Genomic DNA, 54,100 nt, shown 5'->3' with positions numbered 1-54,100 from the left:
CATCGGGGCCAAGGTCTATCTAGCCGTCGCGTCCTCTGGCGATGCGACAGCCAAGAACAACCTCGGCGTGTTGCACTATCGGGGCGTCGGCGTTTCGACCGACCTCGAGGCGGCACGCGGGCTGTTCACGCAAGCCGCGGCGCTCCGCTCGTCGCAGGCTGTCGCCAATCTCGCTTTGGTGCAAGGCGGCGGCTGCGGCCTCGATAGTGCCCGCAGCGCCACAACGGTGCGAAAGCTGGAGACCGCCGTTGCTGACGGAAATGCGGCAGCCGCGAAGCAGACGATGGATTGCCTCTATTTCAGCGCCGCCAAGAACCGCCTGAAAGATCCCGACGGTGCAATGATCGCGGCGTCGCTTGCGATTGCCGGGGACGACGGGCCTGGCCGCTTCAAGTCGGGCAAGGCACTGGTCAATGCAGCGCGTTCAATCCAGCATCCAGGCTATCGGGGCAGCCCGACGCAGCAGGAGTATGACAACCGAGTGGTTCGGCTCATCGACCGAGCCAGCATCGATCTCTTCGCCGCGACGGAGCTTGGTCAGCCGCAGGCCTACGAATGGCTCGGTGTCGCACGCCATCAGTTCCAAAAGCTCCTGCCGCGCCTCCAGCTAGGCGAGCGGCTCGGCAAGAAGACATTTGAAGAGTGGATGCAGGCCGGCGCTGTCAACGGCGACTGGGCGATGCTTTGCCGTACCGCCTCGTTTGCGTTGGAAGATCTGCTTCATCGGGTTGGCCGCTACAGCCGTTTCGAATTCGACACGGCGGTTGCGCGGGCGCGCGAATGCGTTGAGCGGAAGCAAGACGGCGCCGCATCGTCGGAATGGTACGACGCCGTGGAGTATCCGGCCGTGAAACCGCATCCGGTCGCTTCGAGCTACCCCACGTTCGACATCGGCCGAGCGGCCGACGCGCTGCGGCGCCTTTTGTTTCAGGACGCGGTGGCGCGCCTCAAGGACCCGACCTCATAGGCCAACAATGCGCAAGCTTCTCATCGTCCTCGGTTCGGTTGCCGTACTGTCGCTGGCGGCCATTGCGTTTTTTGCGAATACGATGCTTGCCCGCAGCGCGCTCAGCGCCGGCATGCCGTCAGTCGCGGTCGCGATCCTGAAACCTGCCGCCGCTTTCGGCGATCCACAAGCGATGAACGATCTCGGCGTGTTGCTTCATCGCGGCACGGGAACCGAAGAAGATCCTGCCGAGGCCGCGCGTCTTCTGTCCGCCGCCGCAGAATTGGGCCTGCCGCGGGCAAAACTCAATCTCGTTCTGGCGCAACGACCGCGCTGCCGTATCGAGAAGACCGACAATGCAGTTTTCGACATGCTGGAGAAAATGGCGCTATCGGGTGACGTCATCGCGGCATCCTTCGCGGCGGAATGTTTCGGCCGCGCATCCGGCATCGCGCTACGGGCGACTTCGCGCCGTGGGGTGAGCGCTTCCTGAAACTGGCCGCGGTCGGCGCGAACGGCGACGGCAAGGAAAAGATCAAATTCGCATGGAAGCTCATCGAAGCCTCCGAGGACTCGGTCCTGGGAACGCCGGAATCCATCGCTGCCGACCACACCGTGAAGAACCGTCTGCTCGATATGGCGGCAACGATACTGCTCGCCGCACGCGATGAAGACGCGGCCGCATTCTACGGTCTCGCAACCATGCGTGACAAATACGCCGACCGCCTGGAGAAAGGACCGGCGGCTGACGAGGTGATGCGGCTGACGTCGGATCAGTGGCTTCTCGAGGGTGCAAGGGCCGGCCATCAGGTCAGTGGCTGCAACGTTGCCCGGAATTACATGCGCGATTTCATGGAAAGTCCCGGCGAGGACACGCGCGCACGGCTGCTGGGCATCGACAAGATTATCTACGCCTGCCTCACCAACCGAACCAGCGCCCGCGAAACGATCGTCATCGAACAGGGTGGCCGCAAAGTGGTGCGGTCGTTCGGCGAAGATTTCGCACAGGATCGCTGGCGCGGCGACGGGCCACTGCTCGTGGCCGGCCCGAAATACGATGACCGCGACTTCGACACGGCGGTGCATGGCAATGTCGTCCAGATATTTAACAGGATGCAGACGAAGTTCGGCAGCTAGCCCTTCCTCTCCCATCGGGTGGCATCTCGAGAAACGAGACAGCCTGGTCCACGCCGGTTCCAAGCCCGCAAGAGGGCGAGGGCGGAAAGTGAACGCGGACGCTGGCCTACACCCGCTTGCCTTGACAAAACCGGCCTCTCATGCGCTTTTCGCGCAAATTTCCAGCCGGGCCGTCGGCCCGCAACCCAGCATCCGGACTTCGTCAATGACAATGCATCGTTACCGCAGCCATACCTGTGCCCAGTTGAGAAAGAGCGACGTCGGCTCGACCGTCCGCCTGTCGGGCTGGGTGCATCGCGTGCGCGACCATGGCGGTCTGCTGTTCATCGACCTGCGTGACCATTACGGCCTGACCCAGATCGTCGCCGATCCGGATTCACCGGCCTTCAAGATCGCCGAGACCGTGCGCGGCGAGTGGGTGATCCGCGTCGACGGCGAGGTCAAGGCGCGCCTGCCCGAGACGACGAACGCCAATTTGCCGACCGGCGAGATCGAGATTTTTGCACGCGAGATCGAAGTGCTGTCGGCGGCCAAGGAACTGCCGCTGCCGGTGTTCGGCGAGCCGGACTATCCGGAGGATATTCGCCTCAAATACCGCTTCCTCGACCTGCGCCGCGATACGCTGCACAAGAACATCGTGGCACGCACGAAGATCATCGCCGAAATGCGCAAGCGCATGGGAGAGGTCGGCTTCACCGAATTCTCGACACCGATCCTGACCGCTTCCTCGCCCGAAGGCGCGCGTGACTTCCTGGTGCCGTCGCGCATCCATCCCGGCACCTTCTACGCACTGCCGCAGGCGCCGCAGCAGTACAAGCAGCTGATCATGGTGTCAGGCTTCGACCGCTATTTCCAGATCGCGCCGTGTTTCCGCGACGAGGATCCGCGCGCCGACCGTCTGCCCGGCGAATTCTACCAACTCGACCTCGAGATGAGCTTCGTCGAGCAGGACGACGTGCTGTCGACCATGGAACCGGTGATGCGCGGGGTCTTCGAGACCTTCGCCAACGGCAAGCCGGTGACGCAGAACTTCCAGCGCATTCCCTATGATGTCGCTATGCGCAAATACGGCTCCGACAAACCGGACCTGCGCAACCCGATCGAAATGCAGGCCGTCTCCGACCATTTTCGCGAGTCCGGCTTCAAGGTGTTCGCCAACATCCTGGCCAACGACGCGAAGGCCGAGATCTGGGGCATTCCGGCCAAAACCGGCGGTTCGCGCGCTTTCTGCGACCGCATGAACTCATGGGCGCAAGGCGAGGGCCAGCCTGGGCTGGGCTATATCTTCTGGCGCAAGGAGGGCGAAAAGCTCGAAGGCGCCGGACCGCTGGCCAAGAACATCGGCGAGGAGCGCACCGAAGCAATCCGCCTCCAGCTCGGCCTTGCGGATGGCGACGCCGCCTTCTTCGTCGCCGGCGATCCGAAGAAGTTCGTGTCGTTTGCGGGCGCGGCGCGCACCCGTGCCGGCGAGGAACTGAACCTTGTCGACCGCGAGCGCTTCGAATTGTGCTGGATCGTCGACTTCCCGTTTTTCGAATGGAACGAGGACGAGAAGAAGATCGACTTTGCCCACAATCCGTTCTCCATGCCGCAGGGCGGCATCGAGGCGCTGGGCGGCGAGGATCTGCTCGGCATCAAGGCGTTCCAGTACGACATGGTCTGCAACGGGTTCGAGATCGCGAGCGGCGGCATCCGCAACCATCTGCCCGAGACCATGGTCAAGGCTTTCGAGACCGTCGGGCTCGACCGCGAGACGGTCGAGGAGCGCTTTGGCGGCCTCTATCGCGCCTTCCAGTATGGCGCCCCGCCGCATGGCGGCATGGCGGCCGGCATCGACCGCGTCGTCATGCTTCTGCTCGGGGCGAAAAATCTGCGCGAAATCACCATGTTCCCGATGAACCAGCAGGCCTATGATCTGTTGATGAGTGCGCCGTCGGAAGCCACCCCGCAGCAGCTTCGCGACCTGTCGCTGCGCGTCGCGGTGGCGAAGAAAGAGGTTTAACAAACGCTCGGAACCGATTCTTTCGGCTTGAGGAAATCGTATCCAACAAAAAAGCCCGGCATCGCTGCCGGGCTTTTTTGCTTTTCGAGCAAGCCGCTCGATCAGTCTTCGTTGGCCTTGACGTGGACGCCGAGCGTCTTTGGCAGGTCGAGCGGGTTGGACATGCCGCCGGCCATGATCAGCGCGAACGGCACGGCTGCCGGCGGCTCGGCCGAGATTTCGAGGCTCTGCGGATCGTCGAGATACTTGCTGACCGCGGCCGTCACCTCGGCCGTCAGCTCGGGATTGTTGAGCTGCGCCATGCCGAACGGCACGATCGCCTTGGCCTGGTTGGCGATGTCCTTGGCCGACATGCCTTGCTGCTTGCCGACATACTCCAGCACCTTGCCGGTCAGCGAATCGTCGTCGAAGCGGACGCTGGCGCTGTTGAACGAAAGCTGCTGCAGCAGGCCGAGCATGGCCATGCCTTGCGCCGAATTGTCGGCGCCTTCGGGCTGCGCCGCCATCTTCTTCTGCATTTCCTGCATCGACTTGATGAAGTCCAGCGTGTAGCCGCCGAGATCGAAGGTCATGCCGAGCGTACCGGCATTGTCGACCGAGATGTCGTATTTCGACAGTTCCATCTTGCCGTCGGCGGGCTGCCAGGTGCCTCCCATTTCGAAGTTGCCTGATATGTTCTGGTAGCCGAGGGCGTCGATGACTTCCTTGGATTTGGCGTCGTCGACGAGCGTCAGGTCGGCATTGAATTTTTCCGTGGTGCCGGTAAATTCCATCGCCTTGCCGTCTGCCGGCGGGGTGATTTCGATGGCCAGTCCGTCCATCGAGAAGGCCGTCTTGTCGGCGACCTTGACCGTCAGGTTGGCGAGTTCGGCCGACTTGTACATCATCAGCGAACCCAACGGGCCGGTGGCGCCCTCGGCCGGCACCGTCATGTCATGGATGACGAAGGGGCTGGCATTGAGCGTGATGCCGTCCTTGCTGTGTTCGAATGCCGAAGTCGAGACGGTTGCAATATCATAACCGCCATTGGCCTCGGTCACGCCTTCCAGTTTGATGTCGCCGATGGTCAGCGCTTCCTTCTCGGCCGCCGGTTTCACGGCCACGCCTTGCAGCACCATGCTGGAGGCATCGCCGGTTACTCCCGTCCAGGTGATGTCGACGCCCTGCGCGGCAAGCGTTGCCTTCAGCCGGTCGGCAACCGCCGTGGTGTCCTGCGCGAAGGCCGCATTCAGCGGCAGCGTCAGCAAAAAGGTCGAAAAAGCGAGTTTGTGGAGTGTCGAGCGTTGAATTGTCATCGCGAGTTCCCTGAGAGTGTCCTGAAAATGTTTTTCTCTACGCCATCACCATTCCGTGACGAACTGGACGGGAAAAAGGCGCTCGCCCGCACAATGGTCCAAAATCACGGTGAAAGGCAAATTCGATCCGAAGTCTTTGCGTTGTGCGGTGAATTTGTCATGAAGATCTGATGTCCGGATGTCATCGTGTCCCGCCTTAGAGGTGACATGTAACGGCTTGATGTTGGCAGGCGCCCCCAAGCCGCCAATTGATGTTGCACAAAGCGCCGCATTGGCCGGCGCCTCTTGCCGCGAATCATCCGCTCGGCTAGTCCCAGCCCATGGGAAAAAGGCTTTTGCCGCCTCAAGATGGCGGCGGCGATCACATTGAACCGGTCGATCTGAAGAAGGCGCTGGAAGAGCGCTATCTCGCCTATGCGCTGTCGACCATCATGCACCGGGCACTGCCGGACGTTCGCGACGGGCTGAAGCCGGTCCATCGCCGCATCATGCATGCCATGCGACTGCTGCGGCTCAATCCCGACCAGGGCTTTGCCAAATGCGCCCGCATCGTCGGCGAGGTGATGGGCAAGTTCCATCCGCATGGCGACCAGTCGATCTACGATGCGCTGGTGCGGCTGGCGCAGGATTTTTCGATGCGCTACCCGCTCGTCGACGGGCAAGGCAATTTCGGCAATATCGACGGCGATAACGCCGCCGCCATGCGCTACACCGAAGCACGCATGACCGATGTGGCGACCGAGCTGCTCGCCGGCATCACCGAGGACGCGGTCGACTATCGGCCGACCTACAATGAGGAGGACGAGGAGCCGGTCGTGCTGCCCGGCGCCTTCCCGAACCTGCTCGCCAACGGCTCGTCAGGCATTGCGGTCGGCATGGCGACCTCGATCCCGCCGCACAACGCCGCCGAGCTTTGCGACGCCGCCCTGCATCTGATCGAGCATCCGGATGCGCCGGTGACGAAGCTGATGGACTTCGTCCAAGGCCCCGATTTCCCGACCGGCGGCATCATTGTCGACAGCCGCGCCTCGATCCTCGAAGCTTACGAGACCGGCCGCGGCGGCTTTCGCGTCAGGGCGAAGTGGAGCCAGGAGGACCAGGGCAGGGGCACCTGGAGCATTGTCGTCACCGAAATCCCCTATGGCGTCCAGAAGGCCCGGCTGATCGAAAAGATCGCCGAGCTGTTGATGGCACGCAAATTGCCGCTGCTCGAAGACATCCGCGACGAGAGCGCCGAAGACATCCGCGTCGTGCTGGTGCCGAAGAGCCGCTCGGTCGATCCCGGCATTCTGATGGAATCGCTGTTCAAGCTGACCGAGCTCGAAAGCCGCTTTCCGCTCAACATGAACGTGCTGTCGCGCGGCAAGGTGCCCAACGTCTTGTCGCTCAAGGGCGTGCTCAAGGAATGGCTGGAGCATCGCCGCGAAGTGCTGGTCCGCCGCTCGAAGCATCGCCTCGGCGAGATCGAAAGACGGCTGGAGATCCTCGCCGGCTATCTGATCGCCTATCTCAACATCGACGAGGTGATCAGGATCATCCGCGAGGAGGACGAGCCCAAGCAGATGATGATGGCCCGCTGGTCGCTCACCGACAACCAGGCGGAAGCCATCCTCAACATGCGGCTGCGCGCCTTGCGCAAGCTGGAAGAATTCGAGATCCGCAAGGAATTCGACGGCCTCTCCACCGAGAAGAAGCAGATCGAGGCGCTGCTCGCTTCCGACGCCAAACAGTGGTCGACGATCAAGTGGGAAGTCTCCAGCATCCGCGACAAATTCGGGCCGGAGACCGAGCTAGGCAAGCGCCGGACCCAGTTCGCCGACGCACCCGAACATGATCTGACCGACATTGCGCACGCCATGATCGAGCGTGAGCCGGTCACCGTGGTCGTCTCGGAAAAGGGCTGGCTGCGGGCCATGAAAGGTCACCTGACCGACTATTCCACCTTGACCTTCAAGGAGGGCGATAGCCTCAAGCTCGCCTTCCACGCCCAGACCACCGACAAGGTGCTAGTGTTCACCACCGGCGGCAAGTTCTACACGATCGGCGCCGACCGGCTGCCGGGCGGCCGCGGCCATGGCGAACCGATCCGCATCATCGTCGACATGGACAACGACCAGGACATCGTCACCGCCTTTATCCATGATCCGAAGCGCAAGCTGCTCCTGGTTTCGTACGATGCCAATGGTTTTGTCGTGCCGGAAGAAGAGGTTGTCGCCAACACCCGCAAAGGCAAGCAGGTGATGAACGTCAAGGCGCCCGACGAGGCCAAGCGCTGCGTGCCGGTCACTGGCAATCATCTCGCCATTGTCGGCGAGAACCGCAAGATGCTGGTGTTTGCGCTGGCCGAGATCCCGGAGATGGGACGCGGCAAAGGCGTTCGCCTGCAGAAATACAAGGATGGCGGTGTCCTCGACCTCAAGACCTTCACGTTGGAGAGCGGCCTGTCCTGGCAGGATTCCGCCGACCGTACCTTCACCAAGTCGCGCGAGGAACTCGCCGAGTGGATCGGCGCCCGGGCGTCCGCCGGACGCATGGTGCCGAAGGGATTCCCAAGGACGGGCAAGTTCGGATAGCTGGCGGCAGGTCAGAGGGGACGCCACGCACAAGGCGCCAGCCTCTTCCGTTCGTGATAGGGGCTCGCGTCAGGACGTCCCGACCCCCTCTGTCGCCGTCGGGCGACATCTCCCCCTCGAGGGGGAGATTGGCAGCTCCATCCAAACATTTGGAATGTCGTCACGATTGCTGCACTATACCAGTGCATAAGCGGCGTCCGGAGCGAGATGGGCGTTGGGGAGAGATGACGTTTGAAGAAAGCTGAAATCCAGAAACCGGAACGGCAGCAGCGCCTGTTCGGCCTGTCGACGCCGCTGAGGTCCGCCGTCATCCCGCCGCTGTCGGCGGCGCGCTGGTTGCTGGTGCTGATCGTTGCCGCCGGCGTCTACTTCTTCCACGGCTTCCTGTTTCCGGTGCTGGCCGCTCTCGTCATCGCCTTCGCCAGCTGGCCGCTCTACCGGCGGCTGCTTGCCAGTGTCGGTGGCAACAGCACGATCGCCGCGACATTGGCGATCCTGTTCATCCTCACCTTCCTGGTGGTGCCGATCGCGCTCGCCGGCACCTACGCCATCAACGAGGTCCGCGAATGGGTCGGTTGGGCGATCGAGACCAACCGGCATGGCGCGGTGACGCCGCACTGGATTGCCACGCTGCCCGTGGTGGGCGAGTGGCTGAACGAGCAGTGGACGCGTAATCTCGGTCATCCCGGCGGTATCGGCGAATTGATCCAACTGGTCAGCGGCGCCAATATAGGCAGCATCTATCGCGGTGTGCTGGCCGCCGGCGGCAGCGCCTTCGGGCTTCTGCTGACGCTGCTGTTCATGATGATCGCGCTGTTTTTCGCCTATCGCGACGGCGCGCATTTCGCCTCCCAGGTCGATCGTCTCGGCGAACGCATCCTGCCGACGAGATGGGAGCGGATTTCACGCGTGGTGCCGGCGACGATCTCCTCGACGGTGACCGGCATGACCGTGATCGCCATCGGCGAGGGGCTGGTGCTGGGCGTTGCCTACTGGCTGGCCGGTGTGCCGTCGCCGGTGACGCTGGGCGCGTTGACCGGCGTCATGGCGCTGATCCCTGGCGGCGCGCCGCTGTCTTTTACCCTGGTGTCGATCTACCTCGCCGCCAGCGGCTCGCCGATGGCCGGGCTGGCGCTGTTCATCTGGGGCTCGGTCGAACTTTTCATCGTCGACAAGACATTGCGCCCGAAACTGGTCGGCGGACCGATCAAGCTGCCCTTCCTGCCAACCTTTTTCGGCCTCATCGGCGGCGTCAAGACAATGGGCTTTCTTGGCCTGTTCATCGGCCCGGTGCTGATGGCGCTGCTGGTTGCCATCTGGCGCGAATGGTTGCGCGAGGTGGAACTGGTGGACGAACTTGCTACCGCGGGCCCCGCGGAGCTGGACGACTCGCCGCAGATCGAGATCGTCGCCGAGCAAGCGCTGCAAAGAAGACTCAGGCCGGGTGACTGACGGCAAGCGTGGCGCGGCGCTTGCGTCCCTCATGCAGCTGCCACAGCGAATGGGCGACCAGCGCGATGATCAGGATCGCGCCGCCGATCAGGCTGTTGCGCGACGGCGTTTCGGCAAAGATCGCCCACACCCAGACTGGCGCCAGCACGGTTTCCAAGAGATAGAACATCGCCACTTCCGGTCCGGAAATGTACTTCGGCCCGTTGGCGAGGCAGAGGAACGAGATCGGCATGATCACGGCGCCGTTGAAGATGATCCACCATGGCGCGTTGACGTGAAGGCCTTCGCCCGCGACCATGAACGTGGCAACCGCGAGCGGCACGATGACCCCGATCAGCGCGGTGAAGCCCATGTCCTTGCCGCTGGCGCGCGAGATGGTGATGGCGAGCGCGATGAAGAAGGCTGAGCAGAGCGCCATGAAATCGCCGAACAGATGGCCGGTGCCGACGGAACCACCGACGATGATCAGCACACCGAAAATCATGACCAACATCGTCGCGAGTGTCACCAGTCGCGGTCTCTCCTTCAGGAACAGCCAGGACAAGAGCGCCGCGAACACGGTGGTGAAAGCGAGGATAAAGACGAGGTCGGCGGTCGAGGTGTGGTAGACGGCGGTGATGAAGGTGATGCCGGTCAAGCCGTAGCATATGGCCACCGCCAGCCCCGACCAGCCGGGGATAAGCTGCGGCGCGTTCCTGCTCAGCGACCGCCAGACGGCCCAGATGACCAGTGCCGCGATGAAGGTTGTGCCGGTGCGCAACAGCAGGATGGTCCATGGGCTGCCGTCGGCGAGCCGGATCAGCGGGATGTCAACGGTCAGCGTCAGTCCGCCGATGGCGGTGATGAGGAGGCCCTTCTGGTGATCTGTGTGGGCTGACATGCCAATCTCGCAATGAATGAGGAGGCAGGCTGCAACAACGGCCCGTCACCTGTCTTCCAGCCATGCGGCTGGAAGACCAGGTTCCTCCTCCTTGAAACAGTTTAGGATGAATGGCGGAAGAAAAACTCAGCGCGAAACCGCTTCGTGGTCGTAGCGTTCCCAGCCTTTCGGGCCGAGATGCTCCTGCGGCATGAAGCGCATCTTATAGTTCATCTTGCGCGAGCCGTTGACCCAGTAGCCGAGATAGACATGGGGCAGGCCCATCGCCCGGGCGCGGGCAATGTGGTCGAGGATCATGAAGGTGCCGAGCGAACGGTCCTCGAAGTCGGGATTGAAGTAGGAATAGACCATCGACAGGCCATCGGCCATCTTGTCGGTCAGCGCCACCGCGATCAGCTCGCCCTGGCCCTTGCCGGTGATGAAGGTGTCAGGGCCGCGGCGACGGTATTCGATGACCTTGGTGTCGACATGGGTGTCCTCGACCATCATGGCGTAGTCGAGCACCGTCATGTCGGACATGCCGCCACGGCGGTGGCGGGCGTCGAGATAGCTGCGGAACAGCGAATACTGCTCGGTGGACGGCTGGGCGTCGTGCATGGCGCCGACAAGGTCGCAATTGTGCTGGATCACCCGCTTCATGTTGCGGCTGGCGGTGAATTCCTGGGCCAGGATGCGCACCGAAACGCAGGCGCGGCAGGTCTCGCAAGCCGGCCGATAGGCGATGTTCTGCGAGCGCCGGAAGCCGCCTTGCGTCAAGAGGTCGTTCATCTCCGGCGCCTTGTCGCCGACCAGGTGCGTGAACACCTTGCGCTCGAACTGGCCCTCAAGATACGGGCACGGCGACGGCGCGGTCAGGAAGAACTGCGGCGACTGGGTCGGGTGCTGCGTCATCGAAGCTTGGAAACACTCCTGCGAATCGCTCTACCTTTGGCGCGGACGGCGAAAAATTCAACAGGATTGTGAAGGTGCGGTTCACCGGACGCCATCACATTCGTGCGCAAGCGCGTGCGGGGACTCGCAAAAATCTGTTTCAACGGTCGCTGCGGCTGACGACCGTGCCGAGCAGCAGATCATGCAGCGTGCGCTTGCGGTCAGAAAACAGGGTCACCAGAAGGACCAGCGGCGTCAGGATAACGTTGCCGGCCCAAAACAGCACCGAATGCACGACGGCGGTCAGCTCGTCGATACGGGTGCCGTCGAGGCGGTCGAGCCGGATGCCCATCATCTTCATGCCCGTGGTTGCCTGGTCGACACTGCCAAGCGTGTTCCAGATATAGAGGATGGCCACAGCCGGTACGAGGATGGAAAACAGCACCCAGCCGAGGCCCAGCGTCAACAGCCCAAGCAGGAACACCAGGATCGCGAACGGGATGGTCAGCAGCGCAACGATGCAATAGTCGATGATGAAGGCGAAGATGCGTCGCGTGCGCACGCCCTGATAGGCGCTGACATCTTCGAGCCTGCTGGTGATGATTTCGCCGTCAAGTACGCGCGCGTTCATGTCATATCCTCGTAATCGGGCTCGCAATATCGTGCGGGCTCATTGCTGATGAAATGGTGAAGGCCCTTGGCAGAATCAAGATCGGGCGTTTCACCGGCATGCGATTGCGAAGCCCTGCCGAGTACAGCCTGAATCGGTTGAAATCGCGGCGCGGATAGCGTTAGCTTGCTGCGGCGCAGCAAAGGCGATCATGCGCCATGGGCAGGGGGGACGGGGCGATATGGACTATGACATGCTGGTCATCGGCAGCGGGCCTTCGGGACGCCGCGCCGCGGTGCAGTCGGCCAAGCTCGGCAAATCGGTGCTGGTGGTCGACAGGGGGCGGCGCCTCGGCGGCGTTTCCGTGCACACCGGCACCATCCCGTCGAAGACGCTGCGCGAGACGGTGCTCAACCTTTCCGGCTGGCGCGAGCGCGGCTTCTATGGGCGCGGCTACCGGGTCAAGCAGGACATTTCGGTCGGAGATCTGGTTGAACGCCTGCACAAGACGCTCGACCACGAGGTCGAGGTGCTGCAGCACCAGTTCATGCGCAACACGGTCAAGAGCGCGCGCGCCGCGGTAAAGTTCCTCGGTCCCAACAAGGTCAGCCTGACCACCGACACCGGCGACTACAGCGAGGTCGGTTTCGCGAACGCGCTGATTGCGGTGGGCACAAGGCCGCACCGGCCGCGCGACGTGCCCTTCGACAAGATCCGCGTCTTCGACAGCGACGAGATGCTGGAACTCGGTCAATTGCCGCGTACGCTGACGGTGATCGGCGGTGGCGTCATCGGTGTCGAATATGCGACGATCTTTTCCGCGCTTGACGTGCCGGTGACGCTGGTCGAGCCGCGCAACACCATCCTCGATTTCGTCGATCGCGAGATCGTCGACGATTTCATCCATCAGATGCGCGACCGTGGCATGACGATCCGGCTGGGCAGTGCGGTGAAGGAGATTCGGTCCAAACCGGAAACCGCCGAGGTGGAACTGGCTGACGGCCGCACCATCCGTTCGGAGGTTGTGCTCTACGCCGCCGGTCGCACCGGCAATGTCGGCAGCCTCGGCCTCGACGTGGTTGGCATAGACGCCGACTCCAGGGGCCGCATCAAGGTCGATCCGCAGTCGTTCCAGACCAGCGTGCCGAACATCTATGCTGCCGGCGACGTCATCGGCTTCCCGAGCCTTGCTTCCACTTCGATGGAGCAGGGCAGGGTGGCAGCCTGCCACGCCTTCGGCGTGCCCTTGCCGCCGCCGCCGGAAACCTTTCCCTACGGCATCTACGCCGTGCCGGAAATCTCCACCGTCGGCCAGTCGGAGGAACAGGTGCGCGAGAGCGGCGGTGCCTACGAGGTCGGCGTGGCGCGGTTCCGCGAGACCTCGCGCGGCCATATTATGGGCGTCAACACCGGCTTCCTGAAGCTCCTGTTCTCGATCGAAAGCCGCCGTCTGCTCGGTGCGCACATCGTCGGCGAGGGCGCCACCGAACTCATCCACATCGGCCAGGCTGTGATCAATCTCGGCGGCACCGTCGACTTCTTTGTCAACAACACCTTCAACTATCCGACGCTGGCCGAAGCTTACAAGATCGCCGGGCTGGACGCCTGGAACAGGATGGGAAGGGGATAAGACTCCAGCCCATCAATTCGCCTGCGCGATGGCAATTGCGGAATCGGCAAGCCATTGCCTGACTGCCTCTGCGTCCGGGTCGCCGATGTCATGGCCTGAGGCAACGGTGCGGGCGTCGACCTTTGCGCCGTGCTGGCGGAGCAATGTAGCCAGCGCCGGCGCGAAGGGCCCGTAGGTCAGGTCGGCGCTGCCGGCGATGATCAGCGCACGTGCCTTGGTGAGATCCGCCGGTGGCACGTCGTCCAGCACCGGCATCGGCCGCAACAGCGCTGCACATTCGACAAGGCCCGGATGCAGCAGCATGACGCTGGAAACCAGATTGGCGCCGTTCGAATAACCGAGAAACGTCGAACGGGAGAGATCGAGGCGGTGGCGCTTCGTCGCCTCGGCGATGAAATCCGCAAAGGCGTCCGTCTCTGCGCGGATGCTCTCCTGCTCGAAACGCGTCGGCGTGATTCGCGTGAACCAGCGGAAACCGTCCTCCTGGGCGATGCGGCCACGGACCGCCACCAGCACAGCGCGCGGTGCGATCTGCCGCCCCAGCGGCACCAAAGTCGTCTCGTCGACACCCGATCCGTGCAACAGGAAAAGGCACTCGCCGGTTGCGTTTTCAGGCCGATGGAGGCGGTAGAAAAAGGCCAGGTCGCGCCGCAAAGTTCCGTCTTTGGTGGTCTCTTCGACCATAATCACATCCTTTTGATTTCATGGCATTTTTGTTCATTTGCCGGCTTCAAAACGGAATATTTTCAAGCTCCGCGAAAGTTGATTGAACCAGGCGCATTTCAGTCCGTTTGTTCGCGGATATGCTCCTGCGGGAGGAATCGAAACGGTGTGCGCCGGGCGGCGCAGGCCAGTATGAACAACGAGAGCATCCTCTGCTCTCCTTTGAGGCCTTTTGTTGATGACCACCCAGATTTCGCCGGATCGCGATACGCGTATCCCGGATCGCGACACGCGTATCGATGTGTTCCGGGCTCTCGCGCTGCTGATCATTTATGTCGATCACGTGCCGGGCACGGTTTTCGAGACTCTGACCTACAAGAATTTCGGGTTTTCGGATGCGGCGGAGGCGTTCGTGCTGATCTCCGGCATGTCCGTCGCACTCGCTTATGGCACAAAATTCCAGCAGGGAAGCCGGCTGCTGGCGACGCTGAAAATGTGGAGACGCGCCGGCGTGCTCTATGTCGCCCACATCGTCACGACGATGGTGGTGATGGCCATATTCTGCGCGGCGGCGGTGTTTGCGAAGCGGCCCGACCTGCTGACGATGATCAACATCGAGCCGTTCATCAGGGATACGCCGCAAGTGCTGATCGGCATCGTCACGCTCGGCCATCAACTCGGCTACAACAACATCCTGCCGGTCTATGCGGTGCTGCTGTTGCTGGCGCCGGCCTTCCTGCTGTTCGTCAGCTACAGGCCGCTGTCGGCGCTTGCCGTGTCCGGGGGGCTGTGGCTGATTGCCGGGATCTACCAGATCGCCCCTGCGAATTATCCGGAGCCGGGCTTCTGGTTTCTCAATCCACTGTCGTGGCAGTTCCTCTTCAACATTGGCCTGGCGGGCATGCTGCATGTACGGCGCGGTGGCACGATTCCGGTCAATCGCTGGCTGGTCGGCGCGGCGGCGACCTATGTCGCCACGGCATTGGTCTGGGTGCACAGCCCGCTCTGGGGCCATGTGTCGTGGCTGGATCTGCCGGTCGTGCTGACCGGCTTCGACAAGACGTTCCTGTCGCTGCCGCGGCTGCTGCACATCCTGGCGGTAAGCTACCTGATCGTCGCCTTTCCGGCCGTCTCGAACCTGTTCCGCACGAGCCGTGACCATCCGCTCGCCATACTCGGCAAGCGGTCGCTGCCGGTTTTCATCGCCGGCACGGTGATCGCCATGGCAGCGCAGGTGTTGAAGCTGATCAACCCGGGCGGCGTTGCCTATGACAGCCTGCTGATATCAGCCGGCATTGCCATGCAGTTCGCGCTTGCCTTCTATCTCGAATGGCTGTCCGGCATCGGCTGGTCCGGCAAAAGCAAGCCGGTCCGGACCGAAACGCCATCTGTCAGCGGGTCTTTTATGAGCGTCGGGCCGATGGCGACAGGAGCCAATCGATGAAGGCAGGGACCAATCGATGAAGGCAGGGACCGGGGTCAGGCTCTTGCGGGGCCTGATGATGCCCTGACGACCAGCTCGACATCCAGAGTTTCGCGCAGCACCCTGCCGTCGAAATCGAGGATCGCCCGTGTCGCACGTCGACCAATCTCGGCGATCGGCTGGGCGACGGTGGTCAGCGCAGGTTCGCAAAGGGCTGCGTCCGGCACGCCGTCGAAGCCGACGATGGAGACGTCGTCGGGGACGGTCAGGCCGTGCGCCTGCAGCCACTCGATGGCGATAATGGCCATCCGGTCCGACATCGCCAGGATGGCGGTGGGCTTCTCGCTGCCGGCGAAGATGGTTTCGAGGCCCGCTCTTGTGCTGGCTTCGTCGTTTTCGGTCTCGTAGACAGGCACCTTGGCGATGTCGACGCCGAAGCGCGAAAGCGCCTCGAAATAGCCGGCAAGGCGGTCGCGCGTGCCTGTGTAGACCGCCGCCTCAACCTGCTCGGGCGAAACAAGGCCGGTGCTGTTGTCGGCGAACTGCAGCGACAGCACCGCGAAGCGGCGATGGCCAAGCTCGGCGAGATGGCGCGCTGCCATACGGGCGCCGGCGACATTGTCGACGCCGATCGCCGAGACGGTGTCGTCCTCGAAGCCAAGTTCAAGTGCGACGAAGGGCAACTTGCGCTCGCGTGTCAATTCGACGAGGCGCGAGCCGCCCTCGATGCAAAACAGGATGAAGCCGTCGACAAGCGCGCTCTGGATGTTCCAGGCGAGTTTTTCCTCGTTGCCGGCCGACACCAGCGCTATACCGGCGCCGGTGGCGTCGCATGCCGTGGAAATGCTGGCCATCATCGCGCGGGCATAGGGATCGTCAAAGAAATAGGCGAGGGGTTCGCTCGTGGCGACGCCGATCGCGTTGACCTTGCCGGCGCGCAACAGCCGACCCTTGGGGTCGGGCCCGGCATAGCCCATTGCTTCCGCCGCCGCCTTGACCCGCTCGCGGACTTCCTCGCGCACGATCTCGGGACGGCTGAAGACATTGGACGCAGTGCCGTGCGAAACCCCGGCGGCTTTGGCGATGTCTGCCAGCCGGATAGGTCTTGTGTTGCCTTTGCCGCGTAGCGCCATTCTTGCTTGCCTCCAGTTCCATCTAGCACGTTCGTTGGACGCATCTAGCACTTTCGTTGGATCGATTCAAATTTTTGCTTGACATTGGCACGGCAAGACCTATGTTTGAATCGATCCAAGTGTCATGCCAATTGTGGTTGGATCGCTTGAAGAGGAGGGTGCCATGCATCCCGTCAACTATCTATTCGAAGACATCTACGGCAACGACTGGGGCATAGCCTCGGTTGCCTCTACCCAAAAGCGCCGCGGCAAGAACGGGAAGCGTGATCTGCACTTCCTAGTGGAGCGCAAGCGGAGCTGATCGGCGCGCCATTTTCGTGCCGCTCGATTGGATCGATTCAAGCTTCAAAAGAGGAGGGTGCCATGCATCCCGTCAATCGTCTGTTCGAAGAGATTTATCGCAATTATTGGGGCATCTCGCCGGCTTCCGATCGGCCGGAGCGGCGGCGGCTGGCCAAGCCAGCCACGCGCAGCCGCGAGCTGCTGGTCCGGCCCGAACGTCGGCAGGACTGATGCATGTCGCCCAAAAACCTGCCCTCGGACTTGACCCGAGGGGGTGCGCAGTGGATTTGGGACAACGACATGCGTAAAGCCAAAGACTTAAAGCGCATCGACTGAATCCGCTTCAACGCGACGCGCTTTAAGGTCAGCAGCGGAGGTCGGGTCTTCCGCGTCAGGAACGCTGGTGCACCAGCGCCGAGGCTGCAATCACCAGCCAGCCTGCGATGAGCAAGGTGCCGCCAATCGGCGCCGACATCGGAAACAGCCGCGAGCCAAGGAAATCTCGGGCGAGAAGATCGCCTGAGAATAACAGCAGCCCGACCAGCAGCATCAGGCTTCCGATCCGCAAGACCCGGTTTACGCCGATCAGACCGACGGCAAGAAACACCGGCGCATGCATGATGAGAAAGGACGCGGCCGTAGCGACGAACGCGCCGCCCAGATGCGCCGCCGCAGCCGACAGCGCCACGCCCGCCGCGCCGCACAGGCCGCCGGCGAAAACAAGGGTGCGGCCGCTGCCGCTTGCCGGATGTTCGGCCATGCTGATGTCTCCGTGAATCGTCCGCGAATCGTGTCAGGATTTGCCGGCCTGCACCAGCATGTCACGCGTACGGCGCGACTGGACCAGCCAATTGTACACTGCGCCGCCGGCCAGCAACACGGATGTGCCGAGAAACACCGCCCGCATGCCGAAGTGACCGCCGACGAAGCCGCCAAGCAGCGGGCCGGCGACCTGTCCGACATATTGGGCAGAGATCGACAGACCGAGAACATTGCCGCCGACGCCGTCCGGAACATTGTGGCGGATGACGCTGGTGATGCAGGGCAGCAGACCACCCAGCGCCAGGCCCATGAGGAAACGCAGGCCGACGAGCTGCCAGCCCTCAGTGACGAAGGCCTGCGGGATCAGCAGCAGCGCCGAGACCGCAAGCGCTGCGACGATGACGTTCCAGTGGCCGATGCGGTCGGCGAGCTTGCCGAGCCGCGAGGCCGACAGGATGGCGCCGAGTGCTGCTGCCGACATGACGACGCCGGAGATCAGCGTGACCCGGCTTTGGTCCTCGATCAGCTGCTGGACATAGACCGTGATGATCGGCTCGATCGACATTGTGGCGAAACTCAACAACATGCCGGTCGCCAGCATGGCGACGACAGGACGCTTGTCGGGGATCTGCGCCCAGCCGCCTTTCGTTCTTTCCTTTGACTTGGCGTCTGTCTGGACCGGGCGAGGGTTCTCCTTGATCAGAAAAGTCGTTGCCAGGAACGCCAGGAAAATGACGCCGCCAGAGAGCAGGAAGGTGGTGCGAATTCCGATCAGCGGCGGCAGCACGCCGCCGAGCAGCGGGCCGACGAGGGCGCCGGCCGTGATGCCGGCCGACAGCACGCCGAGCGCCCAGCCGGAACGATCCTTCGGCGTCTGCATGGCGACCAGGATGGTCGAGCCCGAGGAATAGCCGCCGGCAAAACCGATCAGCAGGCGCAGCAGCACCAGTTGCCACACGGTCTCCACCATTCCGGTCAGCGACATGCAGACGGCCATGCCGAAACTGGCGCGCACCAGCATCAGCTTGCGGCCGTAGCGGTCGCCCAGCCGTCCCCAGAGCGGCGCGACAAGTGCTGCGGCAAGGAACGTCGCGCCATAGGCGATGCCGGACCACTGCACGATTTCCGCATGGCCTTCGGCGCCCAACTGCTCGACGTAGAGCGGCAGAAACGGCAATAGCAGCGTCATTGCGACAAGCGTGCTGAACGAGCCGGCAAAGCAGACGAACAGATTGCGCCGCCAGTGGATGTTGTGCGCGTCTTGCGCGGTGTCTTCTTGCGGCATTGTCGTGTCCTGTCCGGCAGCCGATGCAGACGGCTTGCGGCGGATACCGTTTTGGGATACCAAGCTGGTATCCGTCTTGGACGCAAGCTTGGCTGCTGTCAATGCGGCGTTCTTCGGCGTGATGCTGGCCAGCAAGCCGGTCGCCGGCAAGCGGCCGGAACGGCCAGAAAACGGAAAACGACAATGTCGCAGATGCAGAATGTCGAAAAGCAGCTTCGCGAAATGATCCTCGGTCTCGAGATCGGTCCGGGCGAGCGGCTGACTGAGCGTTGGATCGAAAGCCGGTTCGGGGCGTCGCGCACGCCGGTACGGGCAGCACTTCTGCGGCTCGAGACGGAGGGCCTGATCTGCCGCGACGGGCGTGGCTGGACGGTATCGCCGATCAACCTTGCCGAACTCGAACAGATCGCGGTCTATCGCGAGGCGGTCGAGGTCGCGGCGGTCAAGTTGACCTGTGCCCTGGAGGACAGGAGCGCCGTCGATGTCATCGAGGCGATGCTCGACTCCTGCGACACCAGCACCCCGCGCGAGGAATGGCATCGCGTCGGCATGGATTTCCACATCGAGCTGGCGCGCCTGTCGGGCAACGAATTTCTGTTCAGGGCAGTCCGTGACGCGATGACACGTCTGTCGCGCGCCCGCTGGCTGGAGGTTCGCGACGAAGCCGCACTTGGCCGTGCCTGGACCGAACACCATGCCATTCTGGCAGCGGTGCGGGCCGGCGATGCCGGCGACGCGGCAGGCCGGCTTTCGGCTCACATCGTCGGCAGCCGCGACCGGCTGGTGACATCGCTGCACAATGACCGGCGCGGCCTGCGCGCCCGAGGGTTTGCCGTCGTCGCCGCTTGAGTCCACGGCGCGGGGCCGTTCGTCAGGAAAAAGGTAGAACGGGCAACGCCATCACTTTCGGCCTCGCTTCGCGAACGCCGATGGCGTAAGAGCGGCGATGGAAAACAACCGATTTGAAACACCCGTGACCGTCAAGTCGGCCACGGAGGGAAGTACTCAGCTCTTGCGTTCGGCCCGTGAGGCTTCCGATTTCCTTCTCAACAGCTGGCCCGGCAAGCGCAGCCCCAAGCATCGCGAAGCGCTGCAGGCCTGTCACGATGCGCTGGCCGGCGACAAGCCGGCGATGAACGCAAGGCGTGCCTTCATCGCCGCCGCCCGCGAAGTGAACGTCTTCGTCAGCGACAAGATGCCGGCCTGAGCACGGCGATATGCCGGCCTGAGCACGGCTAAATCCCAGACGTAACGCGGTCTGCCTCGCCGAGAGGATGCCGATCTACTCTGCCTTTTCGGTCTCGGTTTCGGAGTTGGCTGCGTCCTCGGGCTTGTCACGCTCCTTGGCTGCGACCTTGGCCGCCAGCTTCTCCGCCTTCTTGGCAGCCTTCTGCCGATCGCGCTCCTTGCGTTCCTGGCCGTAATTCGGTGCTCGCGCCATATCGTTTCCTTTCGCTACGCTTGGCCCTGCCTAGGAGCATTGGGCCACAAACACAACACCGCAACGGACGATCGGCACCCATAGATATTCAGGCGGTCAGGTTCCGCACGGTTCCGGGCTTGCAAGATGTACGGCACAATGCTGTAGGAAAGATCGGCGCACAGGTGCTAAGAGCCGCCGATCTGTTTTTGAATCAACTGACCCATGGCCACGATTCTAAGAAACTCGGTAAAGCTGTTCTATTATATGCGAAATGCTGCGCGCGATATCGTCCCGCAGGCATTGTTTCGTAGCAGGCTGGCCGGCCGTCTGCGCCAGGCAAGGCTCTCTGACGGGTCGGTCCGCGAACGTCTGAATTACTACAACAAGCTGCAGCACACCTTCGCGCCGGGCCCTGATGCGGTGCCCATCAGCCGATTGCCGTTTTCGCCGAGCATGTATTATTACGACCTGAAGGAGTTTGCCCGCTACTTCGATCCCGAACTGCTCATCGATCTGGAATTCGGCGACGTCATCGAAGTGCCCAATGTGCCGTCTATCGTCAAGGATCGGCCGATACAGGACGGCAACAGCAACGCGGTCCTGCTGAAACTCGACAAGTTCCGCCACTTCCACATGCCCGCCGACAGGATGCGTTTCGCCGACAAACGTCCGGCCGTGGTCTGGCGCGGCGATCTCAACAATCCGATCCGGACCCTGTTCCTGGAGGCGGTGCGCGATCTGCCGTTCTGCGACGTCGGCACACCCAAGCGGACGGCGGCGGCGCAATACCGCAAGCCCTATCTCACCATCGACCAGCAGCGACACTACCGCTACATCGTTTCGCTCGAAGGCAATGATGTGGCGACCAACCTCAAATGGATCATGAGTTCGAATTCGCTGTGCCTGATGCCGCCGCCTACATACGAGACCTGGTTCGCCGAAAAGCAGATCGAGGCGAACGTTCACTATGTGCCGCTCGAACCGGATTTCGCCGATCTTGCCGAAAAGGTGCGGTATTTCGAGCAGCATCCGACTGAGGCCGAACGCATCATTGCCGCGGCCAACGCCTATTGCCGAAAGTTCTGCAACGAGCAGGCCGAGCAGGCGATCTCCCTGCTCGTGCTCTACAAATATTTCGTGCTCTCGGGCCAGGTCGAACCTGATCCCGAGGTGTGGCGCTATATCCAGGGTTAGAGCGGCGGCGTCGCCGCACTATCCCCCTGGTCAGATGCCGGTGCGGTCCAGAAGCAGATCGGCCGGACCGAAGCGGTCCTTTGCCGTGAGCTGCTGGTGCCAGTAGGGATAGAGCACCGGCGGGCGGCTGACCGCATCGAGCCGGCTGCGCTCGTCGTCGGTAAGTGCCAGGCTTGCAGCGGCGATGTTGTCCTTGAACTGCGCCTCGGTCCGTCCGCCGATCACCAGGGAACTGATAGCCGGCCGGCCGAGCAGCCAGGCCAGCGCCACCTGTGCGGCGGAAACCCCGCGAGCCTTGCTGATATATGCAAGGACATCGACGATCCGCCACAGCCGGTCCTCGTCGCGGATCGGCGGCTCCGACCAGCCGCTGAGCTGGCGGGCAGTTGGGCTGTCGCGGTGGTACTTGCCGGACAGCAATCCGCCGGCGAGCGGGCTCCACACCAGCACGCCAAGCCCCTGATCGACCGAGATCGGCAAAAGTTCGTATTCAGCTTCGCGCGCTTCCAGCGTGTAGTGGATCTGCTGGGTGACGAAGCGTGGCTGGTGCCGGCGGTCGCTGATACCCAGCGCCTTCATCACCTGCCAACCGGAATAGTTGGAGCAGCCGACATACCGGACCTTGCCCTGGCTGACCAATGTGTCGAGCGCGGCGATGGTTTCCTCGAGTGGCGTCACCCCGTCCCATTCGTGCAGGAAATAGATGTCGATAACATCGGTACGCAGGCGCTTCAGGCTCTTCTCGCACTCGCGGATCAGATGGTAGCGCGACAGGCCTTCGTCGTTTGGGCCCTTGCCGATCCGCATCCGCGCTTTGGAGGCGATCAGCACGTCGCCCTTGCGCTTGCCGCCCAGCGCTTCGCCGATGATCTCTTCGGAAATGCCGTTCGAATAGACATTGGCGGTGTCGATGAGATTGATGCCGGCATCGATGCACATGTCGATCATCCGACGGGCTTCGTCGAGATCGGTCTTGCCGACCGCCGCAAATGCGCCGGCGCCGCCGAAGGTCATGGTGCCCATGGTCAGCGTCGAAACTTTCAGCCCGGAACGGCCGAGGGTGCGGTATTCCATGTCAGATCCTCGCGAATGTGATTGTATTGAAGGGGTGCCGGAAACAGGCAGCCCGAATTGGACGGGCATTTGTAGGACAATTCGAGCGGCTTGTCGCCATGCCACGACGACGGATCGATCATGCCTCGCGCTTGCGGTGGTGCCCGGCTCGCTTGCCGACTGCAATAAAACCGTCATTGCCGGCCTATATCAAGTCGGCTCAGGGTTCCATCTCAGGTTGGCAAGCGGAGCAGCGCAAATGACCGAGTTAAAACAGAATTCTCCCGCCAGGGATTGGCTGGAAGCGGAACTCGCCGACACGCTCGACGAAGACTACGAACTGGAAATGTCGGAGCCGGCGCTGTCGATGGAGATCGCCAAGATCTACAAGAATGCGCATCCGCCCTCGATCGATCGCATGCAGTATTTTCGAGACCTGATCAGCTTGCAGTCGGAGCTGATCAAGCTGCAGTCCTGGGTCGCCTATCACAAGAAGAAGTTGGTGGTGGTCTTCGAGGGCCGCGATTCCGCGGGCAAGGGCGGCGTCATCAAGCGCATCACCCAGCGGCTCAATCCGCGCATCTGCCGCGTCGTGGCTCTTCCGGCGCCGACCGAGCGCGAGAAGTCGCAATGGTATTTCCAGCGCTATGTGCCGCATCTGCCTGCCGGCGGCGAGATCGTGCTGTTCGACCGCTCCTGGTACAACCGCTCGGGCGTCGAGCGGGTGATGGGTTTCGCCGAACAGGATCAAGTCGAGGAGTTCTTCCGCGACGTGCCGGAGTTCGAGCGCATGCTGGTCCGCTCCGGCATCACGCTGGTCAAATACTGGTTCTCGATCACCGACGCGGAGCAGCAGATGCGCTTTTTGATGCGCATCCACGATCCGATGAAGCAGTGGAAGCTGTCGCCGATGGACCTGCAGTCGCGCGTGCGCTGGGAGCAGTACACCAAGGCCAAGGAAGAAACGTTCGCCCGCACAAACATTCCGGAAGCCCCCTGGTACATCGTCGAAGGCAACGACAAGAAGCGGGCGCGGCTGAACTGCATTGATCATCTCCTCAAGCAGATGCCCTATGAGGAAGTGCCGCACGAGGAGATCACGCTGCCGGAGCGCGTCTTCAATCCCGAATACGAGCGTCAGACGCTGCCGCGTGAACTCTACGTGCCGGAGAAGTACTGACGGTCCATACGACCGGCGTGGCAGTCGATCCAGGCCACGCCACTCCGGCCGCTAATCACGCTTGATGATGACATGCGTGGCATCCGGCGTCGCGACCTGCTCGGTGCAGCGGTAGCCAAGCTTGAGCATATCGAGACCGGCAAAGAGGTTTTCGCCGGAGCCGAGCAGCATCGGCGAGATCGCCAGATGCAGTTCGTCGATGAGGCTTTCCTGGAGATATTGCCGGATCGTGGCAACACCACCGCCGACCCGTACATCCTTCCCGTCGGCCGCTGCTCTCGCCTTTTCCAGCGCGGAGTGGATGCCGTCGGTGACGAAATGGAAGGTCGTGCCGCCTTCCATCACGCTGGGCTCACGCTCATGGTGCGTCAGCACGAAGACCGGCACGTGATAGGGCGGATTATCGCCCCACCAACCCTTCCAGCTACCGTCCGGCCATTCTCCGCGGATCGGCCCGAACATGTTGCGGCCCAGGATCCAGGCCCCGACATTCTCGAAGCTGCGCACCGTGAACCCGTCGTCCGTGTCCGTTGTTCCGCCCTTTTCGCCAACCATGTTGCGGAAGGTTCGGGTGCCGACCATCCATTTGTGCAGGGCCTCCCCGCCGATGCCCAGCGGGTTCTTCAGGTCCTGGTCGGGGCCGGCGCCGAAGCCGTCGATCGACAGGGTGAATGCGGCGACACGAAGTTTGGACATGGATGCCTCCTAAACCGGTTGCTAAATGCAAGCAGTTAGTTTCTAGCTAAACTGATTGCATCTTGCAAGTGCTTTTTCAGCCGCGCGTCGTGAGACGGGTCGCAAGGCGACGCGCGGGCTGCTTCGTCATGAGTGTCTGGCCAGGTGATGGCGGCCGTCAAGACAGCCGCCATATCAGGTCATTCGCCCGTAAGTTCCATGAAGCGGAGATGGTTGCTGAACGGGTCGATGACCTCGACCGTCAGCCGCCCGTCCTCGTGCTCGATACCGGGCTTCATGTAGCGGTAGTTCCTGGTCGCCAGTTCCTTGTGGAAGTCGCGGATACCCCTCATGTAGACAACCATGTTGCCACCGGGCGTAGCATCGCCGGCATGTTCGGACAGGTGCAGGACAAGGCCGCCGCGCGAGACCTGCGTGTAGAGCGGGAAGTGGTCGCCGTAACGATGCTCCCAGTCGACGGTGAAACCGAGGAAGCCGAGGTAGAATTCGTGTGCCTTGGCCACGTCGAAGATGCGCACGATCGGCGCCGTCCGTTCGAAGACGATCGTGTCCTGCTTGGGCGTGTCGATTTTTGCCGACAGGATATTCCAGGTCGCCAGTCCAAACTGGCGCGCGACGATCTCCAGCGCCTCGCTGTGGCTGATCGTCAGGTCGCGGGCGGCAAGCGCCTCCCGCATGGCTTTCGCCATGGTCTTGGCATCGTGATAGGCAAGCATGTCCGTTCCTTTGGTCACGGCGAAGTCTTCGTCAGTGCTCGCATTGCCGACGCCTTCGCCTGACGGTGAAACGGGTCAGGAAGCATCCTTTGGAGGCGTTCGCCATTCCCCTTGGCAGGGCGCGGGCTGCCGGCCGCCTCCGGCCGTGCGCGCATCATAGCCGGGGCCACCGCTGCTTGTCAGCGGAAAAATGGCGGCGCTCACGCCGCCGTGCCGAATGTCCGATGAAGGGGATATTATCCCTTCAGCATCGCCGCCACTTCGGGCGCGAAGTAGGTCAAAATGCCGTCGCAGCCGGCGCGCTTGAAGGCAAGCAGCGATTCCAGCATCGCCTTCTCGCCGTCGATCCAGCCATTGGCGGCGGCTGCCTTGATCATCGAATACTCGCCCGACACCTGATAGGCGAAGGTCGGCATCTGGAATTCGTCCTTCAGCCGCCGGATGATGTCGAGATAGGGCAGGCCGGGCTTGACCATCAGCATGTCGGCGCCTTCGGCGATGTCCTGTTCGGCTTCGCGCACCGCCTCATCGGAATTGGCGTGGTCGATATAGTAGGTCTTCTTGTCGCCCTTGAGCAGGCCAGCGGTGCCGACCGCCTCGCGATAGGGACCGTAGAAGGCCGAGGCGAACTTCGTCGCGTAGGACATGATCGCCACATCCTGAAACCCGTTGGCGTCGAGCGCGTCGCGGATGGCTCCGATGCGGCCGTCCATCATGTCGGAGGGGGCGATGATGTCGGCGCCCGCAGCCGCCTGGATGACGGCGGCGGCCGTCACCTGTTCCACCGTCTCGTCGTTGACGATGATGCCGTCGCGCAAAATGCCGTCGTGGCCGTGCGAGGTGAAGGGATCGAGCGCCGCATCGGTGATGATGCCGATCTCCGGCACCGCGTGCTTGATGGCGCGCGTGGCGCGGTTGATGATGTTTTCGGGGTCGAGGATGTGCGAACCGGTCTGGTCGCGCAGGCCCAGTTCGACATTGGGGAAGGTGGCGATGGCCGGAATGCCAAGCTTGGCCGCGCGCTCCGCTTCCTTGACGGCAAGGTCGAGCGACAGGCGGAAGACGCCCGGCATGGCTGCGATCGGCTCGCGCACATTCTTGCCGTCGACGACGAAGATCGGCCAGATCAGATCGTCGACGCTGAGTCGGTTCTCCTGGACGAGGCGGCGCGACCAGTCGGCCTTGCGCATGCGCCGCAAGCGGCGGCTGCCGGTGATCTCGTCGACGCTGCGTGCGCCGGCAGCTTTTGCAGGGGTGAATTTGTTCATCGCCAAAACTCTCGCTCGGCGGCTTTTACCACGAGCCCTAGCCGCTGACCAATGCGACACGATTGTGCCAGCGATCCGGTCGAGCCCTATTCTGGCAGGCCGTTGCCGCTCAGAACCTGGGCCGCACCCCGCATGGCGACACGGAACGCCTCGTCGAAGCTCACGCCGCGCACCTGCCAGCTATAGGCCTTGGCCCCCATCGCAATCCGCCAGTCGGCGATCCAGCCCATCTCCTTGTCGCTCCAGACGATGCTGCCGGCAAGCGCTTGATCGGCGCCGGCTTGCCTGGCGAGCTGGTTCAGCACCACCATATCGGCATAGCGCAACGTCTTGTCGTCCAGCTCGGACGCGGCCAGCAGCGAGGCCCTCGGAAACGCGATCCGCATGACCAGTGGGCCGGTGGCATTCACAAACGATTCACGCATGGCTTGGCCGCGTTCATCCTCGGCGGTCAGCGCGAAATGCGTTGCACCTTGTTCCACCGCCAGAAAGACCACCAGGTGCGGCCGCTCGGCAAGCCACGGCTTGCTGCCGAGCGAGGCAAGCACCGCGTCGATCACATCAGGCTTGTAGAGGCAGGTGAGATCGTGCGGCCGGTCGTGGGTGCCTTGTTCGTCGTGGACCGGAATGCCCTCCATGCGGTCGCGGTAGCGGAATTCTGCAACAAAACTGCCGGCCTTGTCGCGCAGCGCCGCCATCTCACGCCTTTTCGGCAAGCGCTGGTCGCCGGAGACCCGCACCAGAACCGAGTCCAGGCAGGCCTTGAAGCCAATCTGGCGGTTCACCTCGCCCTGGCCGGTGACGATGGCCTGCGACTGGTAGAGCTCGTCGATGGTTGCCGCGACTGCGGGACGCGGCATCGAGCAGAACAGGCCGATCATCACCAGCACGAGGCGCGAATATCCAGGCATGGCTCACAATCCCCGAAGCCGGTGATAGCCGCTGAAAGACAGTGCGTCCCGGCTGCGATGGCGGCGAACTTCTAACATCGGGCGGCGGCAGTGGCCAAGGTGGCGCGAATACGCTCCTGCCATTGACTGACCCATGCGCCACGCTTAGCACTTCAATCCCGCAGGCGCGGGGGAGGGAATCTCTGGCGATGGATTTTGATGGAGGCGATGAGATTCGCTTCGAACGGTTGGGCAGGGCCGGTGTCGTCACGCTGACGCGGCCGCAGGCGCTCAATGCCGTCACCCATCGCATGGTCAAGGCACTCGACAAGGCGCTGCGCGCCTGGGAGCTGGATGACGGCGTCGATGTCGTCGTCGTCAAGGCCGAGGGCAGGGCGTTTTCGGCGGGCGGTGACATCCTCCACATCTACGAGGCCGGCCGGGCCGGAAAGCCGCCGGTCGAGTTCTTCGCCGACGAGTACCGGCTGAACGCCCGCATCAAACGCTTCAAGAAACCCTATGTCGCGCTGATCGACGGCATCGTCATGGGCGGCGGCGTCGGCATCTCGTTCCACGGCTCGCAGCGGGTGATGACCGAGAACGCCCAGTTCGCCATGCCGGAAGTCGGCATCGGCTTTTTCCCCGATGTCGGCGCCAGCCATCTCTTGCCGGACCTCGGCGGCAGCTTCGGCATGTATCTGGCGCTGACCGGCAACCGAATCCGCCCATGGCGATGCGCTATGGTCGGGCCTGGCGACGCACACGATCAAGGCCGAAGATCAGGCCGGCTTTCTTGACCGGCTGGCGGCGACCGGCGACCCGGAATCGGTGCTGCGCGGGTTTTTCATCTCGGCCAAGCGCGAGACGGACAGGCCGACGCTGACGGCGATCGCCCGCCATTTCGCGCAAGCCTCGCTCGGTGATATCATCGACAGCCTGGAGCGCGCGGCCGCCGAAGACGAATTCGCGGCCAAGACACTGGCAACGATCCGCACCCGCTCGCCGACCAGCCTGCATGTCGCCTGGCGCCAGATCAGCGCCGGGCTGACGCTGTCTATGGACGAATGCATGAAGATGGAATTCCGCATCCTCAACCGCATGCTTGCCGGCCATGATTTCTATGAAGGCATTCGCGCCGCCATCATCGACAAGGGCTCGAAGCCGCATTGGCAGCCGGCAAGCATCGCTGCGGTTGGCGCTGCCGACGTCGATGGCTATTTCGCTCCGCTCGATGAACGGGAGCTCGAACTGTGAGCGAGGCCGCGTCGAGACGCATCGTGCTCCAGCCTTCGGGCGTCGAAATCATCTTCGGCTGGTTCCAGCGTGTCATCGCCGGCTACTGCCTGCTCTTCGGAGTTCTGTACTGGATCCGGCTGATCGGCTTCTATCCCGGTTCGCTGTGGCGCTTCGACCTGATGCCGGTGCACTGGCAGGTGGCGGCGGTGGTGCTCGCCGTGTTCTTTCCCTTCGCCGCCGCCGGCCTGTGGATGCTGGCGTCGTGGGGTCCGGTGATCTGGTTCATTTGCGCCGTCACCGAGACCATCATGTATGCCGGCTTCCCCGATCTATTCGGGCACCGGCCGCTCATCCTCTTTTCACACATCGCGGTGGCGCTGCTCTATATCGTCTTCCGTGTGGTGATCTGGATGCGCAAGCGCCCGGCGCGGGCCTAGCCTTTTCGCCCCAGGGGATCGTTGGCTAAATCTTTAGGTTAATTAACCTTGCTCGGGTGACCGTTCGTTAAGCGTCTTGCGAAACCTATTACCGGTAAGCTCTTGTTAGCCCTAGCGTTTAAGTCGAATTTTATGAGTATTCGATAGTGTCGCGATCAAGGTGAAAAACAAAAAATCACCAGGGCGACAAACGAGAGGCAAAGACAATGATCAATTCGCGTCCGGCGGCGAAGACCGCCAACGTATCCGACGACCGCCGCGAGGCGATCCGTTCGCTGTACATGGAATCCCTGCAGCTGGTGGAGCGTCTGCACCGCCGTCTGCTTGATGTGATCAAGGATGAATTCGACCGCAACGGCCGCTCCGATATCAATGCCATCCAGGCGCTGCTGCTGTTCAACATTGGCAATTCCGAGCTGACCGCCGGCGAACTGCGCTCGCGTGGCTACTATCTCGGCTCGAACGTCTCCTACAATCTGAAGAAGCTTGTCGATCTCGGCTTCATCAACCACCAGCGCTCGCGCATCGACCGTCGGTCGGTCCGCGTCTCGCTGACGCCGAAGGGCAACGAGGTGGCGGAGGTCGTCGGTGGTCTCTATGAGCGCCATGTCGGCTCGATCGAGCAGGTCGGCGGCATCAACAGCGAAGAATTCAAGCAGATGAACCGCGCGCTGCAGCGGCTCGACCGCTTCTGGAACGACACCATCGCTTACCGGATGTAAGCCATCTACCGGCACAAGATCTGAAGCCGCGCCAGAGAAGCGCGGCCTGGGGGCAGCCATCGGGGGCCGGCGCTGAAAAGCATCGGTCCCTTTTCTTTTCGTGGTGTAGAACCCTTGTCCCAAAGCTCAGCCGTCGGCAGTATCCTTGGCAGGTGTGCTGCAACGGTGCTTAGATGTCGCGGTTTGGAGGGGGTACTATGGGCCTGGGGAAACGCTCGAAGATTTGCTCGGTTGCCCTGACACTTTTGTTGGTCTCGCAAACGGCTTTCGCCGAAGAGTGGTGGAAGGATTCCTTTGCCGCGGAAGGCAGCGTCCCATGCGACAACAATGACTCGATCGTGACGTTCACTGACAAAGCAGTGGAGATGTGGGAGGTGCGCTGCACACTGATCAAAGTTCAGAAGATCAACCGCTTGGACGCGATGATTTTGGACATGACGTGCACGGACGGTGAGGAGAGCACCGGCAGGAGACGGGAGCTGCTGCTCAAACTGGACAACAAGGTCCTGCGCTATCCTCAGAATGAGGTATTGCAACGTTGCTCGGAATTGAAGGTGCCGACGGCTCAGGCTCCAAAGGGTTGAGACTTCGCGCTGCCGGATGATGCGATGACGCCCCCCTACAACACCTATCGGTGCGCGAGGCGGTCAGCGCGCGACTGTGGAGGTCGAGGACGAAGGCTCGCTTCAGATCAGATGTCCAGGTTGTCACCGGTGCCGAAAAGCACCGGCCTTTTCATTTCCTGACGCCGGGCTGCCCAAAATCGCGGCGAAGGCCACGTTGCCGCCATATTCCCGGTGAAAGCGAGGATGCGGGTGATGCTGCGGTGAAAGCCATGAGGTCATCCGGAACTCGCTTCGCCCCCCGCGCGTTTTCACGCCTAAGTGATGCGGGTCATGGTTGGCTAATTGTTAAGAATGCCAACTTTAGAGTGTGGGTGAGATCGCCCCGATAACCGAATGCGGCAGATCGAATAGCTGCAAGAATGTCTGGAACGTCCATGAGAACCAGCCGCCGTTTCTTCCTTTCCGGAGCCTCCGCGCTCGCAGTCGCCGTTGTGGCCGGCAGCGCCAATGCGCAGGACGTGATCGGTGATATCCTGAAATCCTCGGCCCGCGGCAATTGGGATGACCAGTTCGATTCCCGCGCCAGCGAAGGCGGCAAGGTCGCCTCGACCCTGCCGATCTTCAGCCCGCAGACCGTAGCGTTCACCGAGCAGGCGGTCGCACAATATCAGAACATCGTCGGCCAGGGCGGCTGGGAGCAGGTCCCGGCGACCAAGAAACTGCAGCTTGGGGTCGATGATCCGGACGTGGTGCCGCTGCGCAAGCGCTTGATGATGTCCGGTGACCTGGCGCAGAGCGCCGGCATTTCGACGTCCTTCGATTCCTATGTCGACGCAGCGGTCAAGCGCTTCCAGGCGCGTCACGGCCTGCCTTCCGACGGCGCCCTGGGCAAGTACACTTACGCGGCGATGAATGTTTCGGCGCCAATCCGGCTTGGCCAGCTGCAGACCAATCTGCAGCGGCTGCAAGAGCGTGCCGGCACGCTTGGCAATCGCTATGTGCTGGTCGACATACCGGGCGCCCAGATCGAGGCGGTCGAGAACGACCGCGTCGTCCTGCGTCACACGGCGGTCGTCGGCAAGATCGACCGCCAGACGCCAATCGTCAATTCCAAGATCAACGAGATCATCGTCAATCCCTACTGGAACGCACCGGTCTCGATCGTACGCAAGGACATCATTCCGCTGATGCGGAAGGATCCGAACTATCTCAAGGACAGCCATATCCGCCTGTTCGCGCCTGATGGCAGCGAAGTCGATCCGATGACGGTGGACTGGTCGACGGACGACGCCGCCAAGTACCGCTTCCGCCAGGATCCGGGCGCCGGCAATGCGATGGCCTCGGTCAAGATCAACTTCCCGAGCCCGGACGGCGTCTATATGCACGACACGCCGCAGCAGAGCCTGTTCGGCAAGATGATGCGCTTCGATTCGTCGGGCTGCGTGCGCGTGCAGAACGTGCGCGACCTCGTCACCTGGATCCTGCGCGACACGCCGGGCTGGAACCGCCAGCATTTCGAGGCGACGATCAAGACTGGCGAGAACACGCCGGTGCAGGTCACCAATCCGGTGCCGGTCTATTTCCTCTACGTCTCGGCCTGGTCGACGGGTCCGGGCGTCGTGCAGTTCCGCGACGACATCTACGGCCTCGACGGCAACAACGAACTGCAGATCACATCAGCGCTATAAGCGATTGTTCTTATTATCGAAAAGGCCGCCGACAAGGCGGCCTTTTGCTTTTCAAATTCCCGGTCGACGCGTCTCTTTTGCCGGCTGGACGTATCGGCGAGAGCATGATCTGGAAAAGTGGAATCCGGTTTTCGGAAAGATCATGCTCAATCAAAGCCGGGCGGCTGGAGCTTGAACTCCGGTTCGCCGCCATCGCGGCGGAGCGCACCAGTGTGCGCGCCATGTTGCGTAGCGGTGAGATCAATGATCATACGGCACAGGCGCTGTTTGCCCAGATCACGCTGACGGAGGCGCTCTGAAAGGCAGGCAGGAGCGGAAATAGAAGTCGCACGGGTGTTTCTGGCGCAATCCGGCCAGCAAATTTCGCGCCGCAAACGTGGCGAGGCGAAAACAACTGTGTTAATGGCGCGGCAATGCATGTCGCCCAAAAGTGTGCAGCGGTTTTGGGGCCACGATATGCATGAACAAATTGCCCCCGAACCCCGAGGATTTCAGTCCATGGCTACAGCAGCGGCAGTGTCGAACAAATTCGAATCTTTCTTCGAAACCACGCTGGAAGATGCCGATCCTGAGATTTTCGGCGCCATCCGCAACGAACTCGGCCGCCAGCGCCATGAGATCGAGCTGATCGCGTCGGAAAACATCGTCTCGCGGGCGGTGCTCGAAGCGCAAGGGTCGATCATGACCAACAAATATGCCGAGGGCTATCCGGGCAAGCGCTACTATGGCGGATGCCAGTTCGTCGACGTGGCCGAAGAGCTCGCCATCGAGCGCGCCAAGAAACTGTTCGGCTGCAACTTCGCCAATGTCCAGCCAAACTCCGGCAGCCAGATGAACCAGGCGGTGTTCCTGGCGCTGCTGCAGCCCGGCGACACCTTCATGGGCCTCGATCTCAATTCCGGTGGGCACCTGACCCACGGTTCGCCGGTCAACATGAGCGGCAAATGGTTCAAGGTCGTGTCGTATGGCGTGCGCAAGGAAGACCATCTGCTCGACATGGACGCGATCGAGAAGACCGCGCATGAGACCAAGCCGAAGTTGATCCTTGCCGGAGGCACCGCCTATTCGCGCGTCTGGGACTGGAAGCGTTTTCGCGAGATCGCCGATGCGGTCGGCGCCTATCTGATGGTCGACATGGCCCACATCGCCGGTCTTGTCGCCGGTGGCGTCCACCCGTCGCCGCTGCCGCATGCCCATGTGGTGACGACGACGACGCACAAGTCGCTGCGCGGCCCACGTGGCGGCATGATCCTGTGCAATGACGAGGACATCGCCAAGAAGATGAACTCGGCCGTCTTCCCCGGCCTGCAGGGCGGCCCGCTGATGCATGTCATCGCCGCCAAGGCGGTGGCCTTCGGCGAGGCGCTGAAGCCAAGCTTCAAGGTTTACGCCGAGAGCGTCGCCGCCAACGCCAAGGCGCTGGCCTCCAGCCTCAAGGAAACCGGCCTCGACATCGTCTCCGGCGGCACCGACAACCATTTGATGCTGGTCGATCTGCGTCCCAAGAACGCCACCGGCAAACGTGCCGAGGCGGCCCTTGGCCGCGCCAACATCACCTGCAACAAGAACGGCATTCCGTTCGATCCGGAAAAGCCTTTCGTCACCTCGGGCGTGCGTCTCGGCACCCCTGCCGGCACGACGCGCGGCTTCGGTCAGGCCGAGTTTCGCGAGATCGGCAAGCTGATCGCCGAAGTGCTGGACGGGCTGAAGGTCGCCAATTCCGACGAAGGCAATGCGGCTGTCGAGGCGGCGGTGAAGGCCAAGGTCATGGCGCTGACCGATCGTTTCCCGCTCTACCCCTATCTCGGTTGACCGCACGCCGCACGTCGTCTTTTATCCCGCGCTCTGCGCCGCTCCTGGTCGAGCGGCGCGGCTTAGTGGAGATTTTGATGATGCGCATGTTCCGCCTTGCCATTCTGGCCTTCTTCGGCTCGCTTGCCGCCTTCGCCGTGTCAGGCGCGGTCGCCCAGGAACAGACGGAGCCAAGCACGGATATGCCCGCCACCAGCACCTTTGGCAGGTGGACCACCATCGTTGATGCGCTGGATACCGGCCAGGATTCGCGCAAGACCTGCGCCGCCTCCACCGCCTTTGTCGATGGCAGCGGCAATGCCGGCACGCTGACGCTTTCGATCTCAACCGGCGACGCCCTGCCGCCCGATGCCTATCCGGCCATCATGTTCACGGTCGCCAACAAGGACCTGCCGACCGGCAAGAAGATTGCGGCGACATTCGGCGACCCCGGCGTCAAGGTTTCGGCGACCGTCTATTCCAACGATGCCGTCGCCGGCCGCCCGAGCTGGACGGTCGACAATCAAGCCAAGACCAGCCTCGCGCTGCTGCGCGCCATGCGCCAGGTCATCGCGCTCGATGTCGTTTTCGGCAAGCAAGCCGTCGCCAGCATCCCGATGGACGGCTTCACCAAGGCCTATCGCAACCTCGGAACGTCCTGCGGCTTCCCGACCAAAGACGTCGCACCCTGACGTATCTGGCGCGGCTGGCAATTTTCCTCGCGCCTCGCTATCTCTGAGGTACGCGAGGCCGTTGCCGAACCTTTGCCCGTCCCGGCAAAAACCTCTAAGCCTCTCGTTCCGCCAGAATCGCCAACCCGAAGGCTCTCCATGCGCTGTCCCTACTGTCAGTCCGAAGATACGCAGGTGAAGGATTCGCGCCCCGCCGAGGATGGCGCGGCCATCCGCAGGCGCCGCGTCTGCCCCGATTGCGGCGGCCGCTTCACCACCTTCGAGCGCGTGCAGTTGCGCGACCTCGTGGTGGTCAAGAAATCCGGGCGCAAGGTGCCGTTCGACCGCGACAAGCTGCTGCGTTCGGTCGAGATCGCCGTGCGCAAGCGCAATGTCGACCCCGAGCGCATCGACCGTGCGGTGACCGGCATCGTGCGCCAGCTCGAAAGCTCGGGCGAGACCGAAGTCGCCTCGGGTGAGGTCGGCCGTCTCGTGATGGAGGCGTTGAAGTCGCTCGACGACGTCGCCTATGTGCGCTTTGCCTCGGTCTATCGCAATTTCCGCGAGGCCAAGGATTTCCATGATGTGCTGGGCGAGCTCAAGGGCGATGAGCTCAAGAGCGAAGAGGACGCCGGCTGAGCATGGCAAGGCCTAGCAAAGCCGAGCAAGAGGTTCTTGACCGCCGTTTCATGGCGGCAGCACTCAGGCTGTCGCGTAGGAATGCCGGCCGCACCTCGACCAACCCTTCCGTAGGCACGCTGATCGTGCGCGACGACGGCGCCGGGCCGATGATCGTCGGCACCGGCGTCACCGCCGTCGGCGGTCGGCCGCACGCCGAGGCCGAGGCGCTGGCCGAAGCCGGCGCACTGGCGCACGGCGCCACCGCCTATGTCACGCTGGAGCCCTGCGCCCATCATGGTCGCACGCCGCCTTGCGCCAACGCCCTGGTCAACGCCGGCGTCGCCCGGGTGGTCGGGGCGGCAAGCGATCCCGATCCGCGCGTTTCGGGCCAAGGCTATGCCATCCTGCGAGCTGCTGGTGTCGAAGTGGTCGAAAAGGTGCTGGCGGCCGAGGCCGCCGAACAGATGGCCGGATATCTGATTCGATCTCTGAGAAAACGCCCGGAAGTGATTCTGAAGCTTGCGCTTTCCAGTGACGGCAAGCTCGGTGTGGAAGGCGAGGGGCAGGTCTCGATCACCGGCGATATTGCCCGCCGCGAAGTCTATCTCATGCGGGCCGAAGCCGACGGCATTCTGATCGGCGTCGGCACGGCGCTGGAGGACGATCCGGCGCTGACCGTGCGGCTGCCGGGGTTGGAGAACCGATCGCCGGCGCGCATCGTGCTCGACCGGCAGATCAGGTTGCCCGAAGCATCGAAGCTGGTTTCCGGCATCGACCGGGTGCCGCTATACCTCGCCGCTTGCCTGGAGGCCGACCCGCACCGGCGGGCAGCACTGGAACGCGCCGGCGTGCGCTTCATCGGTACCGAAACGCACGAAGGCGGCGTCGCGCTGCCGGAATTGCTCGAGGATCTGGCCGCGCTTGGCATGGCCAGCGTGCTGGTCGAGGGCGGCGCCAAGGTGGCCAAGGCGTTCCTCGCCGACGGGCTGGTCGACCGCATCGTGCTGTTCCAGGGACCGGAAGCGATCGGCAAGGGTGGCATTGCATCGCCCATCGACGCCAACCATATCCCGGCAGGCTTCCGCAAATTGCGCGACATGCAATTCGGCGAAGACGCCTATGCGGAATGGATAAGAGACATCTGATGTTTACCGGAATTGTCACCGATGTCGGCACCGTGGCTGCCGTGAAGCCGTTGAGGGAAGGGGTCGGCTTGCGCATCGACACAGCCTACGACCCGGACACCATCGCCATCGGCGCCTCGATTTCCTGCGGCGGCGTTTGCCTGACGGTGACGGCACTGCCGGAAAGGGGGGCCAATGCACGCTGGTTCGAGGTCGAGGCCTGGGAAGAGGCGCTCAGGCTGACGACAGCCATGGGCTGGAAATCCGGCACCAGGGTAAATCTTGAGCGGGCGCTGAAGATCGGTGACGAACTCGGCGGCCACATTGTATCGGGCCATGTCGACGGCATGGCAGAGATCGTGGCGCGCAAGGAAGAGGGCGACGCCGTGCGTTTTACCCTGGAGGCGCCGCGCGAGCTGGCAAGGTTCATCGCGCCCAAAGGCTCGGTCGCGCTCGACGGCACCTCGCTCACCGTCAACAAGGTCGAAGGCACGCGCTTCGACGTGCTGTTGATCCATCACTCGCTGACCGTGACCACCTGGGGCGAGCGTGACGTCGGCGACCGCGTCAACCTCGAGATCGACACGATGGCCCGCTACGCGGCGCGGCTGGTCGAGGCAGCCAAAGAGGGCCTTTGAGCCACTCTCGGAAATTACACCGTGCCTGAACATCGGACAAAGCTTGCGAACGCGGCCGCTTCGGCCTAAGTCACCGGCGATCCCCGGAGACATCTATGGCTGGCACATCCCAACACGGCAAAGCGTTCATCCGCCCGAAGAAGAAGGCCCACCTTCTCGTCATCGAGGCGCGCTTCCACGATGATCTTGCCGACGCGCTGCTCGACGGCGCGACCAGCGCGCTCGATGAAGCGGGCTCGACCTATGACATCGTCACCGTTCCGGGTTCGCTCGAAATCCCCGCGGTGATTTCCTTCGCGCTCGACGGCATGGCCGAAGGCGGGACTAGCTATGACGGATTCGTCGCCCTCGGCACCATCATCCGCGGCGATACCTATCATTTCGACATCGTCGCCAATGAATCCAGCCGTGCGCTGATGGATCTGTCGGTGCAGGACTCGGTCTGCATCGGCAACGGCATCCTGACCACGGAGAATGACGAGCAGGCCTGGACGCGCGCCAAGCGTTCGGAAGGCGACAAGGGTGGCTTTGCCGCGCGCGCGGCGCTGACCATGATCGCCCTCAAGCAGCAGCTGGGAGAGCGATCGTGAGCGAACCCGCTGCGCCCGGCCAGCCTGCGGTGCGCCACGCCAACAAGCGCGGCGCTGCTCGTCTGGCCGCCGTGCAGGCGCTCTACCAGATGGATGTCGCCGGCAGCGGCGTCTTCGAGATCACCGCCGAATACGAGGCCTTTCGGCTCGGCAAGGAAGTCGACGGCGCGCTCTATCGCGAGGCCGACGCGCAATGGTTTCGCGCCATTCTTGCCGGCGTCGTCGAGAATCAGAAGAACATCGATCCGATCATTCGCCAGGCTTTGACCGAGGATTGGCCGCTGTCCCGGCTCGATTCGACGCTGCGCGCCATATTGCGCGCCGGCGTGTACGAATTGATGAAGCGCGAGGACGTGCCGGTGGCCGTCATCGTTTCGGAATATGTCGACATCGCCAAGGCCTTCTACGAGGAAGACGAGCCGAAGCTGGTCAACGCCGTACTCGATCGCGTGTCGCGCCGGGTGCGCGGCGAGGGACGCGGCAAGGACGCTTCATGACGGCCGCGGCCGTCGTCACCGAGGCCGGCAAGGAAGCACGCCGAACGGCATTCATCCTTGCCGCCGCGCAGGCGATAATCGGTTCGGCCGCACCCATCGCCATTTCCGTGGGCGGGTTGGCCGGGCAGTATCTACTTGCCGCCGACAAGTCGCTGGCGACAGCGCCGATCACCGGCTTCAACGTCGGTGTGGCGCTCGGTGCACTGCCGGCAGCGGCAATCATCCGCTGGCTTGGCCAGCGCGGCGGCTTCATGACCGGCACGATCATCACCGCGGTCGGCGGGCTGATCGCGACGTTGGCATTGTTTCAGGCCGGCTTCTGGCTGTTCGCCTTCGGCCTGGCCGTGCTCGGCGTCGGCGGCGCTTTCGTCCAGCAGTTCCGTTTCGCCGCTGCCGACAATGCGCCGCCTGAATTCAAGGCTCGAGCCATCTCCTTTGTGCTGGCCGGCGGCATCGTCACCGCCATTCTCGGGCCGCAGATCGTCATCTTCACCAGCGAATTGTTCGCGCCGGTGATGTTTGCCGGATCGTTCGCATCCATCCTGGTGCTGGCGGCGGTCGGCGCCGTCATCCTGTCGTTCCTGCGCATCCCGGCCAGGACCACCGACAAGGCGGAATTCACCGACAACGACGCCCGCCCACTCGCCGAGATCGTCACCAGGCCGCGCTTCGTCGCGGCGCTGTTTTGCGCCGTCGGCAGCTACGCGCTGATGAGCTTCGTCATGACCGGTGCGCCGCTGGCCATGGTCGGCTGCGGCCTGTCGACGGATGATGCGATGCTCGGCATTTCCTGGCATGTCATGGCGATGTTTGCGCCGAGCTTCTTCACCGGCTCGCTGATCCACCGCTTCGGCGCCGAACGGATCGTCGCAACAGGGCTGATCCTGCTTGTCGGTTGCGCCGTGGTGGCGCTGTCCGGTCTGGCGCTATGGCAGTTCTGGACGGCGTTGATCCTGCTTGGCCTTGGCTGGAATTTCGCTTTCATCGGCGCCACCGCCATGGTCGCCGACAGCTACCGGCCATCGGAAAAGGGCAAGGTCCAGGGCTTTCATGACTTCGTCCTGTTCGGCTCCGTCGCCTTCGCCTCGCTGATGTCGGGCGCGGTCTACAACGCCTGGGGCTGGGAAATGCTGAACTGGATCATCTTCCCGGTCACCGTGCTCTGCTTCGTGGCGCTTGGCGCGTTGAAGATGACGGGCTTGCGCCAGGGCACCTGACATCACGCTGTCGGGACAAGGCGCGCCGATTTTACCGCGCCGGAACAAAATTATTGCGCTGATCCCGCTTCTTATGAAACCGTGTGCCCCGACTGGGCGTTGAAGCCATGCTCATATGCGGCCACCGAATTCCGGTTCACAGCAAGGGGTTTTCACAATGTTTTCAATCAGGGCTCTCACCGGCGCCGCACTGGCGCTCGGCATAACCGCAGCCTCCGCCAGCGCTCAAGTGGTGGTGTCCTCGAAGATCGACACCGAGGGCGGCGTGCTCGGCAACATCATTCAACTGGTGCTGAACGCCAACAACATAAAGACCACCGACCGCATCCAACTCGGTGGCACACCGGTGGTGCGCAAGGCGATCACCGCCGGCGAGATCGATATCTATCCCGAATACACCGGTAACGCTGCCTTCTTCTTCGAGAAGGCCGACGATCCGGTGTGGAAGGATGCAGCGAAAGCCTATGAGGCGGCGAAAAAGCTCGACTACGACGCCAACAAGATCGTCTGGCTGTCGCCGTCACCGGCCAACAACACCTGGGCGATCGCGCTGCGCAAGGAGGTCGCCGAGACCAACAAGCTGGCCACGTTATCCGACTTTGGCAAATACGTCTCCGGCGGCGGTCAGGTGGTGCTGGCGGCCTCGGCCGAATTCGTCAATTCGGCTGCCGCCTTGCCGGCTTTCCAGACCACCTATGGCTTCACGCTGAAGCCGGAACAGTTGATCACCCTGTCTGGCGGCGACACCGCGGCGACCATCGCCGCAGCGGCGAACCAGACCAACGGCGCCAACGCCGCCATGGTGTACGGCACCGATGGCGGCATCGCTCCGTCCGGCCTGGTCGTGCTCGACGACGACAAGGGCGTACAGCCGGTCTACCAGCCGGCGCCGATCATCCGCGAGGCGGTGCTGAAGGAACATCCCGAGATCGAGACGCTGCTGAAGCCGGTCTTCGCCAAGCTCGACCTCGTCACGCTGCAGGAACTGAACGGCCGCGTGCAGGTCGGCGGTGAGCCGGTCAAGGGCGTCGCCGAAGACTTCCTGAAGAAGAATGGGTTTTTGAAGTAGCCTCAGCCCGTTTGAAATCGTGACGCAGGTGCAAAGCACCCCCCTCTGGCCTGCCGGCCATCTCCCCCTCAAGGGGGGAGATTGGCAGCGTCAGCGACGGCACGCACCTTGTACCGCTGAAAGTTGGCGAAAGCCGTCGCGGCATCTGATCTCCCCCCTTGAGGGGGAGATGGCCGGCAGGCCAGAGGGGGGCGCCTCGCGCAGACGTAACAACCCCGCAGCCGCATCTCCCCCAGGGTACGTCGGATTGCACGGGCGTGCATCATGACCATCCGGTTCGACAAGCTCGGCGTGGTCATCGCCGCGATCGTTGCCTATGCGGCGTTCCTGGCTCCCTTCGCCACCTTCCGCGCCAACCGCATCGTTCCCGGCGAGGCGCGCTCTATCCTGGAGGCGCTGCCGTCGGCAATTAGCCCACTTCTGCTGGCGATCGTGGTCGTCGCGGCCCTCATTGCGCTGTTGAAAACGCCGCTCGTCCTGCGCCTTGCGGCAAGCGTGGTTGCGCTCGCGGCACTGGCGTTGCTGATCGGTGTCGCCGGCAGCTTCCTGACGCCTGAGGGCAACACTTTCGCCCGCATCTCGCCGGCCTCGGGCTTCTGGCTGCTCATCTTCGCCGTCACACTTCTGCTGGCCGATGTGCTGACAAGGCTGAACTTGTCGCCATGGGCGCGGGTCGGCGTGCTCGTCGTCGCGGCTTTGGCCATCGGCCTGCTCTTGATCTCGGGAAGCTGGGACAACCTTTCCATCCTCAAGGAATATGCCAACCGCGCCGACAGTTTCTGGGCGGAAGGCTCCAAGCATGTGACGCTGGCGCTTGGCTCGCTGGCAGCGGCGGTGATCGTCGGCTTGCCGCTCGGTATCCTCTGCCACCGCGTCGAAAGATTGCGGGCCGGCGTGCTCAACGTGCTGAACATCATCCAGACCATTCCCTCGATCGCGCTGTTCGGCCTGCTGATCGCGCCGCTCGGCTGGGTCGCCACCCATGTGCCGGGAGCCGCCGCCCTCGGCATTCGCGGCATCGGTACGGCGCCCGCTTTCGTCGCTTTGTTCCTCTATTCGCTGCTGCCGGTGGTGGCCAACACCGTGGTCGGCCTTGCCGGCGTGCCGCGTGCCGCCAATGACGCCGCGCGCGGCATGGGCATGACCGACCGCCAGCGCCTGTTCGGCGTCGAGTTTCCGCTGGCCTTCCCGGTGATCCTCACCGGCATCCGCATCGTTTTGGTGCAGAATATCGGCCTCGCCACCATTGCCGCGCTGATCGGCGGCGGCGGCTTCGGCGTGTTCGTGTTCCAGGGCGTCGGCCAGACGGCGATGGACCTGGTGCTGCTCGGCGCGGTGCCGACGGTGGCGCTGGCCTTTGCCGCCGCCATCATCCTCGACGCGGTGATCGAAATGACGACGACCAAACGCAGGGCTGAACCCGCATGATCGAGATCGAAGGCATTACCAAGCGCTATGACGCAACGACGGTGGTCGACGACGTGTCGATGGTGATCGAGCCGCGCACGGTTTGCGTCATCGTCGGCACCTCCGGCTCGGGCAAGACGACGCTGCTGCGCATGATCAACCGGCTGGTCGAGCCGACCTCGGGCGTGATAAAGCTCGACGGCGCCGACAACCGCTCGCTGCCGGGCTACGAGCTGCGCCGCAGCATCGGTTACGCCATCCAAGGCCACGGCCTGTTCCCGCATCGCACCGTGGCGCAGAATATCGCCACCGTTCCGGTGCTGCTTGGCTGGAGTGCGGACCGCATCAAGGCCCGCGTCGATGAGTTGATGACGCTCTACCAGCTCGATCCCCAGGCCTTCGGGCCACGCTATCCGCACGAACTTTCCGGCGGCCAACAGCAGCGCGTCGGCGTCGCCCGCGCGCTCGCGGCCGAACCGAACGTGTTGCTGATGGACGAGCCGTTCGGAGCGCTCGACCCGATCATCCGCAACAAGGCGCAGGAGGATCTGCTGGCGATCCAGAAGCGCTTCGGCACCACCATCATCCTCGTCACTCACGACATGGAAGAGGCCGTGCATATGGGCGACAAGATCGCCGTGATGGATGCCGGCAAGCTGGTGCAATATGCCAGGCCCGCCGAAATCCTGGCGCGGCCGGCCAGCGCCTTTGTCGAAACCCTGGTCGGCGCCGCCGAAAAGCCGTTCAGGCTGCTGTCGCTCGGCCGGGTACGCGATGCCGTGGAAAAGGGCACCGCCGAGGGTGAAGCCATCCCCGGCGATGCCAGCCAGCGCGACGCGCTGGCCGAACTCCTGTGGTCTGGCCGTCCGGCGCTACCGGTCAAAGGCGCGGACGGCAAGCCGCTTGGCCGCGTCACGGTTGACGGGCTGGTCAAACGCGCGGCGAGGCCGGCATGAAAGCCTGGCTTCCATCGCTGCTCAGGCTTGCCCTGGTGGTGCTGCTCGTCGCCTTCGTCACCAATCCCGGCTGGTTCGAGCCGCTGCTGAAGCCGCTGACCGAGAACAACGCGCCGGTAATCTACAATCAGGGCAGCCTGCTGACGCTGACGCTGCTGCATCTGCGGACCGTGCTGATCGCCACGGTGGCCGCCACCATCGTCGCCGTGGCGCTCGCTATCCTGGTCACCAGGCCGGCCGGTGTCGAATTCCTGCCGCTGTCGCGCAGCCTGGTCAATATCGGCCAGACCTTTCCGCCGGTGGCGGTGCTGGCGCTGGCGGTGCCGGCCGTCGGCTTCGGCGAGAAGCCGACGCTGATTGCGCTGTTTCTCTACGGCCTGCTGCCGATCTTCGAGAATGCGCTGACCGGGCTGACGACGCTGCCCGGGAATGTGGTCGAGGCGGCGCGCGGCGCCGGCATGACCGGCTGGCAAAGGCTGGTCAAGGTCGAATTGCCGCTCAGCGCGCCGATCATTTTGGGCGGCATCCGTTTGTCGGTTGTCATCAGCCTCGCCACCGCGACCATCGGCTCGACCGTGGCGGCCAAGACTTTGGGTGAGGTGATCATCGCCGGCTTGCTGTCGAACAACCTCGCCTTTGTGCTGCAGGGCGGGCTGATCGTCGCCGCCCTTGCGGTGCTGATCTATGACGGACTGTCGGCGATCGAGCGCTACACTGCGCGCCGCATGGGGCGTGAGGCAGAGTAGTCCCGTACCGCGCCGGAACCAATTTCAATCGATCTTATCGGACAGAGGCACCGACGGCGCGCTGGCATATACGCCATTTCGGCGAAAGCCGGGCAAAAACCGAACAATATCTTGACGTTCGCAGCCCTGTTTCGCATAAGCCGCTGCGAAGGGACGGATTCCGCCACCGGAATCCGCTCCCCGTCTCAACGGCCCAGGGAGGGGTTCTTTTGGGCCATCAATCGAGGAAAATTCGGCAATGACCATTATTTCCGCCGTCATCGCCTGCGGCCTGCTTTCAATCCTTTACGCCATCTGGGCGACACGTTCGGTTCTTGCAGCCGATCAGGGCAATGCACGCATGCAGGAAATCTCCGCGGCCATCCGCGAGGGCGCGCAGGCCTATCTGGCGCGCCAGTACACCACCATCGCCATTGTCGGCGTGGTCGTGCTGCTGCTCGCCTGGTGGCTGCTTTCGATCACCGCTGCGATCGGCTTCCTGATCGGCGCCGTGCTTTCAGGCGCCGCCGGCTTCATCGGCATGCATGTCTCGGTGCGCGCCAATGTGCGCACCGCGCAGGCGGCTTCCAACAGCCTCGCCGCCGGTCTCGACATCGCCTTCAAGTCGGGGGCTATCACCGGCATGCTGGTGGCCGGCCTCGCACTGCTCGGCGTTTCGATCTACTACCTCATCCTGACCCACTTCATGGGTCTCCAGCCCGACGATCGCACCGTCATCGACGCGCTGGTTTCGCTCGGCTTCGGCGCCTCGCTGATCTCGATCTTCGCCCGTCTCGGCGGCGGCATCTTCACCAAGGGCGCTGACGTTGGCGGCGATCTCGTCGGCAAGGTCGAAGCCGGCATCCCGGAAGACGATCCGCGCAACCCGGCCACCATCGCCGACAATGTCGGCGACAATGTCGGCGACTGCGCCGGCATGGCCGCCGACCTGTTCGAGACCTATGCGGTGACCGTCGTCGCCACCATGGTTCTCGCCGCCATCTTCTTCGGCGGCACCGCCGTTCTCGGCGCCGCGATGCTTTATCCGCTGGCGATCTGCGGCGCTTGCATCCTGACCTCGATCGTCGGCACCTTCTTCGTCAAGCTCGGCGCCAACGGCTCGATCATGGGCGCTCTCTACAAGGGCCTGATCGTCACCGGCCTGCTGTCGATCGTTGGGCTCGGCGTTGCCACTTCGGTATGCCTCGGCTGGGGCGAGATCGGCACCGTTGCCGGCATGGTCATCACCGGCAAGAACCTGTTCATCTGCGGCCTGATCGGCCTCCTGGTGACCGGCCTCATCGTGGTGATCACCGAATACTACACCGGCACCGGCAAGCGCCCGGTGAACTCCATCGCCCAGGCCTCAGTGACCGGCCACGGCACCAACGTCATCCAGGGCCTTGCAGTGTCGCTGGAATCGACGGCGCTTCCGGCGATCGTCATCGTCGGCGGCATCATCTCGACCTATCAGCTCGCCGGCCTGTTCGGGACGGCGATCGCGGTCACCACCATGCTCGGTCTTGCCGGCATGATCGTTGCGCTCGACGCCTTCGGCCCGGTTACCGACAATGCCGGCGGCATCGCCGAAATGGCCGGCCTGCCCAAGGAAGTGCGCCAATCCACCGACGCGCTCGACGCGGTCGGCAACACCACCAAGGCGGTTACCAAGGGCTATGCCATCGGCTCGGCCGGCCTCGGCGCGCTGGTGCTGTTTGCGGCCTATTCGAACGATCTGAAGTTCTTTGCCGCCAACGGCGACAAGTATCCCTACTTCCAGGGCATGGGCGAGGTCTCGTTCGACCTCTCCAACCCCTACGTCGTCGCCGGTCTGATCTTCGGCGGCCTGATCCCGTATCTGTTCGGCGGCATCGCCATGACGGCCGTCGGCCGTGCGGCGGGCGCCATCGTCGAGGAAGTGCGCAAGCAGTTCCGCGAGGATCCGGGCATCATGGCCGGCACCTCGAAGCCGAACTATGCGCGTGCAGTCGACCTTCTGACCAAGGCGGCGATCCGCGAGATGATCATCCCGTCGCTGCTGCCGGTGTTGGCGCCGCTGGTCGTCTATTTCGGCGTGCTGCTGATCTCGGGCTCGAAGGCCTCGGCCTTCGCGGCACTCGGGGCCTCGCTGCTCGGCGTCATCGTCAACGGCCTGTTCGTCGCCATCTCGATGACCTCCGGCGGCGGCGCCTGGGACAATGCGAAAAAGTCGTTCGAGGACGGTTTTGTCGACAAGGACGGCGTCAAGCACCTGAAGGGTTCCGAAGCGCACAAGGCCTCGGTCACCGGCGATACGGTCGGCGATCCCTACAAGGACACCGCCGGTCCCGCGGTCAACCCGGCGATCAAGATCACCAACATCGTCGCGCTGTTGCTGCTGGCCGTGCTCGCGCACGGATAAATACGGGAGCCATCGCTCGAAAACAAAAACCCGCGGGAGCGATCCTGCGGGTTTTTCACATCAAAAGGCGGATCGATCTGCTGCAGATTGCGGGCACTTTGAAAAACAAAAACCCGTGGGATTGCTCCCACGGGTTTTTGGTCGCCTGAGATGGTGCTGCTTTCCCTGGGGAGCAAAAGATAAAGAAGAAAAGCCGAAAGGAATCAGGTCCCGGGCGTGCCGCCGCCGCCGCCGGGCAGGCCGGGCGCCAGCTTGCTGGCGCCGTTTATGATTTGGCTGAGGAAGTTCTGGTCCTTGCCGCCGGTCGGCGTGGTGCGCGAGATGAAGTCGAACACCTTGCCGTCCTTCATGCCGTAATTGGCGATCTGGCTGACGCGCCCGTCCTCGCCGAAATAGACGGCCAGCACTTTCTGGTCGACCAGTCTTGGCTTGTCGAAGGCGACGTAGCGCTTGCGCGTCTGCGAAATGTAATAGAAGGCTTCGTTGTCGAAGGTCGCCGTCGTTGACGGCGTGCCGAGCGCCAGCAGCACCTGTTCGCGGCTCGAGCCGACCGGCACCAGGTCGATGGCCTGCTGGTCAATGACGTAGCCCTGCGTCAGCGTCTCACTCGGATTGAGATCACCGATCATCTTGGACGAGTTGCAGGCGGACAGCGCAGAAGCAACCACCAGCAGCGAGATCACGCCGGCAGGCCTGGGCAAAAAAGTCGACTTGAATTTCAGCGCGCGCAACTACAACTCCATAAGCTGGCCGCAACTTGCGCTGGGCCGCAAAACCGGTAAACCAGCTTGCTTGCCGATGCAACAAGGCCAATTCAACATAAGGTCCCCAGGAGACCACCCTCAATGTTCCAGCGCCTTTTTGGTCGCGAACGTCACGCCAACCGCGCCATCACCGAGGCGCTTTACGCACAAATCGTGGCAGCGGCGCGGCAGACTTTGTTTTATTCCGACTGGAGTGTGCCGGACACGCCGCTCGGCCGTTTCGAGATGCTGTCGCTGCACATGTTCCTGTTCCAGCACCGGCTGCGCGGCGAGAGCGGCGTCGCGGCTGAGGTTGCGCAGGTGCTGATCGATGAGTTCTTTCTGGATGTCGAGCATTCCCTGCGAGAACTGGGCATTGGCGACGTCGGCGTGCCGAAGCGAATGAAGAAACTGGCGAAAATGTTCTATGGCCGCACGGCTGCCTATGACGATGCGCTGGAGCGCGACGACCGCGACGCGCTCGCTGCTGCCCTTGCCCGCAACGTAAGGCCTGACGCCGGGGCCTGGCCGCAAGCAGCGCTGCTGGCGGGCTATGTCGTCGATGCCGACAAGCGCCTGGCGGCCCAGCCGACCGAATCGATCGTTTCCGGCACTGTGCTATTTCCTGTCCCAGGCCAGGCCGAAGGAGACACCCGATGAAACATGCAGATCTGCAAAGCCCTGTATCCTTCATGGCAAATGTCGGCCGCCTGCCGCAAAAGGGCCTGTTGGTGGTGATCGACGCCGACGCCGCGCAACGCGTCGCCCTGGCCAGCGAGCACGAGCTGCTTTCGGTCGAAAGCTACCGCGCCGAACTTCTGGTGGCGCCGTGGAAGCGCAACGGCGTCAAGGTCAGCGGCCGAGTCGTGGCCGACATCACCCAGGCCTGCATCGTCACCCTCGACCCCGTCGAGGCGCATATCGACGAGCCGGTCGAAGCCCTGTTGCTGCCGGATGAGTCCAAGCTCGGACGGCAAGGTTTCGATGGCGGCGGCGAAATCCTGCTCGATGCCGAAGGGCCGGACAGCCCCGAGACTTTTTCCGGCGATACGATCGATGTCGGGGCGCTCGCCGAACAGTTCTTTGGACTGGCAATCGACCCCTATCCGCGCAAGCAAGGCGTGTCTTTGGAGGCCGCTGGCGATACCGATCCGGCGGAGAGCGAATTCCAGCAAAAGCTGCGATCCCTGCTGGGAAAATCCTAAAAGCCGTCCCAATATTAGAAAAGTCGGTTGTGCGGCAGCCCAAAACCGCTATTTTCGCCGAACCTTCGCGACCCCCCGTTCTTCAGCCCGAAGCCGCTGGCCCAAGCAAGTGAGATAAAGACCGCGTGATCAGAATTTCCATCGATGCCATGGGCGGCGATCACGGACCAAGCGTGGTCATCCCGGCGCTCATGACGGTCGCTATCAGGCGTCCCGACATCCGCTTCGTCATCTACGGACGCGAAGACGTGGTGCGCCCCGAACTCGCCAAATTCCCCAAGCTGGCGCAGGTGAGCGAGTTCGTCCATTGCGAGATCTCGGTCAGGATGGACGACAAGCCGAGCCAGGCGCTGCGCCACGGCCGCTGGAAATCGTCGATGTGGAAAGCGGTCGAAGCGGTCAAATCAGGCACGACGCAGGCCTGCATTTCGGCCGGCAACACCGGCGCGCTGATGGCGATGTCGAAATTCTGCCTGCGCACCATGGCGACCATCGACCGCCCGGCGATCGCGGCAATCTGGCCGACAATGCGCGGCGAGAGCGTGGTTCTGGACGTTGGCGCCACTATCGGCGCGGATGCGCACCAGCTCATCGATTTTGCCATTCTCGGCACCGGCATGGCGCGTTCGGTTTTCGGTATCGACCGGCCGACAGTCGGCCTGCTCAATGTCGGCGTCGAGGAGATCAAGGGCCAGGAAGAGGTCAAGGAAGCCGGGCGCATGCTGCGCGAGGCCAATATGGCTTCGATGAACTATCATGGTTTCGTCGAGGGCGACGACATCGGCAAGGGCACGGTCGACGTGGTCGTCACCGAAGGATTTGCTGGCAACATCGCGCTGAAGACCGCGGAGGGCACGGTCAGGCAGATTGCCGGTTACCTGCGCGCCGCGATGAGCCGGACGCTGATGGCCAGGATAGGCTATCTCTTCGCCAAAGGCGCCTTTGACCGCTTGCGCGAAAAGATGGATGTCGGCCGCTCCAATGGCGGCGTCTTCCTGGGGCTGAACGGCATCGTCGTGAAAAGCCATGGCGGCGCCGATGCCGACGGCTTTGCCGCGGCGATCGAGCTTGGCTACGACATGGTGCGCAACAATTTGCTTGACCGCATCGAGGCCGATCTCGATCTGTTCCATGCGCGCAATCCGCATGCCCAGGCAAACAGGAAATCCGACGTCGTTATCGACGCAAAGGAATAGGAAAGAGCTTTGATCAGATCAGTCGTGCGCGGCACCGGTGCCGCGCTGCCCCGCCGCATCATGAAGAATGCCGATTTCGAAGGCATGGTCGAGACGTCCGACGAGTGGATTGCCCAGCGCACCGGCATCCGCCAGCGCCATATCGCGGCCGACGACGAGACGACGGCTTCGCTGGGCGAGGCGGCGGCGCGCGCCGCGCTCGACGCCGCCGGCCTGACGCCTGCCGACATCGACCTGATCGTGCTGGCCACCTCGACCCCCAACAACACTTTTCCGGCGACCGCCGTCGAGATCCAGAACCGGCTGGGCATGCATCACGGTTTCGCCTTCGACATGCAGGCGGTGTGCTCGGGCTTCGTCTATGCGGTGACCACCGCCGACCTCTATATCCGCGGCGGCCTGGCCAAGCGGGTGCTGGTGATCGGCTCGGAAACCTTCTCGCGCATCCTCGACTGGAGCGATCGCTCGACCTGCGTCCTGTTCGGCGACGGCGCCGGCGCGCTGGTGCTGGAAGCCGGCGAGGGGGCAGGCGGCATCGCCGACCGTGGCGTGCTGGCGGCCAGCCTGCGCTCCGATGGCGCCCACAAGGAAAAGCTTTTTGTCGATGGCGGACCGTCGACCACCGGAACGGTCGGCCATCTCAGGATGGAAGGACGCGAGGTGTTCAAGCATGCCGTCGGCATGATCACCGACGTCATCGAGGCGACGTTTTCGGCTGCCGGCATCACAGCCGCCGACCTCGACTGGTTCGTGCCGCATCAGGCCAATAAACGAATTATTGACGCTTCGGCCAAAAAGCTCGGGATAGCCGAGCAAAAGGTGGTGGTTACGGTCGATTTGCACGGTAACACCTCGGCTGCTTCCGTGCCGCTGGCTCTCTCGGTGGCCGTCGCCGACGGCCGCATCAAGAAGGGCGATCTGGTGTTGCTCGAGGCGATGGGGGGAGGCTTCACCTGGGGCGCGGTTTTGGTTCGCTGGTAAGTGCCGAACGGTCGGGTTCGGTCCTTGACCTTGCCGGATCAATTACTTAGGCTCTGCCTTTGCTTGTATCGATTTATGTTTTGAGCTGATGGGACGGTCGCATGGGGGGAAAGACACTAACGCGCGCCGACCTTGCCGAAGCTGTTTACCGCAAGGTCGGTTTGTCGCGCACGGAATCGGCCGAACTCGTCGAAGCGGTTCTGGATGAGATTTGCGAAGCGATCGTTCGTGGCGAGACGGTGAAGCTGTCGTCCTTCGCGACATTCCATGTCCGCTCCAAGAACGAGCGCATCGGGCGCAATCCCAAGACCGGCGAGGAAGTGCCGATCCTGCCGCGCCGCGTGATGACCTTCAAATCGTCGAACGTGCTGAAGAGCCGCATCCTGCGCTCCCATCAGAACAGCAAGGCCAAGAGCGGCAAATAATGCATGTCGCCCAAGAGCTTGCCGTCGAGCTCGAACCGAGGGTGCGCAGCTGTCTTGGGCGCCTCGCTTCAGCGCCCGCGCTTAAAGCTCTGGTTGAAAACGCCGCTGTCTTTGACGCCGGGCTTGAATATTGTTTCATAAACCGCTGAAATAAGGCTCGATTCGGCAAGGTCAGCTGGATCGCCGTCCAGCGTGAGGATTCGCCCATGGACAAGAGCCCCGATGCCTTCCGCACCATCAGCGAGGTCGCAGAAGATCTCGATTTGCCGCAGCACGTGCTGCGCTTCTGGGAAACGCGTTTCAACCAGATCAAGCCGATGAAGCGCGGCGGCGGCCGCCGTTACTACAGACCGCAGGATGTCGAACTGATCAAGGGCATCCGCCATATGCTCTACGACCAGGGCTATACGATCAAGGGCGTGCAGAAGCTGCTGCGCGAGAATGGCAACCATTTCCTGGTCGCCATCGGCAATGGCGACATGGCGGCGGTCGAGGCGATCTCGCAGCGCCGGCAGGCCGATGCCGTGCCGTTGACGCCGGCGGCCCAACCGCGCGGCATGGACGACGAGCTGGTCGGCCAACCCAAGGTGAAACCCAGCCGCCGCTTTTTCGGCCTTGGCAAGACCGATGACGAAGGTCCGGTCCAGCCGGGCGCGTCAAAACTGTCGCGTGACAATCGTGCTTTGCTGCAAGAGGCGCTGTTCGACCTTCTCGAGTGCAAGCGCTTGCTCGACCAAGTGCGCTGACAGCCGATCGGTGGCGAGCGTCAAGTACCAATCGGCGCGGTCCCTTGGCGTCTAGCTTGGGAAAGCCGGAACCGGTTTTGTGGCCATGCGTTACCCATCCTTCTGCAAATGAAGGAAAAATATCATGGCATCGCTTTCGACCATCACCGACATTGACCTGGACAAGCAGGTCGCGGCGCTCTCCAGGGAACTGGCGGCCCTCAGGAAAGCCGTGTCCAAGCGGAGCGGCGCCTATTACGAAGACGGGCGCGATACCGCGTCGGACTATTATGCGCAGCTTGCCGACCGCATCAGTGACGCCTTGCCTGCGATCAGAAAGCAGGGCAGGGCGATCGAAAGGACGGCGCGCGATCATCCCGCGACTGCAGCCGCGGTGGGGCTGGTGGTGGTCGGGCTTGTCGCCAGTCTGCTCTTCAGCCGCAGGTAGACGCGGCTCAAGCAAGAACTGCCGGCTACAACACCGCGACAAAGAAAATGGCGGCCGTCCCGCGGACGACCGCCATTTCCGTCATTGGCAGTCGATTTACTTCGCGAGCTTGATCTTGGCCTGCGGCGAAACCTGAGCGGTCTGGCTGCACTTGCCGTAGACGGTGCCGTTGGAGTCGGTAGCGTCCGTATAGGTGCCCTTGCAGTCGAGCTCCAGCACCAGACAGTGGCCGAAGCCCTTACAAACCGCACCACCGCCGGTGGGATGCGTGCCATTGGCGAAAGCCGAACTCGGAACGGAAACCGAGCCGAATGCCGAGACGATGATGGCAGCGGCGAGCGAGATGCGCTTGAGGTTCGAGATGTTGGTCATTTGAGCATTTCCTTCTCTGGATCGAGGATCGCCGGCGTGGCGTCCTTCTGGTTGGGGATCGCCTTCTTGGCGTCCATGCCGACTTGGTGCGGCCCCGAGAGGAAAGGTTCATGGGTCGTTTCAAAATTTTTTGGCCGATAGGCCGCGCAAGACGGCGACCCTCGCCGGCATGTCGCGAATTGCTTCTCAAATATCGTTGGAGCTGTCGCTTCCAGGTCGCGAAAAACGAGCCGCGATGCCTTTTTGCCGATGTACGCTATCGAATGCTGGTTTCGCCATGCCCGCATGGCAAGGCCCATCGGGAAAGCTGGCTTTGGCTGAGACTCCAAGCCAGCCTTCCCGGCAAGTCGGCCTGCTTAGGCCTTCTTGTCCACGATCTTCTTGTGGTGATGATGGTGGTGGTGATGATGGCGGACGTGGTGCCTGTGGTGATGATGATGGCGGTGATGCTTCACATGCAGCGGTGCTGCATCGGCGCTGCTTGCGCCGATGATCGGCATCGAGACAGCCAGGGCAACAGCAAGCCCGAGGGCGGACAGGAGGGACTTCTTCATGACATTGTTTCCTTTTCTGCGCGTTTTGAGAATCACCGGATCGTGCCGGTGACTTGAGCGCCGCGATCGGGACTATCCTCCTGGATTTTTTCGACAGTTTTTCCCGACTGTAGAATTTTGTTTCTGGATTGTGTCTGAAGACCCCGTCACCTCACATCGGCGGAACGATGCCGTTGTTGCCAACGACGACGCGGCCAGCGGTCAGCGTGCCGTCGGTGCCACGCTCGGCGTTGACGAACACTGTCGCACCGGGCTTCAGGTCGGCCGGCGCGGCGGCGGCGAAAGTCACGATTGGCGTCGTTTGCGGAATAGCGATCTGCTTCTTCTGGCCATTGTCATAGGTAAGGGTCACCGTCCGGCCGTCGATGTCGGTCACATCGGCAACGGTGCCGTTGGTCATCCGGCTGTTGGGCTGCAGGTCCCACGGGCGGTCACCTTCGCCGGTGCCTTTCAGTGCAGCCGGAAAGACCACCACTTCCAGCGCGCCGCTGCCGCCATCGGCTTTCGAGACTGAGGCGATGCCAAGGAAGTCGCCCTGCTTGATGTCCTTGGCGGATGCCTTGGCGACACCGGAGATTTTCCACCCCTGTGCCAGCGTGATCGCGTCCGTCGTGCCCTCGCGGGTCTTTACCGTAAGGGTCGATGCGGCAAAGCTGACCACCGTGCCGCGCACGCGCAGAGCGTCGGCCGCTTGCGCCGCGGCCAGACTGGTACCGGCAAGGCTTGAAATCGTGCCAAGCACGACCGCGAATGTCTTCAAATTCATGGTGTCAGATCCTTCTGGAAAAGCTGGCCTGCTAGGGTGGCTGGCCAGCGACACTCGCTTAACGAGCGAGCGGCCCAAAACTGTCGAACAATTCGTCGCGCGGTGCTTCAAAAGAACTTGATCGGGACAAGGTCATGGCAGCAGGCGGGCGTCGTTTACAACACACCATTCCCTGTTGGTTCACGATGCCGTGACGCCTCCTTTGGCTCTTGGCAAATCGTTAACGACCGGGCATTCTCCCGCTTGTCTCAGGCAACATCATGATTTGATCTAACTCTTTCAGCCCACGGAGTTGCCAATGCCCCAAAATGCAAACCGCAAGCCCTTTTCCGAACTGGCGGCAACCGAAGTTGCGCCCGACCATAGCGCCCTCAGGGCCATCCGAGAAACCAGGGGATATAGCATTGAGGAGCTTTCTCTGACGTGCGGTCTGTCGTCCAACGAGATTGCGGACATCGAGAACGGCAAGGATGCTGATCCGTCGAAACTTAGACGCATCGCCTCTGCGCTCCGACTTCCGGAAAGCGCTCTGGTCACTCCAGCCGTGCTGATGCAACCGGCAGAAAATCGATCCGTCTCATAGCAGCGACGACAAGGCGTCTGTACAACAAGGCTCGCCATGGTTTGCCCTGGCGGGCTTTTTTGTGCGCTCCGCGCCGATAGCCGCGGCGATGCACATGGCGGGGAGATACCCCGATAAAGCTTTATCCGCATTTTAACTAATGTAGGTAATCCTTGAAGGTGGCGTTCTACCGACACGCGGGCAGAGTGGAATGACTGACCTTGTTGACGAGGATGAGCTTCTAGAACCCAGCCCGCCCAAACGCTGGCGCGCGATAGCTCTGACGACCATAAGATTCGTCCCAACGGTCGTTTCTATTGGATGCGCTATCATGGCCGGTTATTTCACCTATATGACCGCCAACAAAAAGCCGCCCGCCGATATGGCGACGCTGGCCGTGTCAA

The 54,100-nt window shown here is 62.7% G+C and carries 59 protein-coding genes and 1 pseudogene (2 of these 60 only partly in view); 43 read left to right on the top strand and 17 right to left on the bottom strand.

Translation table 11 applies throughout. The features are described 5' to 3' along the window. The 4 genes from LHFGNBLO_RS25645 to aspS all read left to right on the top strand — a co-directional run. On the top strand, window positions 1-967 hold the 3' portion of the coding sequence (locus LHFGNBLO_RS25645) for a hypothetical protein (protein WP_258602089.1). It extends 131 nt beyond the left edge of the window; only the last 967 of its 1,098 coding nucleotides appear in the window; its start codon lies beyond the left edge, outside the window; the stop codon is at window positions 965-967. 7 nt (window positions 968-974) lie between these two features. Continuing rightward, on the top strand, window positions 975-1,439 hold the full coding sequence (locus tag LHFGNBLO_RS25640) for a tetratricopeptide repeat protein (protein WP_258602088.1): 465 nt from the start codon (window positions 975-977) through the stop codon (window positions 1,437-1,439). After that, complete coding sequence (locus tag LHFGNBLO_RS25635) at window positions 1,373-2,083, top strand: hypothetical protein (RefSeq protein WP_258602087.1); 711 nt, start codon at window positions 1,373-1,375, stop codon at window positions 2,081-2,083. Before LHFGNBLO_RS25640 ends, LHFGNBLO_RS25635 begins: the two co-directional genes overlap by 67 nt. A 211-nt stretch (window positions 2,084-2,294) precedes the next feature. Beyond that, entirely contained in the window at window positions 2,295-4,085 is a 1,791-nt protein-coding gene (gene aspS / locus LHFGNBLO_RS25630) for an aspartate--tRNA ligase (RefSeq protein ID WP_258609885.1), read from the top strand. 101 nt (window positions 4,086-4,186) lie between these two features. On the opposite strand, the gene LHFGNBLO_RS25625 is transcribed toward aspS, so the two are convergent. Then, entirely contained in the window at window positions 4,187-5,380 is a 1,194-nt protein-coding gene (locus LHFGNBLO_RS25625; RefSeq protein ID WP_258602086.1) for a hypothetical protein, read from the bottom strand. Window positions 5,381-5,700: 320 nt separating this feature from the next. Here LHFGNBLO_RS25625 and parC point away from each other — a divergent pair, with 320 nt between their 5' ends. Together parC and LHFGNBLO_RS25615 are read left to right on the top strand one after the other, a co-directional pair. Further along, a complete protein-coding gene (parC, locus tag LHFGNBLO_RS25620) occupies window positions 5,701-7,953 on the top strand; it encodes a DNA topoisomerase IV subunit A (RefSeq protein WP_258602085.1) in 2,253 nt (750 codons plus the stop codon). 231 nt (window positions 7,954-8,184) lie between these two features. Next, window positions 8,185-9,405, top strand: coding sequence for an AI-2E family transporter (locus tag LHFGNBLO_RS25615; protein WP_258602084.1), 1,221 nt, complete (start codon window positions 8,185-8,187; stop codon window positions 9,403-9,405). Here the strand turns inward: LHFGNBLO_RS25615 and LHFGNBLO_RS25610 are convergent. The 3 genes from LHFGNBLO_RS25610 to LHFGNBLO_RS25600 form a co-directional block, all read right to left on the bottom strand. Further along, window positions 9,389-10,285, bottom strand: a complete 897-nt coding sequence (locus LHFGNBLO_RS25610) for a DMT family transporter (protein WP_258602083.1) — start codon at window positions 10,283-10,285, stop codon at window positions 9,389-9,391. The genes LHFGNBLO_RS25615 and LHFGNBLO_RS25610 overlap by 17 nt on opposite strands. Window positions 10,286-10,411: 126 nt before the next feature. After that, a complete protein-coding gene (locus LHFGNBLO_RS25605) occupies window positions 10,412-11,176 on the bottom strand; it encodes an arginyltransferase (protein WP_258602082.1) in 765 nt (254 codons plus the stop codon). Window positions 11,177-11,315: 139 nt separating this feature from the next. Beyond that, window positions 11,316-11,786: an RDD family protein gene (locus tag LHFGNBLO_RS25600; RefSeq protein WP_258602081.1), complete on the bottom strand. Its 471-nt coding sequence runs from the start codon at window positions 11,784-11,786 to the stop codon at window positions 11,316-11,318. A gap of 220 nt (window positions 11,787-12,006) precedes the next feature. On the opposite strand from LHFGNBLO_RS25600, the gene sthA reads away from it, so the two are divergent. Continuing rightward, on the top strand, window positions 12,007-13,395 hold the full coding sequence (sthA, locus tag LHFGNBLO_RS25595; RefSeq protein ID WP_258602080.1) for a Si-specific NAD(P)(+) transhydrogenase: 1,389 nt from the start codon (window positions 12,007-12,009) through the stop codon (window positions 13,393-13,395). Window positions 13,396-13,407: 12 nt separating this feature from the next. Here the strand turns inward: sthA and LHFGNBLO_RS25590 are convergent, their stop codons facing one another. Beyond that, window positions 13,408-14,079 (bottom strand): alpha/beta hydrolase, encoded by a 672-nt coding sequence (locus LHFGNBLO_RS25590; protein ID WP_258602079.1) that lies wholly within the window; start codon window positions 14,077-14,079, stop codon window positions 13,408-13,410. A 217-nt stretch (window positions 14,080-14,296) separates the two neighbouring features. On the opposite strand from LHFGNBLO_RS25590, the gene LHFGNBLO_RS25585 reads away from it, so the two are divergent. Beyond that, window positions 14,297-15,502, top strand: a complete 1,206-nt coding sequence (locus LHFGNBLO_RS25585) for an OpgC family protein (protein WP_258602078.1) — start codon at window positions 14,297-14,299, stop codon at window positions 15,500-15,502. Window positions 15,503-15,537: 35 nt separating this feature from the next. Here LHFGNBLO_RS25585 and LHFGNBLO_RS25580 read toward each other — a convergent pair whose 3' ends face one another. After that, window positions 15,538-16,614 carry a LacI family DNA-binding transcriptional regulator gene (locus LHFGNBLO_RS25580; protein ID WP_258602077.1) on the bottom strand — a complete coding sequence of 359 codons (1,077 nt, stop codon included), beginning with the start codon at window positions 16,612-16,614 and terminating at the stop codon, window positions 15,538-15,540. Window positions 16,615-16,777: 163 nt separating this feature from the next. Here LHFGNBLO_RS25580 and LHFGNBLO_RS25575 point away from each other — a divergent pair, with 163 nt between their 5' ends. Then, window positions 16,778-16,915 (top strand): hypothetical protein, encoded by a 138-nt coding sequence (locus tag LHFGNBLO_RS25575; protein ID WP_258602076.1) that lies wholly within the window; start codon window positions 16,778-16,780, stop codon window positions 16,913-16,915. A 62-nt stretch (window positions 16,916-16,977) separates the two neighbouring features. Then, the gene (locus LHFGNBLO_RS25570; RefSeq protein WP_258602075.1) at window positions 16,978-17,127 is read left to right on the top strand and encodes a hypothetical protein; all 150 of its coding nucleotides are present in this window, start codon (window positions 16,978-16,980) and stop codon (window positions 17,125-17,127) included. 160 nt (window positions 17,128-17,287) lie between these two features. Here LHFGNBLO_RS25570 and LHFGNBLO_RS25565 read toward each other — a convergent pair whose 3' ends face one another. Together LHFGNBLO_RS25565 and LHFGNBLO_RS25560 are read right to left on the bottom strand one after the other, a co-directional pair. Continuing rightward, on the bottom strand, window positions 17,288-17,656 hold the full coding sequence (locus LHFGNBLO_RS25565) for a DUF423 domain-containing protein (RefSeq protein ID WP_258602074.1): 369 nt from the start codon (window positions 17,654-17,656) through the stop codon (window positions 17,288-17,290). A 33-nt stretch (window positions 17,657-17,689) separates the two neighbouring features. Further along, on the bottom strand, window positions 17,690-18,943 hold the full coding sequence (locus LHFGNBLO_RS25560; protein ID WP_258602073.1) for a multidrug efflux MFS transporter: 1,254 nt from the start codon (window positions 18,941-18,943) through the stop codon (window positions 17,690-17,692). Window positions 18,944-19,126: 183 nt separating this feature from the next. On the opposite strand from LHFGNBLO_RS25560, the gene LHFGNBLO_RS25555 reads away from it, so the two are divergent. Then, window positions 19,127-19,792 (top strand): GntR family transcriptional regulator, encoded by a 666-nt coding sequence (locus LHFGNBLO_RS25555; protein WP_258602072.1) that lies wholly within the window; start codon window positions 19,127-19,129, stop codon window positions 19,790-19,792. Window positions 19,793-19,889: 97 nt separating this feature from the next. Next, on the top strand, window positions 19,890-20,150 hold the full coding sequence (locus LHFGNBLO_RS25550) for a DUF982 domain-containing protein (RefSeq protein ID WP_319944178.1): 261 nt from the start codon (window positions 19,890-19,892) through the stop codon (window positions 20,148-20,150). A gap of 75 nt (window positions 20,151-20,225) precedes the next feature. Here the strand turns inward: LHFGNBLO_RS25550 and LHFGNBLO_RS25545 are convergent, their stop codons facing one another. Further along, window positions 20,226-20,384, bottom strand: coding sequence for a hypothetical protein (locus LHFGNBLO_RS25545; RefSeq protein ID WP_258602070.1), 159 nt, complete (start codon window positions 20,382-20,384; stop codon window positions 20,226-20,228). Between the two features lie 204 nt (window positions 20,385-20,588). Here LHFGNBLO_RS25545 and LHFGNBLO_RS25540 point away from each other — a divergent pair, with 204 nt between their 5' ends. Next, complete coding sequence (locus LHFGNBLO_RS25540; RefSeq protein WP_258602069.1) at window positions 20,589-21,560, top strand: glycosyltransferase family 90 protein; 972 nt, start codon at window positions 20,589-20,591, stop codon at window positions 21,558-21,560. Between the two features lie 30 nt (window positions 21,561-21,590). On the opposite strand, the gene LHFGNBLO_RS25535 is transcribed toward LHFGNBLO_RS25540, so the two are convergent. Next, complete coding sequence (locus LHFGNBLO_RS25535; protein WP_258602068.1) at window positions 21,591-22,634, bottom strand: aldo/keto reductase; 1,044 nt, start codon at window positions 22,632-22,634, stop codon at window positions 21,591-21,593. Window positions 22,635-22,872: 238 nt separating this feature from the next. Here LHFGNBLO_RS25535 and ppk2 point away from each other — a divergent pair, with 238 nt between their 5' ends. Continuing rightward, a complete protein-coding gene (gene ppk2 / locus LHFGNBLO_RS25530) occupies window positions 22,873-23,793 on the top strand; it encodes a polyphosphate kinase 2 (RefSeq protein ID WP_258602067.1) in 921 nt (306 codons plus the stop codon). Window positions 23,794-23,844: 51 nt separating this feature from the next. Here ppk2 and LHFGNBLO_RS25525 read toward each other — a convergent pair whose 3' ends face one another. The 4 genes from LHFGNBLO_RS25525 to LHFGNBLO_RS25510 all read right to left on the bottom strand — a co-directional run bounded on the left by LHFGNBLO_RS25525 (window position 23,845) and on the right by LHFGNBLO_RS25510 (window position 27,384). Then, window positions 23,845-24,489 carry a dihydrofolate reductase family protein gene (locus tag LHFGNBLO_RS25525; RefSeq protein WP_258602066.1) on the bottom strand — a complete coding sequence of 215 codons (645 nt, stop codon included), beginning with the start codon at window positions 24,487-24,489 and terminating at the stop codon, window positions 23,845-23,847. A 179-nt stretch (window positions 24,490-24,668) separates the two neighbouring features. After that, on the bottom strand, window positions 24,669-25,205 hold the full coding sequence (locus LHFGNBLO_RS25520) for a glyoxalase superfamily protein (protein ID WP_258609884.1): 537 nt from the start codon (window positions 25,203-25,205) through the stop codon (window positions 24,669-24,671). A gap of 236 nt (window positions 25,206-25,441) precedes the next feature. Continuing rightward, window positions 25,442-26,473: a porphobilinogen synthase gene (gene hemB / locus LHFGNBLO_RS25515; protein WP_258602065.1), complete on the bottom strand. Its 1,032-nt coding sequence runs from the start codon at window positions 26,471-26,473 to the stop codon at window positions 25,442-25,444. An 86-nt stretch (window positions 26,474-26,559) separates the two neighbouring features. Continuing rightward, window positions 26,560-27,384: a DUF2066 domain-containing protein gene (locus tag LHFGNBLO_RS25510; RefSeq protein WP_258602064.1), complete on the bottom strand. Its 825-nt coding sequence runs from the start codon at window positions 27,382-27,384 to the stop codon at window positions 26,560-26,562. A 188-nt stretch (window positions 27,385-27,572) separates the two neighbouring features. On the opposite strand from LHFGNBLO_RS25510, the pseudogene LHFGNBLO_RS25505 reads away from it, so the two are divergent. From LHFGNBLO_RS25505 to LHFGNBLO_RS25415, 19 genes and pseudogenes are all read left to right on the top strand, one after another. Then, a pseudogene (locus LHFGNBLO_RS25505) lies at window positions 27,573-28,617 on the top strand (enoyl-CoA hydratase/isomerase family protein). Continuing rightward, on the top strand, window positions 28,614-29,036 hold the full coding sequence (locus LHFGNBLO_RS25500; RefSeq protein ID WP_258602063.1) for a DUF6163 family protein: 423 nt from the start codon (window positions 28,614-28,616) through the stop codon (window positions 29,034-29,036). The pseudogene LHFGNBLO_RS25505 and the gene LHFGNBLO_RS25500 overlap by 4 nt, the downstream one beginning before the upstream one ends. Window positions 29,037-29,242: 206 nt before the next feature. Continuing rightward, window positions 29,243-29,758: a transcriptional regulator LdtR gene (gene ldtR, locus LHFGNBLO_RS25495; RefSeq protein WP_112618061.1), complete on the top strand. Its 516-nt coding sequence runs from the start codon at window positions 29,243-29,245 to the stop codon at window positions 29,756-29,758. A 197-nt stretch (window positions 29,759-29,955) separates the two neighbouring features. Further along, window positions 29,956-30,342: a hypothetical protein gene (locus LHFGNBLO_RS25490; RefSeq protein ID WP_258602062.1), complete on the top strand. Its 387-nt coding sequence runs from the start codon at window positions 29,956-29,958 to the stop codon at window positions 30,340-30,342. Window positions 30,343-30,758: 416 nt separating this feature from the next. Beyond that, entirely contained in the window at window positions 30,759-32,012 is a 1,254-nt protein-coding gene (locus LHFGNBLO_RS25485; protein WP_258602061.1) for a L,D-transpeptidase family protein, read from the top strand. A 104-nt stretch (window positions 32,013-32,116) separates the two neighbouring features. Next, complete coding sequence (locus tag LHFGNBLO_RS25480; protein ID WP_258602060.1) at window positions 32,117-32,311, top strand: hypothetical protein; 195 nt, start codon at window positions 32,117-32,119, stop codon at window positions 32,309-32,311. A gap of 199 nt (window positions 32,312-32,510) precedes the next feature. Further along, window positions 32,511-33,824 (top strand): serine hydroxymethyltransferase, encoded by a 1,314-nt coding sequence (glyA, locus tag LHFGNBLO_RS25475; RefSeq protein WP_258602059.1) that lies wholly within the window; start codon window positions 32,511-32,513, stop codon window positions 33,822-33,824. 80 nt (window positions 33,825-33,904) lie between these two features. After that, entirely contained in the window at window positions 33,905-34,495 is a 591-nt protein-coding gene (locus tag LHFGNBLO_RS25470; RefSeq protein WP_413774732.1) for a hypothetical protein, read from the top strand. A 138-nt stretch (window positions 34,496-34,633) separates the two neighbouring features. Next, on the top strand, window positions 34,634-35,113 hold the full coding sequence (nrdR, locus tag LHFGNBLO_RS25465) for a transcriptional regulator NrdR (protein ID WP_258602057.1): 480 nt from the start codon (window positions 34,634-34,636) through the stop codon (window positions 35,111-35,113). 2 nt (window positions 35,114-35,115) lie between these two features. Next, on the top strand, window positions 35,116-36,240 hold the full coding sequence (ribD, locus tag LHFGNBLO_RS25460; protein WP_258602056.1) for a bifunctional diaminohydroxyphosphoribosylaminopyrimidine deaminase/5-amino-6-(5-phosphoribosylamino)uracil reductase RibD: 1,125 nt from the start codon (window positions 35,116-35,118) through the stop codon (window positions 36,238-36,240). Continuing rightward, window positions 36,240-36,857: a riboflavin synthase gene (locus tag LHFGNBLO_RS25455; protein ID WP_258602055.1), complete on the top strand. Its 618-nt coding sequence runs from the start codon at window positions 36,240-36,242 to the stop codon at window positions 36,855-36,857. Before ribD ends, LHFGNBLO_RS25455 begins: the two co-directional genes overlap by 1 nt. Before the next feature lie 95 nt (window positions 36,858-36,952). Then, window positions 36,953-37,447 carry a 6,7-dimethyl-8-ribityllumazine synthase gene (gene ribH / locus LHFGNBLO_RS25450; protein ID WP_258602054.1) on the top strand — a complete coding sequence of 165 codons (495 nt, stop codon included), beginning with the start codon at window positions 36,953-36,955 and terminating at the stop codon, window positions 37,445-37,447. Then, window positions 37,444-37,944 (top strand): transcription antitermination factor NusB, encoded by a 501-nt coding sequence (gene nusB, locus LHFGNBLO_RS25445; protein ID WP_258602053.1) that lies wholly within the window; start codon window positions 37,444-37,446, stop codon window positions 37,942-37,944. Before ribH ends, nusB begins: the two co-directional genes overlap by 4 nt. Continuing rightward, window positions 37,941-39,161, top strand: coding sequence for an MFS transporter (locus LHFGNBLO_RS25440; protein WP_258602052.1), 1,221 nt, complete (start codon window positions 37,941-37,943; stop codon window positions 39,159-39,161). The genes nusB and LHFGNBLO_RS25440 overlap by 4 nt, the downstream gene beginning before the upstream one ends. A gap of 157 nt (window positions 39,162-39,318) precedes the next feature. Then, the gene (locus tag LHFGNBLO_RS25435; RefSeq protein ID WP_258602051.1) at window positions 39,319-40,230 is read left to right on the top strand and encodes an ABC transporter substrate-binding protein; all 912 of its coding nucleotides are present in this window, start codon (window positions 39,319-39,321) and stop codon (window positions 40,228-40,230) included. A 264-nt stretch (window positions 40,231-40,494) separates the two neighbouring features. Beyond that, the gene (locus tag LHFGNBLO_RS25430) at window positions 40,495-41,658 is read left to right on the top strand and encodes an ABC transporter permease (RefSeq protein ID WP_258602050.1); all 1,164 of its coding nucleotides are present in this window, start codon (window positions 40,495-40,497) and stop codon (window positions 41,656-41,658) included. Next, window positions 41,655-42,593, top strand: coding sequence for an ABC transporter ATP-binding protein (locus tag LHFGNBLO_RS25425; RefSeq protein ID WP_258602049.1), 939 nt, complete (start codon window positions 41,655-41,657; stop codon window positions 42,591-42,593). The genes LHFGNBLO_RS25430 and LHFGNBLO_RS25425 overlap by 4 nt, the downstream gene beginning before the upstream one ends. Further along, complete coding sequence (locus LHFGNBLO_RS25420) at window positions 42,590-43,339, top strand: ABC transporter permease (protein WP_258602048.1); 750 nt, start codon at window positions 42,590-42,592, stop codon at window positions 43,337-43,339. The genes LHFGNBLO_RS25425 and LHFGNBLO_RS25420 overlap by 4 nt, the downstream gene beginning before the upstream one ends. A 238-nt stretch (window positions 43,340-43,577) precedes the next feature. Beyond that, entirely contained in the window at window positions 43,578-45,719 is a 2,142-nt protein-coding gene (locus LHFGNBLO_RS25415; protein WP_258602047.1) for a sodium-translocating pyrophosphatase, read from the top strand. A gap of 203 nt (window positions 45,720-45,922) precedes the next feature. Here LHFGNBLO_RS25415 and LHFGNBLO_RS25410 read toward each other — a convergent pair whose 3' ends face one another. Then, entirely contained in the window at window positions 45,923-46,450 is a 528-nt protein-coding gene (locus LHFGNBLO_RS25410; RefSeq protein WP_258602046.1) for an outer membrane protein assembly factor BamE, read from the bottom strand. A gap of 114 nt (window positions 46,451-46,564) precedes the next feature. On the opposite strand from LHFGNBLO_RS25410, the gene LHFGNBLO_RS25405 reads away from it, so the two are divergent. From LHFGNBLO_RS25405 to LHFGNBLO_RS25375, 7 genes are all read left to right on the top strand, one after another. Beyond that, window positions 46,565-47,122, top strand: coding sequence for a ubiquinol-cytochrome C chaperone family protein (locus tag LHFGNBLO_RS25405; protein WP_258602045.1), 558 nt, complete (start codon window positions 46,565-46,567; stop codon window positions 47,120-47,122). After that, on the top strand, window positions 47,119-47,667 hold the full coding sequence (locus LHFGNBLO_RS25400; RefSeq protein WP_258602044.1) for a YceD family protein: 549 nt from the start codon (window positions 47,119-47,121) through the stop codon (window positions 47,665-47,667). Before LHFGNBLO_RS25405 ends, LHFGNBLO_RS25400 begins: the two co-directional genes overlap by 4 nt. Window positions 47,668-47,792: 125 nt before the next feature. Beyond that, window positions 47,793-48,863: a phosphate acyltransferase PlsX gene (plsX, locus tag LHFGNBLO_RS25395; RefSeq protein ID WP_258602043.1), complete on the top strand. Its 1,071-nt coding sequence runs from the start codon at window positions 47,793-47,795 to the stop codon at window positions 48,861-48,863. Between the two features lie 9 nt (window positions 48,864-48,872). Further along, window positions 48,873-49,844: a beta-ketoacyl-ACP synthase III gene (locus LHFGNBLO_RS25390; protein WP_258602042.1), complete on the top strand. Its 972-nt coding sequence runs from the start codon at window positions 48,873-48,875 to the stop codon at window positions 49,842-49,844. A 101-nt stretch (window positions 49,845-49,945) separates the two neighbouring features. Further along, window positions 49,946-50,269: an integration host factor subunit alpha gene (locus LHFGNBLO_RS25385; protein WP_112392436.1), complete on the top strand. Its 324-nt coding sequence runs from the start codon at window positions 49,946-49,948 to the stop codon at window positions 50,267-50,269. A gap of 206 nt (window positions 50,270-50,475) precedes the next feature. Next, window positions 50,476-51,015 carry a MerR family transcriptional regulator gene (locus LHFGNBLO_RS25380; RefSeq protein WP_258602041.1) on the top strand — a complete coding sequence of 180 codons (540 nt, stop codon included), beginning with the start codon at window positions 50,476-50,478 and terminating at the stop codon, window positions 51,013-51,015. Between the two features lie 124 nt (window positions 51,016-51,139). Further along, the gene (locus LHFGNBLO_RS25375; RefSeq protein ID WP_258602040.1) at window positions 51,140-51,442 is read left to right on the top strand and encodes a hypothetical protein; all 303 of its coding nucleotides are present in this window, start codon (window positions 51,140-51,142) and stop codon (window positions 51,440-51,442) included. A gap of 96 nt (window positions 51,443-51,538) precedes the next feature. Here the strand turns inward: LHFGNBLO_RS25375 and LHFGNBLO_RS25370 are convergent, their stop codons facing one another. Further along, the gene (locus LHFGNBLO_RS25370; protein WP_258602039.1) at window positions 51,539-51,814 is read right to left on the bottom strand and encodes a hypothetical protein; all 276 of its coding nucleotides are present in this window, start codon (window positions 51,812-51,814) and stop codon (window positions 51,539-51,541) included. A gap of 110 nt (window positions 51,815-51,924) precedes the next feature. Between LHFGNBLO_RS25370 and LHFGNBLO_RS25365 the strand changes: the two genes are divergently transcribed. Then, window positions 51,925-52,425 carry a hypothetical protein gene (locus LHFGNBLO_RS25365; RefSeq protein ID WP_258602038.1) on the top strand — a complete coding sequence of 167 codons (501 nt, stop codon included), beginning with the start codon at window positions 51,925-51,927 and terminating at the stop codon, window positions 52,423-52,425. Between the two features lie 94 nt (window positions 52,426-52,519). On the opposite strand, the gene LHFGNBLO_RS25360 is transcribed toward LHFGNBLO_RS25365, so the two are convergent. After that, the gene (locus LHFGNBLO_RS25360) at window positions 52,520-53,134 is read right to left on the bottom strand and encodes a hypothetical protein (RefSeq protein ID WP_258602037.1); all 615 of its coding nucleotides are present in this window, start codon (window positions 53,132-53,134) and stop codon (window positions 52,520-52,522) included. A gap of 298 nt (window positions 53,135-53,432) precedes the next feature. On the opposite strand from LHFGNBLO_RS25360, the gene LHFGNBLO_RS25355 reads away from it, so the two are divergent. Beyond that, on the top strand, window positions 53,433-53,717 hold the full coding sequence (locus LHFGNBLO_RS25355; RefSeq protein WP_258602036.1) for a helix-turn-helix domain-containing protein: 285 nt from the start codon (window positions 53,433-53,435) through the stop codon (window positions 53,715-53,717). Between the two features lie 190 nt (window positions 53,718-53,907). Next, window positions 53,908-54,100, top strand: the 5' portion of a protein-coding gene (locus tag LHFGNBLO_RS25350) for a hypothetical protein (protein ID WP_258602035.1). It continues 104 nt past the right edge of the window; 193 of the gene's 297 nt are visible here — the first part of the coding sequence; it begins with the start codon at window positions 53,908-53,910; its stop codon lies off the right edge, out of view.

This window comes from Mesorhizobium sp. AR10 (assembly GCF_024746795.1).
Taxonomy (GTDB): domain Bacteria; phylum Pseudomonadota; class Alphaproteobacteria; order Rhizobiales; family Rhizobiaceae; genus Mesorhizobium.
This window is presented reverse-complemented; position numbering and strand designations above follow the sequence as displayed.

Bases quoted from the DNA above. Each gene is read 5' to 3' on its own strand.
- LHFGNBLO_RS25640 (WP_258602088.1), top strand. From the start codon at position 975: ATGCGCAAGCTTCTCATCGTCCTCGGTTCGGTTGCCGTACTGTCGCTG.
- LHFGNBLO_RS25635 (WP_258602087.1), top strand. From the start codon at position 1,373: ATGTTTCGGCCGCGCATCCGGCATCGCGCTACGGGCGACTTCGCGCCG.
- aspS (WP_258609885.1), top strand. From the start codon at position 2,295: ATGCATCGTTACCGCAGCCATACCTGTGCCCAGTTGAGAAAGAGCGAC.
- LHFGNBLO_RS25625 (WP_258602086.1), bottom strand. From the start codon at position 5,380: ATGACAATTCAACGCTCGACACTCCACAAACTCGCTTTTTCGACCTTT.
- parC (WP_258602085.1), top strand. From the start codon at position 5,701: ATGGGAAAAAGGCTTTTGCCGCCTCAAGATGGCGGCGGCGATCACATT.
- LHFGNBLO_RS25610 (WP_258602083.1), bottom strand. From the start codon at position 10,285: ATGTCAGCCCACACAGATCACCAGAAGGGCCTCCTCATCACCGCCATC.
- LHFGNBLO_RS25605 (WP_258602082.1), bottom strand. From the start codon at position 11,176: ATGACGCAGCACCCGACCCAGTCGCCGCAGTTCTTCCTGACCGCGCCG.
- LHFGNBLO_RS25600 (WP_258602081.1), bottom strand. From the start codon at position 11,786: ATGAACGCGCGCGTACTTGACGGCGAAATCATCACCAGCAGGCTCGAA.
- sthA (WP_258602080.1), top strand. From the start codon at position 12,007: ATGGACTATGACATGCTGGTCATCGGCAGCGGGCCTTCGGGACGCCGC.
- LHFGNBLO_RS25590 (WP_258602079.1), bottom strand. From the start codon at position 14,079: ATGGTCGAAGAGACCACCAAAGACGGAACTTTGCGGCGCGACCTGGCC.
- LHFGNBLO_RS25585 (WP_258602078.1), top strand. From the start codon at position 14,297: ATGACCACCCAGATTTCGCCGGATCGCGATACGCGTATCCCGGATCGC.
- LHFGNBLO_RS25580 (WP_258602077.1), bottom strand. From the start codon at position 16,614: ATGGCGCTACGCGGCAAAGGCAACACAAGACCTATCCGGCTGGCAGAC.
- LHFGNBLO_RS25575 (WP_258602076.1), top strand. From the start codon at position 16,778: ATGCATCCCGTCAACTATCTATTCGAAGACATCTACGGCAACGACTGG.
- LHFGNBLO_RS25570 (WP_258602075.1), top strand. From the start codon at position 16,978: ATGCATCCCGTCAATCGTCTGTTCGAAGAGATTTATCGCAATTATTGG.
- LHFGNBLO_RS25565 (WP_258602074.1), bottom strand. From the start codon at position 17,656: ATGGCCGAACATCCGGCAAGCGGCAGCGGCCGCACCCTTGTTTTCGCC.
- LHFGNBLO_RS25560 (WP_258602073.1), bottom strand. From the start codon at position 18,943: ATGCCGCAAGAAGACACCGCGCAAGACGCGCACAACATCCACTGGCGG.
- LHFGNBLO_RS25555 (WP_258602072.1), top strand. From the start codon at position 19,127: ATGTCGCAGATGCAGAATGTCGAAAAGCAGCTTCGCGAAATGATCCTC.
- LHFGNBLO_RS25550 (WP_319944178.1), top strand. From the start codon at position 19,890: ATGGAAAACAACCGATTTGAAACACCCGTGACCGTCAAGTCGGCCACG.
- LHFGNBLO_RS25545 (WP_258602070.1), bottom strand. From the start codon at position 20,384: ATGGCGCGAGCACCGAATTACGGCCAGGAACGCAAGGAGCGCGATCGG.
- LHFGNBLO_RS25540 (WP_258602069.1), top strand. From the start codon at position 20,589: ATGGCCACGATTCTAAGAAACTCGGTAAAGCTGTTCTATTATATGCGA.
- LHFGNBLO_RS25535 (WP_258602068.1), bottom strand. From the start codon at position 22,634: ATGGAATACCGCACCCTCGGCCGTTCCGGGCTGAAAGTTTCGACGCTG.
- ppk2 (WP_258602067.1), top strand. From the start codon at position 22,873: ATGACCGAGTTAAAACAGAATTCTCCCGCCAGGGATTGGCTGGAAGCG.
- LHFGNBLO_RS25525 (WP_258602066.1), bottom strand. From the start codon at position 24,489: ATGTCCAAACTTCGTGTCGCCGCATTCACCCTGTCGATCGACGGCTTC.
- LHFGNBLO_RS25520 (WP_258609884.1), bottom strand. From the start codon at position 25,205: ATGCTTGCCTATCACGATGCCAAGACCATGGCGAAAGCCATGCGGGAG.
- hemB (WP_258602065.1), bottom strand. From the start codon at position 26,473: ATGAACAAATTCACCCCTGCAAAAGCTGCCGGCGCACGCAGCGTCGAC.
- LHFGNBLO_RS25510 (WP_258602064.1), bottom strand. From the start codon at position 27,384: ATGCCTGGATATTCGCGCCTCGTGCTGGTGATGATCGGCCTGTTCTGC.
- ldtR (WP_112618061.1), top strand. From the start codon at position 29,243: ATGATCAATTCGCGTCCGGCGGCGAAGACCGCCAACGTATCCGACGAC.
- LHFGNBLO_RS25490 (WP_258602062.1), top strand. From the start codon at position 29,956: ATGGGCCTGGGGAAACGCTCGAAGATTTGCTCGGTTGCCCTGACACTT.
- LHFGNBLO_RS25485 (WP_258602061.1), top strand. From the start codon at position 30,759: ATGAGAACCAGCCGCCGTTTCTTCCTTTCCGGAGCCTCCGCGCTCGCA.
- LHFGNBLO_RS25480 (WP_258602060.1), top strand. From the start codon at position 32,117: ATGATCTGGAAAAGTGGAATCCGGTTTTCGGAAAGATCATGCTCAATC.
- glyA (WP_258602059.1), top strand. From the start codon at position 32,511: ATGGCTACAGCAGCGGCAGTGTCGAACAAATTCGAATCTTTCTTCGAA.
- LHFGNBLO_RS25470 (WP_413774732.1), top strand. From the start codon at position 33,905: ATGCGCATGTTCCGCCTTGCCATTCTGGCCTTCTTCGGCTCGCTTGCC.
- nrdR (WP_258602057.1), top strand. From the start codon at position 34,634: ATGCGCTGTCCCTACTGTCAGTCCGAAGATACGCAGGTGAAGGATTCG.
- ribD (WP_258602056.1), top strand. From the start codon at position 35,116: ATGGCAAGGCCTAGCAAAGCCGAGCAAGAGGTTCTTGACCGCCGTTTC.
- LHFGNBLO_RS25455 (WP_258602055.1), top strand. From the start codon at position 36,240: ATGTTTACCGGAATTGTCACCGATGTCGGCACCGTGGCTGCCGTGAAG.
- ribH (WP_258602054.1), top strand. From the start codon at position 36,953: ATGGCTGGCACATCCCAACACGGCAAAGCGTTCATCCGCCCGAAGAAG.
- LHFGNBLO_RS25440 (WP_258602052.1), top strand. From the start codon at position 37,941: ATGACGGCCGCGGCCGTCGTCACCGAGGCCGGCAAGGAAGCACGCCGA.
- LHFGNBLO_RS25435 (WP_258602051.1), top strand. From the start codon at position 39,319: ATGTTTTCAATCAGGGCTCTCACCGGCGCCGCACTGGCGCTCGGCATA.
- LHFGNBLO_RS25430 (WP_258602050.1), top strand. From the start codon at position 40,495: ATGACCATCCGGTTCGACAAGCTCGGCGTGGTCATCGCCGCGATCGTT.
- LHFGNBLO_RS25425 (WP_258602049.1), top strand. From the start codon at position 41,655: ATGATCGAGATCGAAGGCATTACCAAGCGCTATGACGCAACGACGGTG.
- LHFGNBLO_RS25420 (WP_258602048.1), top strand. From the start codon at position 42,590: ATGAAAGCCTGGCTTCCATCGCTGCTCAGGCTTGCCCTGGTGGTGCTG.
- LHFGNBLO_RS25415 (WP_258602047.1), top strand. From the start codon at position 43,578: ATGACCATTATTTCCGCCGTCATCGCCTGCGGCCTGCTTTCAATCCTT.
- LHFGNBLO_RS25405 (WP_258602045.1), top strand. From the start codon at position 46,565: ATGTTCCAGCGCCTTTTTGGTCGCGAACGTCACGCCAACCGCGCCATC.
- LHFGNBLO_RS25400 (WP_258602044.1), top strand. From the start codon at position 47,119: ATGAAACATGCAGATCTGCAAAGCCCTGTATCCTTCATGGCAAATGTC.
- LHFGNBLO_RS25385 (WP_112392436.1), top strand. From the start codon at position 49,946: ATGGGGGGAAAGACACTAACGCGCGCCGACCTTGCCGAAGCTGTTTAC.
- LHFGNBLO_RS25380 (WP_258602041.1), top strand. From the start codon at position 50,476: ATGGACAAGAGCCCCGATGCCTTCCGCACCATCAGCGAGGTCGCAGAA.
- LHFGNBLO_RS25375 (WP_258602040.1), top strand. From the start codon at position 51,140: ATGGCATCGCTTTCGACCATCACCGACATTGACCTGGACAAGCAGGTC.
- LHFGNBLO_RS25370 (WP_258602039.1), bottom strand. From the start codon at position 51,814: ATGACCAACATCTCGAACCTCAAGCGCATCTCGCTCGCCGCTGCCATC.
- LHFGNBLO_RS25365 (WP_258602038.1), top strand. From the start codon at position 51,925: ATGGGTCGTTTCAAAATTTTTTGGCCGATAGGCCGCGCAAGACGGCGA.
- LHFGNBLO_RS25360 (WP_258602037.1), bottom strand. From the start codon at position 53,134: ATGAATTTGAAGACATTCGCGGTCGTGCTTGGCACGATTTCAAGCCTT.
- LHFGNBLO_RS25355 (WP_258602036.1), top strand. From the start codon at position 53,433: ATGCCCCAAAATGCAAACCGCAAGCCCTTTTCCGAACTGGCGGCAACC.